51 protein-coding genes, 3 tRNA genes and 4 pseudogenes (1 of these 58 only partly in view) are annotated in these 57,089 nt (G+C 59.2%); 44 read left to right on the forward strand and 14 right to left on the reverse strand.

What is annotated here, in order from left to right:
- The first annotated feature begins 109 nt into the window (after positions 1-109).
- A tRNA-Pro gene (locus E8E68_RS23085) sits at positions 110-186 on the forward strand.
- 5 nt (positions 187-191) lie between these two features.
- Positions 192-267: transfer RNA gene (locus E8E68_RS23090), tRNA-Lys, on the forward strand.
- A 114-nt stretch (positions 268-381) separates the two neighbouring features.
- Here E8E68_RS23090 and E8E68_RS23095 read toward each other — a convergent pair.
- The 3 genes from E8E68_RS23095 to E8E68_RS23105 all read right to left on the reverse strand — a co-directional run bounded on the left by E8E68_RS23095 (position 382) and on the right by E8E68_RS23105 (position 2,697).
- Positions 382-1,677 carry an NAD(P)/FAD-dependent oxidoreductase gene (locus E8E68_RS23095; RefSeq protein ID WP_110747811.1) on the reverse strand — a complete coding sequence of 432 codons (1,296 nt, stop codon included), beginning with the start codon at positions 1,675-1,677 and terminating at the stop codon, positions 382-384.
- Positions 1,678-1,761: 84 nt separating this feature from the next.
- Positions 1,762-1,935, reverse strand: coding sequence for a DUF3094 family protein (locus tag E8E68_RS23100; protein WP_033744188.1), 174 nt, complete (start codon positions 1,933-1,935; stop codon positions 1,762-1,764).
- Between the two features lie 132 nt (positions 1,936-2,067).
- Positions 2,068-2,697, reverse strand: coding sequence for a DUF1780 domain-containing protein (locus E8E68_RS23105; RefSeq protein WP_003247546.1), 630 nt, complete (start codon positions 2,695-2,697; stop codon positions 2,068-2,070).
- Positions 2,698-2,838: 141 nt separating this feature from the next.
- Between E8E68_RS23105 and E8E68_RS23110 the strand changes: the two genes are divergently transcribed.
- Positions 2,839-3,546, forward strand: coding sequence for an energy-coupling factor ABC transporter permease (locus E8E68_RS23110; RefSeq protein WP_110747814.1), 708 nt, complete (start codon positions 2,839-2,841; stop codon positions 3,544-3,546).
- A 136-nt stretch (positions 3,547-3,682) separates the two neighbouring features.
- Here the strand turns inward: E8E68_RS23110 and yacG are convergent, their stop codons facing one another.
- Genes yacG through E8E68_RS23130 form a run of 4 tightly spaced genes read right to left on the reverse strand, consistent with a single transcriptional unit; the run spans position 3,683 to position 6,580 of the window.
- Positions 3,683-3,883 carry a DNA gyrase inhibitor YacG gene (gene yacG / locus E8E68_RS23115; protein WP_266028698.1) on the reverse strand — a complete coding sequence of 67 codons (201 nt, stop codon included), beginning with the start codon at positions 3,881-3,883 and terminating at the stop codon, positions 3,683-3,685.
- Positions 3,880-4,503 (reverse strand): dephospho-CoA kinase, encoded by a 624-nt coding sequence (coaE, locus tag E8E68_RS23120; protein ID WP_266028697.1) that lies wholly within the window; start codon positions 4,501-4,503, stop codon positions 3,880-3,882. Before coaE ends, yacG begins: the two co-directional genes overlap by 4 nt.
- On the reverse strand, positions 4,503-5,369 hold the full coding sequence (locus E8E68_RS23125) for an A24 family peptidase (RefSeq protein WP_280345213.1): 867 nt from the start codon (positions 5,367-5,369) through the stop codon (positions 4,503-4,505). The genes coaE and E8E68_RS23125 overlap by 1 nt, the downstream gene beginning before the upstream one ends.
- A gap of 2 nt (positions 5,370-5,371) precedes the next feature.
- The gene (locus E8E68_RS23130) at positions 5,372-6,580 is read right to left on the reverse strand and encodes a type II secretion system F family protein (RefSeq protein WP_280345216.1); all 1,209 of its coding nucleotides are present in this window, start codon (positions 6,578-6,580) and stop codon (positions 5,372-5,374) included.
- Between the two features lie 215 nt (positions 6,581-6,795).
- On the opposite strand from E8E68_RS23130, the gene E8E68_RS23135 reads away from it, so the two are divergent.
- The 25 genes from E8E68_RS23135 (at position 6,796) to E8E68_RS23255 (ending at position 22,991) form a co-directional block, all read left to right on the forward strand.
- Positions 6,796-7,206 (forward strand): pilin, encoded by a 411-nt coding sequence (locus tag E8E68_RS23135; protein WP_280345220.1) that lies wholly within the window; start codon positions 6,796-6,798, stop codon positions 7,204-7,206.
- A gap of 71 nt (positions 7,207-7,277) precedes the next feature.
- Positions 7,278-7,353, forward strand: a tRNA-Thr gene (locus E8E68_RS23140).
- A 161-nt stretch (positions 7,354-7,514) separates the two neighbouring features.
- The gene (locus E8E68_RS23145) at positions 7,515-8,828 is read left to right on the forward strand and encodes an integrase arm-type DNA-binding domain-containing protein (RefSeq protein WP_280345223.1); all 1,314 of its coding nucleotides are present in this window, start codon (positions 7,515-7,517) and stop codon (positions 8,826-8,828) included.
- A gap of 27 nt (positions 8,829-8,855) precedes the next feature.
- Positions 8,856-9,902: a hypothetical protein gene (locus E8E68_RS23150; protein WP_280345226.1), complete on the forward strand. Its 1,047-nt coding sequence runs from the start codon at positions 8,856-8,858 to the stop codon at positions 9,900-9,902.
- 124 nt (positions 9,903-10,026) lie between these two features.
- Positions 10,027-10,296: an AlpA family phage regulatory protein gene (locus E8E68_RS23155; RefSeq protein WP_280345229.1), complete on the forward strand. Its 270-nt coding sequence runs from the start codon at positions 10,027-10,029 to the stop codon at positions 10,294-10,296.
- A complete protein-coding gene (locus E8E68_RS23160; protein WP_280345232.1) occupies positions 10,296-10,598 on the forward strand; it encodes a helix-turn-helix domain-containing protein in 303 nt (100 codons plus the stop codon). The genes E8E68_RS23155 and E8E68_RS23160 overlap by 1 nt, the downstream gene beginning before the upstream one ends.
- The gene (locus E8E68_RS23165) at positions 10,595-11,242 is read left to right on the forward strand and encodes a KilA-N domain-containing protein (RefSeq protein ID WP_280345235.1); all 648 of its coding nucleotides are present in this window, start codon (positions 10,595-10,597) and stop codon (positions 11,240-11,242) included. The genes E8E68_RS23160 and E8E68_RS23165 overlap by 4 nt, the downstream gene beginning before the upstream one ends.
- 317 nt (positions 11,243-11,559) lie before the next feature.
- Positions 11,560-11,787 (forward strand): hypothetical protein, encoded by a 228-nt coding sequence (locus tag E8E68_RS23170; RefSeq protein ID WP_280345238.1) that lies wholly within the window; start codon positions 11,560-11,562, stop codon positions 11,785-11,787.
- Positions 11,787-11,936 carry a hypothetical protein gene (locus E8E68_RS23175; RefSeq protein WP_280345241.1) on the forward strand — a complete coding sequence of 50 codons (150 nt, stop codon included), beginning with the start codon at positions 11,787-11,789 and terminating at the stop codon, positions 11,934-11,936. The genes E8E68_RS23170 and E8E68_RS23175 overlap by 1 nt, the downstream gene beginning before the upstream one ends.
- On the forward strand, positions 11,933-12,226 hold the full coding sequence (locus E8E68_RS23180; protein WP_094994313.1) for a hypothetical protein: 294 nt from the start codon (positions 11,933-11,935) through the stop codon (positions 12,224-12,226). The genes E8E68_RS23175 and E8E68_RS23180 overlap by 4 nt, the downstream gene beginning before the upstream one ends.
- The gene (locus tag E8E68_RS23185) at positions 12,223-12,438 is read left to right on the forward strand and encodes a hypothetical protein (RefSeq protein WP_208210604.1); all 216 of its coding nucleotides are present in this window, start codon (positions 12,223-12,225) and stop codon (positions 12,436-12,438) included. The genes E8E68_RS23180 and E8E68_RS23185 overlap by 4 nt, the downstream gene beginning before the upstream one ends.
- Positions 12,435-12,779 (forward strand): hypothetical protein, encoded by a 345-nt coding sequence (locus E8E68_RS23190; RefSeq protein WP_280345252.1) that lies wholly within the window; start codon positions 12,435-12,437, stop codon positions 12,777-12,779. The genes E8E68_RS23185 and E8E68_RS23190 overlap by 4 nt, the downstream gene beginning before the upstream one ends.
- Before the next feature lie 3 nt (positions 12,780-12,782).
- Entirely contained in the window at positions 12,783-13,061 is a 279-nt protein-coding gene (locus tag E8E68_RS23195) for a hypothetical protein (protein ID WP_280345256.1), read from the forward strand.
- The gene (locus tag E8E68_RS23200; RefSeq protein ID WP_280345259.1) at positions 13,058-13,285 is read left to right on the forward strand and encodes a hypothetical protein; all 228 of its coding nucleotides are present in this window, start codon (positions 13,058-13,060) and stop codon (positions 13,283-13,285) included. Before E8E68_RS23195 ends, E8E68_RS23200 begins: the two co-directional genes overlap by 4 nt.
- Positions 13,282-14,172 carry a toprim domain-containing protein gene (locus E8E68_RS23205; protein ID WP_280345261.1) on the forward strand — a complete coding sequence of 297 codons (891 nt, stop codon included), beginning with the start codon at positions 13,282-13,284 and terminating at the stop codon, positions 14,170-14,172. Before E8E68_RS23200 ends, E8E68_RS23205 begins: the two co-directional genes overlap by 4 nt.
- The gene (locus E8E68_RS23210; RefSeq protein ID WP_280345264.1) at positions 14,159-15,958 is read left to right on the forward strand and encodes a DUF927 domain-containing protein; all 1,800 of its coding nucleotides are present in this window, start codon (positions 14,159-14,161) and stop codon (positions 15,956-15,958) included. Before E8E68_RS23205 ends, E8E68_RS23210 begins: the two co-directional genes overlap by 14 nt.
- 336 nt (positions 15,959-16,294) lie before the next feature.
- A complete protein-coding gene (locus tag E8E68_RS23215) occupies positions 16,295-16,594 on the forward strand; it encodes a hypothetical protein (protein WP_280345267.1) in 300 nt (99 codons plus the stop codon).
- Positions 16,591-17,190, forward strand: coding sequence for a hypothetical protein (locus E8E68_RS23220; RefSeq protein ID WP_280345271.1), 600 nt, complete (start codon positions 16,591-16,593; stop codon positions 17,188-17,190). The genes E8E68_RS23215 and E8E68_RS23220 overlap by 4 nt, the downstream gene beginning before the upstream one ends.
- A gap of 3 nt (positions 17,191-17,193) precedes the next feature.
- Positions 17,194-18,138, forward strand: coding sequence for a hypothetical protein (locus E8E68_RS23225; protein ID WP_280345274.1), 945 nt, complete (start codon positions 17,194-17,196; stop codon positions 18,136-18,138).
- 71 nt (positions 18,139-18,209) lie between these two features.
- On the forward strand, positions 18,210-18,812 hold the full coding sequence (locus E8E68_RS23230; protein WP_280345277.1) for a tail assembly protein: 603 nt from the start codon (positions 18,210-18,212) through the stop codon (positions 18,810-18,812).
- Entirely contained in the window at positions 18,809-19,270 is a 462-nt protein-coding gene (locus E8E68_RS23235) for a hypothetical protein (protein ID WP_280345280.1), read from the forward strand. The genes E8E68_RS23230 and E8E68_RS23235 overlap by 4 nt, the downstream gene beginning before the upstream one ends.
- A gap of 60 nt (positions 19,271-19,330) precedes the next feature.
- Positions 19,331-19,684 carry a hypothetical protein gene (locus tag E8E68_RS23240; RefSeq protein WP_280345283.1) on the forward strand — a complete coding sequence of 118 codons (354 nt, stop codon included), beginning with the start codon at positions 19,331-19,333 and terminating at the stop codon, positions 19,682-19,684.
- A 139-nt stretch (positions 19,685-19,823) separates the two neighbouring features.
- The gene (locus E8E68_RS23245; protein ID WP_280345286.1) at positions 19,824-20,252 is read left to right on the forward strand and encodes a hypothetical protein; all 429 of its coding nucleotides are present in this window, start codon (positions 19,824-19,826) and stop codon (positions 20,250-20,252) included.
- Positions 20,253-20,706: 454 nt separating this feature from the next.
- Positions 20,707-21,789 (forward strand): hypothetical protein, encoded by a 1,083-nt coding sequence (locus E8E68_RS23250; protein WP_280345289.1) that lies wholly within the window; start codon positions 20,707-20,709, stop codon positions 21,787-21,789.
- A gap of 398 nt (positions 21,790-22,187) precedes the next feature.
- The gene (locus E8E68_RS23255; protein WP_280345821.1) at positions 22,188-22,991 is read left to right on the forward strand and encodes a competence protein CoiA family protein; all 804 of its coding nucleotides are present in this window, start codon (positions 22,188-22,190) and stop codon (positions 22,989-22,991) included.
- Positions 22,992-24,121: 1,130 nt separating this feature from the next.
- Here E8E68_RS23255 and E8E68_RS23260 read toward each other — a convergent pair.
- Complete coding sequence (locus E8E68_RS23260; RefSeq protein ID WP_280345292.1) at positions 24,122-24,925, reverse strand: hypothetical protein; 804 nt, start codon at positions 24,923-24,925, stop codon at positions 24,122-24,124.
- A gap of 1,163 nt (positions 24,926-26,088) precedes the next feature.
- Here E8E68_RS23260 and E8E68_RS23265 point away from each other — a divergent pair.
- From E8E68_RS23265 to E8E68_RS23315, 11 genes and pseudogenes are all read left to right on the forward strand, one after another.
- Positions 26,089-27,372 carry a hypothetical protein gene (locus E8E68_RS23265; RefSeq protein WP_280345296.1) on the forward strand — a complete coding sequence of 428 codons (1,284 nt, stop codon included), beginning with the start codon at positions 26,089-26,091 and terminating at the stop codon, positions 27,370-27,372.
- 684 nt (positions 27,373-28,056) lie between these two features.
- Positions 28,057-29,212: pseudogene (locus E8E68_RS23270) on the forward strand (Fic family protein).
- An 806-nt stretch (positions 29,213-30,018) separates the two neighbouring features.
- A pseudogene (locus E8E68_RS23275) lies at positions 30,019-30,558 on the forward strand (helix-turn-helix domain-containing protein); the annotation flags it as partial.
- Positions 30,535-31,405 (forward strand): annotated as a pseudogene (locus E8E68_RS23280) (integrase). The pseudogenes E8E68_RS23275 and E8E68_RS23280, both read left to right, overlap by 24 nt.
- Positions 31,402-31,668: pseudogene (locus tag E8E68_RS23285) on the forward strand (hypothetical protein); the annotation flags it as partial. The pseudogenes E8E68_RS23280 and E8E68_RS23285, both read left to right, overlap by 4 nt.
- 251 nt (positions 31,669-31,919) lie before the next feature.
- Positions 31,920-34,211 (forward strand): hypothetical protein, encoded by a 2,292-nt coding sequence (locus tag E8E68_RS23290; protein ID WP_280345299.1) that lies wholly within the window; start codon positions 31,920-31,922, stop codon positions 34,209-34,211.
- Between the two features lie 626 nt (positions 34,212-34,837).
- Entirely contained in the window at positions 34,838-36,466 is a 1,629-nt protein-coding gene (locus E8E68_RS23295) for a carbamoyltransferase C-terminal domain-containing protein (protein WP_280345302.1), read from the forward strand.
- Positions 36,467-36,568: 102 nt separating this feature from the next.
- Positions 36,569-37,402 (forward strand): glycosyltransferase, encoded by an 834-nt coding sequence (locus E8E68_RS23300; RefSeq protein ID WP_280345305.1) that lies wholly within the window; start codon positions 36,569-36,571, stop codon positions 37,400-37,402.
- Between the two features lie 24 nt (positions 37,403-37,426).
- A complete protein-coding gene (locus E8E68_RS23305) occupies positions 37,427-39,541 on the forward strand; it encodes a family 16 glycosylhydrolase (RefSeq protein ID WP_280345308.1) in 2,115 nt (704 codons plus the stop codon).
- A 533-nt stretch (positions 39,542-40,074) separates the two neighbouring features.
- Positions 40,075-40,458, forward strand: a complete 384-nt coding sequence (locus E8E68_RS23310; RefSeq protein WP_081273280.1) for a hypothetical protein — start codon at positions 40,075-40,077, stop codon at positions 40,456-40,458.
- 516 nt (positions 40,459-40,974) lie between these two features.
- Positions 40,975-41,202, forward strand: a complete 228-nt coding sequence (locus tag E8E68_RS23315) for a hypothetical protein (RefSeq protein WP_003247523.1) — start codon at positions 40,975-40,977, stop codon at positions 41,200-41,202.
- 64 nt (positions 41,203-41,266) lie between these two features.
- Here E8E68_RS23315 and E8E68_RS23320 read toward each other — a convergent pair whose 3' ends face one another.
- Positions 41,267-42,652 carry a gluconate:H+ symporter gene (locus tag E8E68_RS23320; protein WP_280345318.1) on the reverse strand — a complete coding sequence of 462 codons (1,386 nt, stop codon included), beginning with the start codon at positions 42,650-42,652 and terminating at the stop codon, positions 41,267-41,269.
- A 431-nt stretch (positions 42,653-43,083) separates the two neighbouring features.
- Between E8E68_RS23320 and E8E68_RS23325 the strand changes: the two genes are divergently transcribed.
- Positions 43,084-44,013: a malate dehydrogenase gene (locus E8E68_RS23325; protein ID WP_280345321.1), complete on the forward strand. Its 930-nt coding sequence runs from the start codon at positions 43,084-43,086 to the stop codon at positions 44,011-44,013.
- Positions 44,014-44,118: 105 nt separating this feature from the next.
- Here the strand turns inward: E8E68_RS23325 and E8E68_RS23330 are convergent, their stop codons facing one another.
- Positions 44,119-44,940 carry an amino acid ABC transporter permease gene (locus tag E8E68_RS23330; RefSeq protein ID WP_003247513.1) on the reverse strand — a complete coding sequence of 274 codons (822 nt, stop codon included), beginning with the start codon at positions 44,938-44,940 and terminating at the stop codon, positions 44,119-44,121.
- Entirely contained in the window at positions 44,937-45,758 is an 822-nt protein-coding gene (locus E8E68_RS23335) for an ABC transporter substrate-binding protein (protein ID WP_003247511.1), read from the reverse strand. The genes E8E68_RS23330 and E8E68_RS23335 overlap by 4 nt, the downstream gene beginning before the upstream one ends.
- A gap of 118 nt (positions 45,759-45,876) precedes the next feature.
- Between E8E68_RS23335 and E8E68_RS23340 the strand changes: the two genes are divergently transcribed.
- The gene (locus E8E68_RS23340) at positions 45,877-46,761 is read left to right on the forward strand and encodes a homocysteine S-methyltransferase family protein (protein ID WP_280345327.1); all 885 of its coding nucleotides are present in this window, start codon (positions 45,877-45,879) and stop codon (positions 46,759-46,761) included.
- Between the two features lie 16 nt (positions 46,762-46,777).
- Here E8E68_RS23340 and E8E68_RS23345 read toward each other — a convergent pair whose 3' ends face one another.
- The 3 genes from E8E68_RS23345 to E8E68_RS23355 all read right to left on the reverse strand — a co-directional run bounded on the left by E8E68_RS23345 (position 46,778) and on the right by E8E68_RS23355 (position 53,279).
- Positions 46,778-47,731, reverse strand: coding sequence for a bile acid:sodium symporter (locus E8E68_RS23345; RefSeq protein ID WP_266028686.1), 954 nt, complete (start codon positions 47,729-47,731; stop codon positions 46,778-46,780).
- A gap of 244 nt (positions 47,732-47,975) precedes the next feature.
- On the reverse strand, positions 47,976-49,229 hold the full coding sequence (gene glyA / locus E8E68_RS23350) for a serine hydroxymethyltransferase (RefSeq protein WP_003247505.1): 1,254 nt from the start codon (positions 49,227-49,229) through the stop codon (positions 47,976-47,978).
- A gap of 219 nt (positions 49,230-49,448) precedes the next feature.
- The gene (locus tag E8E68_RS23355) at positions 49,449-53,279 is read right to left on the reverse strand and encodes a bifunctional diguanylate cyclase/phosphodiesterase (RefSeq protein WP_266028685.1); all 3,831 of its coding nucleotides are present in this window, start codon (positions 53,277-53,279) and stop codon (positions 49,449-49,451) included.
- Positions 53,280-53,527: 248 nt separating this feature from the next.
- Here E8E68_RS23355 and E8E68_RS23360 point away from each other — a divergent pair, with 248 nt between their 5' ends.
- From E8E68_RS23360 to gdhA, 3 genes are all read left to right on the forward strand, one after another.
- On the forward strand, positions 53,528-53,926 hold the full coding sequence (locus E8E68_RS23360) for a hypothetical protein (RefSeq protein WP_266028684.1): 399 nt from the start codon (positions 53,528-53,530) through the stop codon (positions 53,924-53,926).
- A 301-nt stretch (positions 53,927-54,227) separates the two neighbouring features.
- A complete protein-coding gene (gene ettA, locus E8E68_RS23365; RefSeq protein WP_110746852.1) occupies positions 54,228-55,895 on the forward strand; it encodes an energy-dependent translational throttle protein EttA in 1,668 nt (555 codons plus the stop codon).
- Between the two features lie 221 nt (positions 55,896-56,116).
- A protein-coding gene (gene gdhA / locus E8E68_RS23370; RefSeq protein WP_266028681.1) for an NADP-specific glutamate dehydrogenase crosses the window boundary here: on the forward strand, positions 56,117-57,089 show its 5' portion. It continues 368 nt past the right edge of the window; only the first 973 of its 1,341 coding nucleotides appear in the window; the start codon lies at positions 56,117-56,119; the stop codon falls past the right edge of the window.

A 57,089-nucleotide genomic window follows, 5' to 3' on the forward strand; every position in this document is an offset into this window, starting at 1 on the left:
TTGGTAGAGCAGTTGGCTTTTAACCAATTGGTCGTAGGTTCGAATCCTACACGACCCACCATGTAGAAAAGGGCATCTCCAATTGAGATGCCCTTTTTTTTGAAGCACTCGGGGTGTAGCGCAGTCCGGTAGCGCGCCTGCTTTGGGAGCAGGATGTCAGGAGTTCGAATCCCCTCACCCCGACCATTTTTGGGTCGTTAGCTCAGTTGGTAGAGCAGTTGGCTTTTAACCAATTGGTCGTAGGTTCGAATCCTACACGACCCACCATGAACAAAGGGCATCTCGCATGAGATGCCCTTTTTCTTTTGCCCCGGAAAAAATCCCGAAGGTTACCCCTGTGGTAACGGGTAAACCCGCTCCCACAGGGTTTGGCGTTGCCTGTCAGTGCAACTTGAGGCGCGGCTCGGTGCCCCGGCCAATCTTGCTGCCCAGCATCATCAAAGCCGTGCGGAAGAACCCGTACAGCGCCATCTGGTGCATGCGGTACAGCGACACATAGAACATCCGCGCCAGCCAGCCTTCAAGCTTTACGCTGCCCATCAGGTTACCCATCAGGTTGCCTACCGCCGAGAAGCGCGACAGCGACACCAGCGAGCCATAGTCCTTGTACGCGTAAGTCGGCAGGGCCTTGTTCTCCAGCCGGGCCTTCAGGCTTTGCGCCAGCATCGATGCCTGCTGGTGCGCCGCCTGTGCGCGTGGCGGCACGTTACGGTCGCTGTCAGGTTGCGGGCAGGCGGCGCAGTCGCCGAAGGCGAAAATATCGTCGTCGCGGGTGGTCTGCAGGGTGGGGCGTACCACCAACTGGTTGATGCGGTTGGTTTCCAGGCCGTCGATGTCTTTCAGGAACGCGGGTGCACGGATACCCGCCGCCCACACTTTCAGGCTGGCCTGGATCACTTCACCGTCCTTGGTTTTCAGGCCATCTTCAGTCACTTCACTGACGGCTGCGTTGGTCAGCACCTTCACGCCGAGTTTTTCCAGGGTTTTGTGCACCGGTACGCTGATGCGCTCTGGCAGTGCCGGCAGCACCCGCGGGCCCGCTTCGATCAGGGTGATGTGCATGTCCTTGGGCTGGATGCGGTCCAGGCCGTAGGCCGCCAGTTCGTGGGCCGCGTGGTGCAGTTCGGCCGCCAGCTCCACACCGGTGGCACCGGCACCCACGATGGCGACGCTGATCTGCTCGCTGGCCACATCGCCGGCGTGGGCACGCAGGTAATGGTTGAGCAACTGCTGGTGGAAGCGTTCGGCCTGCTTACGGGTATCCAGGAACAGGCAGTGCTGCGCTGCGCCCAGGGTGCCGAAGTCGTTGGTGTTGGAGCCCACGGCGATGACCAGGGTGTCGTAGCCCAAGGTACGCGCAGGCAGCAGCTCGCGGCCATCTTCGTCGAGGGTAGCGGCCAGCTGGATCTGCTTGCCTTCACGGTCCAGGCCGCTCATGCGCCCCAGCTGGAAGTTGAAGTGGTTCCACTTGGCCTGGGCCACGTAGTTCAGTTCGTCTTCCGAGGAGTTCAGCGAGCCGGCCGCCACTTCGTGGAGCAGTGGCTTCCAGATGTGGGTGAGGTTGGCGTCGACCAGGGTGATTTCGGCCTGCTTGCGCTTGCCCAGGCTTTTACCCAGGCGGGTCGCCAGTTCCAGGCCGCCGGCGCCGCCGCCGACAATCACGATGCGATGAGTCATGGAAATATCTCATAAGGTTTACGGAATTCGTGCCCCTGTGGGGCGGCCGCAAACTGCACGAGGGGAGGGCGAGCGCGAAGCAGCTCATAGCACCAGTCCACTCAGCAGGCGGCTGACAAGGCCCAACCCGATGGTCACGGCCACCACCAGCACAAGGAGCAGCCATGGCCGGAAGGGCCGGCGCTCGACTTGGTGCTGGGGGGCGCGCAGATACTCATCGACACGACGCTGATCTTCCGGGTTCAGGCGGCTAGTCATGGTGGGCCTCGTCAGGTAGACGTCTGTGACTGCGCAAACGCTACAGCGTTCGCGCAAGCGCTTGAAACAAATGATAATGCTTTCTATCCCTGGCGCCGAGTGTACGCCATCGCAAACAATCGCTGCACTGGATCAAAGACTGATGCCCACGTCGAAGACGATGCTGCGGCCCAGGTTGCCGCGCAGGAAGTCCGGCGCGTCGGGGTGGGCGAACAGCACCCGGGCAAATGTCGGCCCCACCAGCGACAGCGAGCGCCAGCCCTGGCGCAGGTATTCTGTGGGCGGCGGGAAGTGGGTGTTGAGGTCAAGCACTTCGCGCTTCAGGCTGGAGAAGGCAATGATGTCCAGCTCGTTCAGCTCCAGCCCGCGCTCCCGGTAGTTGTGCGCTTTCTTGCGCAAGGTCGGCGCCAGGCGCCCGAGCAGCTCGGTGGCACTGATGCGCCGCGGGCGCGCTTCGCGGCGCACCAGCTGGGCCAGGGAAAACGCACTGCGTCGACGTTGCAGCTCTTCGCGCCACTCATCATTCAGGCGGCGGCCCTCGTCGAGCACGAAAAACACTTCGAACGCGGCATCACGGAACAGCACGTCGGGCGGCTCTTGCCCGGCCGGGGTGAAGTCCTCGCTGCGGTAGGGGATGTTCAGCCCCTGCAACAGCCGCTGGCACACCCACCGCTCCCGCTCCCACTTGCGGGCGTTGGAGAGAAAGGCATTGGCTTGTTCGGCCTGGATGGTAAGCAGGCGCAGGTAATCTGAGTCATCCATGCAGACAAGCTTAGCCGCTAATCGATGACGGTAAGATGCTGTTCAAGCGTAGAAATCAGCAATGCTCCCAGCATCGAACGAGGGCGCCAGCCCGCCGCAGCCGAAGGAAATGGAGAAAGGGTGTAAACTCGACTTATCCACATGGCGGCAGGGGGTATTGCCCAGGTGATCAGCGCGCAGGTGTTGTCCGGCACCACCCTTACCCTTGGTTGGCTGGGTTACGTGCCGTTGCTGATCTGGGCGGTCAGCCGGGTTCGCTGGGTTGAGCTGTTCACCGACCGGCGCCGTCAGCATCTGCTGTTCGGCACGGTCTTCTGCCTGTTTGCGCTATGGCTGGTGAGGCGCGATTTCGATACCGGGGTGTCGTACCACTTTATCGGCATGACCGCGGTTACCCTGTTGCTGGACTGGCCGCTGGCGGTGCTGGGCGGGTTCATGGCCCAGTTGGGCTTGCTGGCGTTGGGGCGTCAGGATTTGGCGGCGCTGGGGGTGAATGGCCTGTTGCTGGTGGGCTTGCCGGTGCTGATTACCGAGGTGTGCGCGATATTGGTCGAACGTGCGCAGCCACGGAACCTGTTCGTTTATATCTTCTGCTCGGGGTTTTTCCCTGCCGCGCTGACGGTGCTTGTCTGCGTGCCGGCAGCGCTGGGGGTGTTATGGCTGGACGGGCGCTTTGCCCTGCCGGAGTGGCTCAGCGACTTTGTCGGTTACCTGTGGCTGATGATGTTCCCGGAGGCGTTTATCAACGGCATGGTCATCAGTGCGCTGGTGGTGTTTTGCCCGGAATGGCTGGAAACCTTCAACCGCACGCGGTATTTGCAGGCGCCGTGGAAGGAAGATGAGCGGTGAATGTATTGTGGCTATGCCGGCCTCTTCGGGGGTAAAGCACAGCACTTAGAGGTTGCACTCTCACTGAGGGAGCGGGGTTGCCCGCTCCCACAGCTACCGCGCGGGTTGTGGGCCCGCGTTGTATGTGTGCATCAGGTCAATGCCGCGGCTCGAGGTCCCCCGAATAAAGCTCATCCTCGGAATCTTCCGCCCCAGGAATCTTGTGCTCCTCAGCCGCCCAGGCACCCAGATCGATCAGCTTGCAGCGATCGGAACAAAATGGGCGGAACGCGCTTCTATCGGTCCATTCCACAGGTGCGCCACAGGTCGGGCAATCGACGGTCAATGGCTGGCTCATGGCTGGCCTCCTTTCAAAGTCAGGTAAAAGTGGTGCAGGCGGTCAATCTGCTCGTGCAGCGCGGCCAGGCCGCCATCATTGACCACCACATCATCGGCGTGGCGCAAGCGATCTTCACGGGCCAGCTGGGCCTGCAGAATGGCCTGCACCTGCTCGGCACTGGTGTTGTCCCGCGCCAGGGTGCGCGCCACTTGCAGCTCCTGGGGGGCATCGATCACCAGCACGCGCTGGGTCTTGTGGTATTGCCCAGACTCGATCAGCAGCGGCGACACATAGACCGCATAGGGCGATTCGGCCTTGGCCAGGTAGCTGAAAATCTCTTGCCCGATCAGCGGGTGCAGCAGTTGCTCCAGCCATTTGCGCTGCGTTGGGTCGGCGAAGATCAGCTGGCGCAAGGCCGCACGATCAAGCTGGCCGTCTGCCTGCAACACGCCGGCGCCAAAGCGCTCGACAATGCTGGCCAGGGCCGGCCGGCCGGGTTCGACAACCCAGCGCGCTGCCTGGTCGGCATCGACCAGGTGCACGCCAAGCTCGACGAAGCGCTCGGCAGCGGCGCTCTTGCCGCTACCAATGCCGCCGGTCAGGCCGAGAATCCAGGGGGTAAAGGCCGCAGTGGTCATCAGTATCCAAGCAGTTGCATGTAAGAGGCGTATATTTCATCACCCCAGAGCACGGCAATCCAGCCCGCAATCGCCAGATAAGGGCCAAACGGCATGGCTGTGCCCAAGGCATGCCGGCGTAACCGCAGCAGGCACAGGCCCACCAATGCACCCACTACCGACGACAGCAGCAGCGTCAACGGCAGCACCTGCCAGCCGCCCCAGGCGCCGATCAGCGCCATCAGCTTGAAGTCGCCGTAACCCATGCCGTCCTTGCCGGTGACCAGCTTGAACACCCAGTACACCGACCACAGGCTGAGGTACCCGGCCACCGCGCCCCACAGCGCGTGACTTAGGGGCACATATACGCCAAAGGCATTGACGACCAGCCCCAGCCACAGCATCGGCAGTACCAGCACATCCGGCAACAGTTGGTGGTCGGCATCGATAAGGCTCAAGGCCAGCAGGCACCAGGTCAGTGGCAATGCCAGCAAGGCTTCTGTCGTAACGCCAAAACGCCAGGCCACCACCAGCGACAGCAGCGCGCTGGCCACTTCCACCACGGGGTACCGCGGGCTGATGCGGGTTTTGCAGGCTGAACAGCGCCCACGCAAGGCCAGGTAGCTGATGACCGGAATATTCTCCCACGCGCGAATCTGATGCGCGCAATGCGGGCAACGCGAAGCGGGCAGGCACAGGTCGAAGCGCTCGTGCTGCGTGGTCGGCAGCCCCAGTACCTCCTGGGCCTCACGCTGCCATTGCCGCTCCAGCATGATCGGCAGGCGATACACCAGCACATTGAGAAAGCTGCCCACCAGCAGGCCCAGCACTGTGGCCAAGGTGAGGAAGTACGCCGGCTGTTCAGCCAGTAAAGTCCATAAAGTCATGTTCAGATCAAACTACCCAACTGGAAGATCGGCAGGTACATCGCCACCACCAGGCCACCGACCAGCAGCCCCAGGATCAGCACGATGGCCGGCTCCAGCAGGCTGGTCAACTGGTCCAGCGCCTGGCTGACCTGTTCCTCGTAATGGCTGGCGGCTTTTTCCAGCATCTGGTCCAGCGTGCCGCTGGATTCACCGATAGCCGTCAGCTGCACCAGCAAAGGCGGAAACAGCGGTTCAGCCCCCATCGCCTGGTTCAGCCCCTGCCCATTGGCCATGCCCTGGCGCAGGCGCAACACCGCTTGCTCGTGCAAATCGCCGCCCGTTACCCGCGCCACCGTACCCAACGCATCCAGCAACGGCACGCCGGCCCCATAAGACGTTGCCAGGCTACGCGCAAACCGCGCCAACGCCGCCTGCCCCAGCAACGTACCGAACACCGGCAGGCCCAGCACCCGCTGAGCTATCCACAGGCGCGCTGGCGCGTGTTGCCGGTAAAGCTGGCGAACGGCAACACCCAGCAACACCGCCATCCCCAGCAACAGCGGCGCCAACCGGCTAAGCCCTGTGGACAAGTCGATCACCCACTGGGTAAATGCCGGCAGCTGCGCGCCCATGCCCGAGAACATGCCCTCGAATTTCGGAATCACCTCCAGCAACAAGATCGCCGACACCCCCAGCCCGCTCAGTAATAGCAGCAACGGATAAATCATCGCCTTGCGCACCTTCTTGTGCAGCACCCGCCGCTGCTCCAGCATGCCCGCCAGCTGCTCCAGCTGGCGGTCCAGCGTGCCGGACTGCTCACCCACCCGCACCAGGTTGCAGTACAACGCATCGAACCAGGCCGGGTGCCGTTGCAACGCGTCCGCCAGCCCCAAGCCCGACGCCACATCCTGTTTCAATCGAACCAGCAGCGCTGCCAGCGCCGCATCACCACCACTGCGCCCCATCACCTCGAACGCCTGCAGCAGCGGCACCCCGGCCTTGAGCAAGGTTGCCAGCTGCCGGCTGAAACCTGCCGGGTCGGCCTTCTCCCGCCGCTTGGGCAAACTGAACGTCAGCCCACTGGCCGGCCGCAAACTGGCGACGGTAATGCCCTGGCGAATCAGCCCGGCCCGTACATACGCCGGGCTGCGCCCAGGCGTTTGGCCACTGACCGGCACGCCGTTGGCGTCGGTGCCGTGCCAGTTGTACAGCGATGTGGATGTGGTCATGCGAAGGTCCTTGTTCTGCCCGTGCGACAAGCCTGGAAACAGCTTGCCGCGTCCATGCCAGGGCGCGCGTCCGTGATGCTCACTAGAGTAGATCAGCGAAGATGACGCCCAAGCGGGCAGGGGTGACAAAAGGTGTCTGTTCAGGCCTACTGCGCCGCTGCCGGTTGGGGCGAGATTGACCTCAACGAGTACGCGTATCAAAAAGGAAACTGTTCATGAAAGGGCAACGCGGTATCACCCTGATCGAACTGATGATCGTCGTGGCGATCATTGGCATTCTGGCAACCATCGCCTTACCGATGTACACCAACCACCAGGCCCGCTCCAAGGCCGCGGCCGGGTTGCTGGAGATCAGCGCGCTGAAAACGGCGATGGATCTGCGGCTGAATGATGGAAAGGATGTGGCCGGTGTCGCCGAGTTGGGTGGCCAGCCGGCGACGGCGCATTGTGCGATCACGGCCAGCGGCAAGGCCGCAGATGGCAGCGGCAGCGTTGTCTGCACCCTGGTGGATGCCCCGGCCAACGTGCTGGGCAAGGCCCTGACCCTGACGCGTTCGGCCAACGGCTGGGCGTGCACGACCGACATCGCGGAAGACCTCGCGCCCAAAGGGTGCAAGGGGGCTTGAGGGCAGGGCAATAAACCAGCGGAAACAGGGGTTTGCGTTGCGGGTGTGAGCAGTGGTACGTTGCGCTACACGCCGGTGTAGCTCAGTCGGTAGAGCAGCGCACTCGTAACGCGAAGGTCGCAGGTTCGATTCCTGTCTCCGGCACCATCCAGCTGTTCCGATATGTCTCTCCTTGTACACGGAACCTCCTGAAAAGCCCGCCAAGTGCGGGCTTTCTTGTTTATGCCTGTCTCGTTCTATCTCTAGGCATATACTGATTTTAGGTATACGTTAGGGTATACGCCGGTTCGACGAGAAAACGTATACCTATGGCACGCACCGTTACGCCCCTCTCAGACCCCAAATGCGAGGCCGCCAAGCCGCGGGACAAGGACTACACCCTGTTCGACGGCCAGGGCCTGTTTCTGCTGGTCAAGAAGAACGGTAGCAAAATCTGGCGCATGAAGTTCAAGCGCCCGGATGGCAGGGAGGGGCTGGCCACCTTCGGCAACTACCCCGCATTGACGCTCAAAGCCGCCCGTGAGCGCCGGGCCGAAGCGCTGGAGTTGTTGGCGCATGGCAAAGACCCGATCGAGAGCGCCAGGCAGGGGAAGGTCGACGCGGCGAATGCGAGGGCCAACACCTTCGGCGTGCTGGCCAAGGACTGGCATGAGGCCTGTTCCAAGAAATGGTCACCAGGTCATGCCGCGACGGTGTGGCGGCGGATCGAAACTTACCTGCTCCCGGCCTTGGGCCAGCGTCCGGTGGCCGGCCTGAAGACCCGCGACCTGCTGGCGCCGCTCAAGGCGGTGGAGAAGCGCGAAGTTCTGGATACCGCTGGCCGGCTACGGCAGTACATGACCGGCATCATGCGCATGGCTGTCCAGCACGGACACATCGACACCAATCCAGCGGTGGACCTCCAAGGCGCAACCGCCACACGCAAAACTGTTCACCGGCCTGCGCTGGCGCTGGATCGGCTGCCCGAGCTGCTGCAAAGAATCGACAGCGACACCGGTCGCCCGCTGACCCGGTTGGCCACCCAGCTCACCTTGCTGGTCTTCATCCGTTCCAGTGAGCTGCGGTTTGCTCGCTGGCCAGAGATCGACGCCGGTCGCTCCATGTGGGAAATCCCCGGCGAGCGCCAGCAGATCGAGGGCGTGAAGAACTCGCACCGCGGCTCCAAGATGAGCACGCCCCACCTGGTGCCGCTGAGTCGCCAAGCCCTGGCCACGCTTGAGCAGGTGCGCCAGCTCACCGGGCGTTTCGACCTGGTGTTTGCGGGTGACAGCAACCACTGGAAGCCCATGAGCGAGAACACGGTGAACAAGGCGCTTCGACGTATGGGCTACGACACCAAGACCGAGGTATGTGGGCATGGGTTCAGAGCCATGGCCTGTTCCGCACTCGTCGAGTCGGGACTGTGGAGCAAAGACGCGGTAGAGCGTCAGATGAGCCACCAAGAGCGCAACAGCGTGCGAGCTGCCTACATCCACAAGGCCGAATACATCGAGGAGCGCCGGCTGATGGTTCAATGGTGGGCGGATTATCTAGAGGCCAATCGCGTGACCCATATAACACCGTATGAATATGCCCATCGAAGCGAGTGCGCAGAGAATGTCACCGCTATCAAAAGAGCGTAGCGCAGTGCCAGATTGGAAAGGGGCCAAGTGTCGTATCTGGAGATCCTGCATGCGCATGCACAAACTTTACGGGAGCTTTGCGTGAGATTTTTGAAAGATCCTCAACCTGTCGTGTACGAGGACCGGCTCCATTGCATGGTTAGGTTCGATCCAATTCCTGATGGTGTCGCCTACAACGATAGTGATCCGTTTTCACCGTACTATTTTTGCCCGGAAGGTATGGGGTTCAACATCGTCTATAGAGACATCGTAGAACTTCTGGTGGGGTTCACCACGTCTGAGGTAGGTGAGATCAGGAAGCTGATTATCTCGTCCACCGACGATGCAAAAGTCCAGTATCGAAGCTATATCGAAGAGGCCCTCCCTGGTCTTCATGCTGACGAGTATGACGGCGCTGCCAAGATGATGCGGGAAAACCGACGGTACGAACTGTTGAAGATGTTCGCCCCTTCGGAAATGAGGCTTGCCAATGGAAAAGAGGTTCTTGAGGCGCATCTCTGGGCTGTTTATGCGTTAGAGGAGTTTCAGCTAGCTCTGGATTTCGCTTCGATTCCCCCATTCGCCGATGACAGGGAATCACTGTCCAAAAGCGGATACATCGAAGACATGTTGGATCTGGAGTTCCCTGGGCGAATGCCAAAGCCCACTAAGTACGCCCGTGCTGTTCGCGCTATTGGACGGCAGAAATCGACCATGATGGATGCGGCCACGAGGCTCGTTTTTGCGACGAAGCATCTCCAGTATGCCTTGGTTTTGCTGCATTCAAATCAAATTCAACAGGATCGGGAGGCGCTTCGAGCTGCTCGAGATAGTCGAATGAAAGGGCTGAACGAGATAAATCGATTGAAGGAAGAAGCCGTGGAGCAGGCTCTGAAGCTGGCAACTGCCAACTGGAAAAAGGATTTTGATAAGGCTATCCGCATCGGCGATATGGCGGATTTGGTTTATCGGAAGCTTGCTGACCAGGGGCTTGGGATGGCTCTACCTGGTACCAGTGATCGCTTGAAAGAGTGGATCAAGCCGGTAGCCCCGGACTATGCGCGAAAGGGCGGGCGTCGAAAAAAAACATCGTAGTCGTGACGGTTATGTAGATTTCCGTTACGGATATCCTCATTTACGTCACGTCCTGCCAATTTTTCCGTTTTTCACTCTTGGTCAATCTGTCTCCCGCCATCTACACCAATAACGGGAGACACTTATGGCCAACCCGCATTTAGCCGCAGAGGGTACGAAGAGCACCTCTTCGAGCTTCGATCCTGCAGTCACCTTGATCCGCATGCCAGACCTTGAGGCTATTACCGGTCTCGCTCGGCCCACCGTTTACAAGCGCCTTAAAGACGATCCAACTTTCCCTCGACCGGTACCACTGAGCAACAGCAAGTCCCGCGGATCGCCCGTGGGGTTTGTTCTGTCCGAAGTCCAGGCCTGGGTTCGTCAGCGCATCGCTTTACGCGAGGTCGCTGCCTAATGAGCAAAAGAAAGGCCGACCAACAGGCCAGCCCCAAAGATATGCAAGTCAATGATACCAGCGGCAGTGCACAACGCACCCGTCTTCTTGCGCACTTGCGCCAGCATGGCTCGATTAATACCTTCCAGGCCATCACGCTGCTGAACATCCTGCGCCCCGGTGCGCGCATCTCTGAGCTGCGGGACCTGGGCCACCACATCGTCACCCACCTGGGCACGCTCAAGGATGACCAAGGCCGTGAGCACCAGAAGGTGGCCACCTATTACATGAGCGCCAGCCCAGCGCAGAAGGTGGTGGCATGACGGCCAAGATCATTCCCTTCGACTACGACGGTCAGGCCGTGCGGTTCAACACCGACGGTTGGATTAACGCCACCGAGGCGGCAGCACGCTTCGGCAAGCTTCCCCACGAATGGATGCGGTTACCCGAGACAGTGGCCTATCTGGAGGCTTTGGCTAAATACGGGAAAATCCCGCAATTAGTCAGCACCCGGCGTGGTCGCAATGGCGGTACCTGGCTCCACCCCAAGCTGGCGGTGGTGTTTGCCCGGTGGCTCTCCGTGGACTTTGCCGTCTGGTGTGACGAGCAGATCGATGCCCTGCTGCGCGGTGAGCAAGGCAACTGGCAGCAGGCCCGCCTGCAATCTGCTGTCGGCTATCGCGGACTGTGCGATGCCTTGGCAGTCGCCTTTGAGGAGCGCGGTACGTCGCCCCAGCGCCATCACTTCATCAACGAAGCACGGCTGATCAACCAGGTAATCACCGGACAATTCGCCGGCCGGAATCGTGATCAGCTCAGTGCCGAGGAGCTGCTGTTGGTATCGCTCATCGAGATCCGTGACGTACTGCTGATCGGCCAGGGGAAGGACTTCGACGCACGCAAAAAGGCCCTGCTGCGCTACTTCCAGAGCCTGCGAGCCAAGCACCTCCGGAGGGATGTCGCATGATGCTAGCGCTCAAGAACCGCGATGAGCGGTCGATATTTTTGGTTGCAGGCAATCGTGATGCTCGGTATGGTTCGCCGGTCGCTGCAAATTCAGCGGCCGGGTTTGGCGACCCGACTAAATCAAGGCGCATAAGCGCCCCTATCACGATTGCTGGCGCTTTTTTTGTGCCCGCAGTCCCGTGTTATGGCGGCTGTGCGCGGGAGACCTTCGGGTCTGCCGGGTTCCTTGATTCCCGGTTCGCCAACCTGCGTACAGCTGCCACCCTAAATCGTTTGGCGACGATCAGTGGCAGCTCCTCAAATCAAGGAGCTCGACCCATGCACGCCCTCAATCCGTCCGAAATTTCCCGCGAGCATCAGCGTGCCTACTGCTCAAAGCTGCTGAAGACGCTTCTGCGCTACTCCACCCCATCTGAGCTTTTCAGCATCACTGCCACCCTCGAAGGTGAGGTGGCGAAGACTTTGGCGACTCGCTTCGTCCCCGGTCTCAATGATGCGAGCTATGAGGTCTACCGCAGCTTCTGGCTGAAGGGTGGTGCCCAGTGATGAAGAACTTCAGCCTTCGCGCATACGCCCACCGCCGCCTGGCTCTGGCCGCACTTCGCGCTGACTCCAGCCTTGCCACGCGCCTCAAGCGCTACAACGCCGCCATGGCAAAAGCACGCGCCCTAGAAGCGAAAGGCGGTGCCCAATGAACCACTTCCCAACCGTCGCGCCCCTTGAAGGCGAGGTGCTGTCTGAGGCGGTGCTCGACGCCCGCGCCATGTGCTCGATGAACTTTGCTAGGGATGAATTCAACAAGCTTTACGAGCTGCTCTACCCCATGTGTTCGAGCCATACGGAAGGGCCGATGTGCGACATTGCACGGCACCTGGAGCAGGTCCGAATTTTCAGCCGTAATTTCTGCTGGGCTCATCGCCACCTGGGAGCCTCGTATGGCGTTGTGGGCGAGCGCGCAGGCATGGATGACGAGGTGATCGTATGACCTCCATCATCCACATGGCTGACGACACCCAGGACGATCTGCGTGACGTACAAAGCGTGCTGGTGCTGCTGAGCATGGCCCTGGCGGTGATCGCCGCACCGACCACGCCCCTCATCGTCGCCCGCGTCACCGCCGTAATGGCGCAGCACACAGCCATGGCCTGGGCTGAAATGCTGGACGGCGTGATTGCTGAGCAAGGGGGTGAGCTATGAGAGCCGTAAACAAAGCGCCCATTACTTGCCGGGACGATCTCACTTTCACTAGCCGCGACAATTGTGGGCGGATGGTCAACTGGCCACGCAATAACCCCGGCGTGGCGGCTGACTGGGGAAAGGGCATCGCCTTTTTCGATAGTGAGATTGCCGAACTGTCGGCCAATGATGAAACCGCGGCGTATGAGGCCATCAGGTTCGCCATCACCGACATGGGCGGTCGTACCACCAATCTAGAGCTGGGCTTTGCAGACGCCGTGGCCAAGGCCGCCGCCCTGGGCCTGCGAGCAATGCGCAGCGGCACCGAGCGCTTCGCGCCTATCGACTTCGACGGGGAGTAACCCATGCAAAATCAAAACAGTGCGCAAGCGCTGATGGGATCGGCTTGCCCAAAGAAAGCCACCGAGCTGTTTTACGTGAGCCATCCGAAGGCCGATCGGGCCTTGTTGGGGCCGTTCCTGAGCCAGGCCGATGCCGAATGTGGGCGCGTAGTTTTGCGTAGTGCTGAAGCCGTGGTGACGGCCTGTCTCGTCGACTCACTGGACGAGCTGACCTACTGGCACGCGGTGAACAATGGCCAGGTCTGCCGGTCTTTTGCTGGCGCCAAGGGGGGTGAGCCATGAGTAAGGTCACGCCCATTCGCCGCAATGGTGCCGGTGGCCCACCGACTGCTGGTGCCTACATCGACAGCGTCAGCTATGCCCTGCTGGTAGAAACCCTGGTGGGCTTCCTCGACCTGCGCATTGCCGAGGGTGACGCTGGTCGTCACTGCCCTGAGCTGGAGCGCCTGACCATCCAACTGGAACGGCTGGCCAAGCGCTTCACGCCACCGCAGGGGGCCGCATGACCGACGCGAAGATCCTGTTTCGTGACGTGCTCCAGTCGGCCTATGGGCCGCTCGATTGGCTGCCCCTGGACGATGGCGATATCCACCGCTTCCACGTTCCCGGCGACAAGCCAGGCACGCTCAATGGCTGGTACTGCCTGTTTGCCGATGGCATCGCCTCGGGTGCGTTCGGTAGCTGGAAGACGGGTGGCACCAGCACCTGGTGTAGCCGTGAGCCGGTGGACGCCCGCGAAGCCGATCAGGTGCGCCAGCGCATCGAGCAAGCCCGGCGCCAGCGGGAGGCCGAACGGCAGCGGCGCCAGCTCAGAGCGGCCAGCCTGGCACAGCACTGGTGGCGTGATGCCCGCCGTGCCGACCCGGCCCACCCTTACCTGGTCGCCAAGGGCATTCGTGCCCACGGCCTGCGCCAGCGTGGTGACGATCTGCTGGTGCCGCTGTATGCCGGTGGCGTGCTGGCGAACCTGCAACGTATCGCTCCGGACGGTGACAAGCGTTTCCTGTATGGCGGGCGGATCAAGGGCGTCTATTCGCCCCTGGGGCGCATCACGCCGGGCAAACCGCTGTGCATCTGCGAGGGCTGGGCCACGGGAGCCACGCTTCACGAGAGCGGCTACACGGTCGCTTGTGCGATGAACGCCGGGAACCTGAAACCGGTGGCGGTGGCGCTACGGGCCGACCACCCCGGCACCGAAATCATCATCGCCGGCGACGACGACCGCGAAACCGAGGCCGAGGGCAAGGGTAACCCGGGGCGCACCGCCGCCCATGACGCCGCAGCCGCATGTGGTGGTCTGGTGACTTTCCCCGAGTGGCCGGCCGATGCGCCGCTGACCCTTTCCGACTTCAACGACCTCGCCGCCTGGAGGTGCCGCCATGCGTCCGCCTGATAACAACGTCATCAACCTGCGCCCCGAAGCGCCCAAGGTCGAGCCTGATCGCCCGTGCTGGGGCGTGTACGAACACTGGGTAACCAATGAGAAGGGCCGCAGGCTCAAGCCCGGTGTGTACTGGCACGGCTTTAAACGCAGCGCCGGCGACGACGACAACGACGACGACAAGGCCGACCGCCCCATCACTGACGAGTGGATCGCCACGCCCGTGACCGTCGCCGCTCGCACCACCAACAGCGATGACGGCAGCGAAGGCCGGTTGCTGCGCCTGCTCACCGACAGCGGCCCCAAGGAATGGATCATTCCCATGGAGGTGTTCGGTGGGAGCGGCGAGGACGCCAGGCGGACGCTGTTCGGCATGGGCGTCATCATCGCCTTGAAGAAGCGCGGCCAGTTCATGGAGTACCTGCTGGACCAGCGCCCTGCAGAGGTGTTCTCGACCACCTGCCGGCCCGGCTGGCATGAGTCAGGTGCTTTTGTGCTGCCTGGGCGCACCATTGGCAGCGACAAAGTGCGCTACCAGGCCAGCGCCAAGGGGCAGAACCTGTTCAGCGTGCGGGGTAGCTTCGACGGCTGGAAGACCGAAGTGGCGGCCAAGTGCGAGGGCAACCCGGTACTGACCCTGGCCATTGGCTGCGCCCTCGCTGGCCCGCTACTGAGCTTGGTGGGCGTGCTGGGTGGTGGTGTTCACCTGGTGGGCGACAGTTCCAGCGGCAAGTCGCTGGCGCAACTGATCGGCTCGTCCGTATGGGGCGACCCAGGCATCTTCGCGGCGTCCTGGGACATGACCAAGGGCGGACTGGAGATCGAGGCGTCCAGCCGCAACGACACCATGTTGCCCCTGGACGAGATCAAGCGGGCCGACCCCAAGCGCGTACAGGAAATGGCCTACTCGCTCGCCAACGGCCAGGGCAAGGGCACCATGACTCGCGACCGGGAGGCCCGCGGCAAACTGAGCTGGCGCCTGCTGGCGCTTTCCAGCGGTGAGCGCTCCCTGTCCGAGCACGCAGCCATCAGTGGGAATGCCGCCCACGCTGGCGCTGAGCTACGCATGGTCGACGTAAATGCCGGTACCCGCACGCACCGCGCCTTCGATGAATTGCATGGCCTGGAGGGCGCCGACTTCCACCGCCAGCTCACGGTGGCCGTAGGAGCGAACCACGGGCACATCGGGCCGGCCTTCGTGGAGAAGCTGCTGGCCAGCGATGACCGCCCCGGGCTGCTCGAGGACTTCGCCGGTATCCGCGCCCAATTCGTCGAGGACAACGCCCAGGCCGGGCGGGTGGCCGATCGCTTCGCGGTGATCGCGCTGGCGGGCGAAATGGCCATTGCCTACGGCCTGCTGCCCTGGACGCCGGGCACCGCTCTGGCCGACTGCCAGTTGCTGTACGGCGAGTGGTTGAGCCGGGTGGGCGGTGGCAACGCCGAGGACCGCCAGATACTGGCCGGCATCCTCGACTTCATCGACAAGCACGGCAGCAGCCGGTTTTCGGACGTAGAAGACCAGACGCCGGACACCAAGGTGTTCAACCGCGCCGGGTACTGGGAGGTGGTGGGCGCCAAGCGTCTGTACCTGTTCAACAAGTCCGCACTGACTGAGGCCGCCCATGGGCACGGGCTGGCGCGTGTCGTGAAGGCGCTGGAGGGCGCTGGCGCTCTCGCCAAGCACGATACCGACCGGGACAGCCGTAGGACCAAGAAGTACCGCCTGCCTGCTGGTGGGTCTGCTCGCCTCTATGTGATCGATCCCGATGCCATGGATAGCGATGGCGGTGGCCTATGACCGTCATAACCATCCAACGCCAATGCCCGAATCCACAGGAACCTAAAAACGTGGGGAACAGGGGGAACGGGGGAACAGCCAGCAACTACGCGGCCTGTAGCCGTTCCCCCTTATTGAAGTGTTGGGGAACAGGGGGAACACAAACATGTTTTTGAATATAAGCGCCTGTGCATTCCCTGCTGCCTGGTTATCACTGTTCCCCAGGTTTTCGGGTGGGGAACACGTACCCCCGCTGGAGGCCCCGGAATCACTGGGTGTTCCCCGCGTTCCCCCGTTCCCCCGATTTTTTTTCACAGACACATTTGGGCGTTATGGGAATCCGGGCGAGGTGACGCCATGAGCCTCCTTGCCGACCTGCTCAATCACATGCCGCCGAACGTTGCTGGCGCTGGCAAACCGCCCATGGCGAAACGCGCGGGTCGTCCGCGCCTGGTGCTGGTCGAGCCTGCGTCATTGCCGTCCAGCCCCTACGCCAACGCCGCCAACGCCACGCCTGAATGGCGCCAAGCACGCGACCGGTACATCAGCCATGTGATGACCTGCCGGAGCTGCTATGCGCCTGCCGGCCGCCATTGCCTGATCGGTACCGAGCTGCGCACCACCTACGACAACACGCCCATGGAGGCCCACCCATGACGCTCACACCGACCATGCGCCTGTGCGATATCGCCTCGAAGCCGGGTATCAGCGCCAGCACGCAACTCATCACCACCCGGCGCATCTGCCGCAACATCAGCCGCAACCTCGATGCGATCCACGCCGAGCGACGTGCCATGCGCCGCCAGGCGGGCAAGCTGAAAGCGTTCCTGCCGTTCACCCGACAGGCCATTGCCGATCTGGAGGAGCAGGCGCAGACGCACCGATCGGTTGAGCGCGCCAAGGCGCTGGTGGCGCTGGCGGGATTTGGCCAGTCACTGCTGTTCGACCATGACGGGCTGGCCCAGGCCCTGGGATTCGAGCGCCTGTGCGACCTGCTGAGCGTGAACACGGTGGAGCGCGAACGGGCCAGGCAGGAGGGCGTCACCAACCTGGAAGGCCTGGTGTTCACCCATGTGCTGGAGGACAGCGCAGAACGCCGGGCGCAGAAGTGGAATGACGCGCCGCTGTTCAATGCCTGTCACGCGGCTATGGCGGACTTCATCAGGGACTGCCCCGATGGCGTGCTGCCTGACCCATTCGCGCCTGGGGCGCCGTTCGGGCCGAAGCTGCCACCGAAACTGAGGGTGGTGTGAGCCATGACCGCGCCAGCAATGAAACAGGCGGATTCAGCCGCGAAGACGAAACAGCGGGTTTCAAACGAGCAGCGTCGGCAGGTGCTGGACCTGCGTCGCCGTCACTCGCTGCGTGAGGTGGCCGAGATCACCGGCCTGCCGCTGGGAACGGTGAAGACCTTGGTTGCACGCTCCGGGGCTTTCCGCGACAACGAGCAACATCACGCCCTGTTCACCCTGCCACCGATCAGCGCCAGCACCGAGACCCTGCCGAGCGTGCCCGAGCTGCCGCCGCAGGAGATCGTCACCGGCGACAAGGAAGTGGATGCGGTGCTCTGGCTGCGCTCGATCATCAGCACCGGTCAGGTCGCCCTGATTGAGGGGGCCATGGAAGGCGCCAAGAAGATCAGGACGCCGCTCGATGTGCTGGAGAAGCGGTACCGGGATTACCTGGTGGCCACCAACCCCGGCCACCCATTCGCCGCCATGTCGTCATTCGGTTTCGCTGATCTGGATGCGCTGGCTACTCGAGCCATCGAGCGGCACCGGCTGAGGCTGGAAGGCGCCGCTCGCTTTGGTGATGCCCTGCTGGCCGACACCGAGGCGGAATCGTTCTGTATCGCAGCGCTGAGCGGGCTGGAGGCTTCCGGCCATCTCGGTGACTTCGACAAGGGCCAGGTAGCCGCCCGGTTCAACGCCCACCCTGAGCTGCTACCCCACACCTTGGCGGATTGCCTATACGAGCTGGGCTACTGGGACCAGCTCTACCGGCTGCGCAACGCCGTGGACCGGGACGCCAGCGACGGGCCACCGGAGGCGACGGCGCGGGACTGGTTTGTGTTCGGCCTGCTGGCGCAGATCCGGCCCCGAGACAAGGCAGAGGGTCTGGCTGTGTTCCGCTACTTGGTCGCCAGCCAGCGCGACGGCATGGCCGAGTCTGAGGCAATTCTTTGCAACCTGATCGGATGACCGGGCCGATCAAACACACCCACGGGCACCTGCCCACAACAAGCGCCAGCGGCGCATTCAGGAGTTCACTTATGGCAGCTACAGCAGCTCACTACACCCCCAGGACAACTGTCCGTCTTGGAGGATTTCTTCGACGAAAATACTTCAAGGAACAGAGTTTCCTGTTGGACCGGGGCGACCCTAGGGAGGCAGTCAAGGCGATCGACGTGAACTATCCAGGCTTTGCCCAGGATGTTGCCGATGCTGAAAGCCGAGGGTTACGTTTCGCGGTTTTCAAAAATGGCAGAAACATCGGGGAGGAGGAACTTGGCATGGGGGGCGCTCGAGAGCTGCGGTTCGTCCCAGTGGTCCATGGCAGCAAGCGCGCAGGTCTTCTTCAGACAGTGATAGGCGTAGCGTTGATCGTCGTGGCTTCGTTCATGACCGCGGGGGCAGCCGCAACGGCAGTTATGGGGGCCGGCATTGCAAATACCGCTGGAGGCGTAATTCAGATGCTTAGCCCGCAGGCTGGTGGCCTCTCTCAGAGCGGAGCGCCGGAGAACCTTCCTAGTTACGCGTTCGGCGGCGCCAAGAACACTGTGGCGAGCGGCAACCCCGTGCCAATCTGCATCGGCCATCGACGTTGGGGCGGAGCGATCATTTCTGCCTCAATTGTTGCGGAGGATAAGGTGTGAACGTGCGAGAAAGGATCAGTCTCACAATCAAGGCCATCGCTCAGAAAGACTATGCCCAGGTCCGCCAATTGGTAGACAGCTGTCCCACTGAGCATGTGGAGGTTGCAAGCCTGGAGTTTCTCAATACGACAAGGATGCTGTGTCGTGTAGCCCAGCTGTTCGAATGCGAAATGCGCGGGCTAGCCCTGAACTTCGCAAGTACTGCTATGGGGAATGACGCTGGAGAGATCACGGATTGCCTTGACCAAGTGGCCGCGGCGAATCAAGCCTTTGCTGAGTTCTGCGATGATTTCAATGTGTGTGCAGACGACCTGCTCGGAACCATGGGTGGCTGTCATCCTGCGGTGACCTATCTGATCGGTATGTCTTCGACGCCAAAAGGGGAGTTGGTCGATCACTGGCGGCAAGCGTTCGCCATAGCGGCCAGTGGTGAGGTGTTAGGCGAACGACGCCACTGATTGGGCTTTGCACAGGCGCATGGTAGGTTTCCAGTTTTCTTCGTAATGGATGACTGCCCCATGCGCTGTGCCAGCCTCGCTTTAATCGTAGCCGTTACCCTTTCGATTGCCGGGTGTTATTCGCCCGGCGAGCTGGTCCAGAAGGGGCCCACCTATGCTGCTCAGACCCACAAGTCTCCCAAGCAATATGCCTTGTGTGTTTTCCCTCAATGGCAGGAATCGAGGCCGGATGCGACCTTGAGCGAGACTGAAAACGGCTACAGGTTGTTGAGCGGAAACGACATGAACACAAATGAGGTTCTGCAGGTCAGCAAAGCCGCCAACGGGAGCGATGTGAAGTTCTATCAGCGCTCGTATCTCGACTTTGGGGCTGGCAAGGCGGCGGCGCTGGAGTCGACAAAAAACTGCCTATGACTCTTTCCGCGCCACGAAATGCGACCTCATGAAATCGTGGCGCGAGACAGACCAAACCGTCTCAGCGAGACTAGATCGACGATCTGCATGATCACCACGTAAGTAATCACCGTCAATAACCAGTCAAGGACGCTGAAAAATGAGTTCGGATGAAAGGAGTGTTCAGCTTCACCAAAGCGCGAGCACCGAAGCTGCAAACTTCGATCGGTTTGTTCTGGGCGCGTCGATGGCGGCTTGCGCGTACCTCGCTCAGACGATGCCTTTTGGGCCTATAGGTCTCAACGTGCCCACGATGTACCTGGTCACGCTATTCGTAATGGCACTGAGCGCCGTTTTCGGGTTTCTCCGCATTGAGGCTACGATTACCACAACAAATGCAAACTCGGCCTATTTGCACCGGATCGAGATGGGGATGCTAAACGATCTCACCTCAAGGATGCTTGCGAGAGGACCTTCTGATCGTTGGGCCGCACGCACGAAAACGATGTACCGGATGCGTAACATCACGATGCTAATTTCATTTTTCTGCTACGTCGCTACGAAGGTGTATGCGAGCTATCCCGCTTGAGCTTGGTCCGCGGCCACGTAAGCATTCCAGAATGTATAGCGGCCCAGTTCGCACCGGTGGTTCGCATACCGGTTCGCAGCGCCTTACGCGAGGCTTCTGCAAACCTAGCCTATCTGCCTGTTGAGATCGCCAGGCGGTGGTTCCACGAAAAAGGGTGGGTTAGCACGCAAAACACAGCGCTGATAGTTTTTCGTCGGGGTTTTGGTTGGCTTGATGCCCGGGCACTGCACATTTTGCCGAACAGTAATCTACAATGCCGCCCGCCTTACACGAGACAGATGCGCTGAGGAAGCGCGCTGGTCAACAGAGCGAGCCGTTTTTGTGGGAGTGTCGCCTGTCGAAGAGCTCAAGCGGTAAGGTGCTCAAGGCTTAAGAAACATCTGGGCTTGACCCAATCTAGCCTGAAGCAGCCACCGGATTATCGATCAATACCTGACAACGCAAAGGACTGACAATGAAGCCTCTAGTAATCTCAAATGACAGCGAAGCACTGGATCTGCTTGAAAGAATTCTAGGCGGAGAAGCGAAGCTGCCTGAGGTCGAATTCAAGAATTGGCCGAGATTTGAGATGAAAGTTGAGGGGGATATCTATAAGTCTACGATCACCCCGGACTTGATGAAAGGGTTTTTAGAGCTCCAGACAGCAATTAATAAATCCTACGCTCTCGCAAGATACTCCGCGTCTAGTCGAAACTTAAAAGACGCAGACAGAGCAGAGCTTCAGCTCGTTTTGCAAGTAAAAGATGGCAGCTCCGAATTCTTTGCTAAACTCATCGAGCAGATTGATAAAATTGGTGACGCTTTCATGCAAATGGAATCCAAGGATAAAGTAAAAACGATACTAATTATCGGCTTATTCGTGCTTGGAGGAATTTCCTATAACGCCTACCTCGACAATAAGGTGGAGCTACGCAGGCTAGACGTTCAAGCTATTACCCATGAAGCAGATCGCAATGAACGCCTAGAAACGTTGCGCCTTGTTGCTAAACAAAACTCTCCTGAATCCGAAAGAGCGAATGAAGTTTACTCCAAGGCAGTTGAGCAGTATCCCGAAGTGAAGTCTATGGAAGGGTACGTTGCGCAGGCTTACGATAAGCTTTTATCAGGAACTAAGGATGCTGACTCCGTTAAGATCCAAGGCAGACAGCTGCCCGGTGCCGTAGTTAGTGAAATCAGTAGCAGTAAGCGTCAAGCCTCAATAGGAGACGTTGTAACAGGGGTTTATAAAATTCTAGGTGTGGATCATAGTGTCGACGCTCACTATAAGTTTAAACTGCGTGATGTGCTCCGCGGTGAAGAATTCTCTGCGACGCTTCCAAAAGACGGTGCTATGGTCACGGATCAAATACTTGATGTGCTGCAAGATGCAGAGTGGAATAACAAGGTTGTATTGATGAAGATTTTGACAAAGAATAATCACGGCAAAATCATAAGTGCACAGATTGAGAAGGTAACAGAAATCACAGATCAAGAAATATATAGCAGTTCGTCTAGGTCGGAGACGCCGGATGGCGCTTCAAAAGTAGCGAAGAAATGATTTCTAGCCCGGACTTAGACGGGCTTTTTATTTGAATGTAATATAAAACCGTCGACTCTTTACTGCTGTTTGGGTGTTTACAGGGTGACGTCGGCGCATATCTAGGTCTCACACTTTCACCGCCATTTCACCTTGACCAATTTTTGACGGAATGTCAGACAGGCATGAGACGGGACCAGCATGGCCTGGGCGTTTAAGGCCATACGCCAGGCCATGCCGGTAAACCAGGCGGATGGCACTGTCTCGCACTTCATGCTGTGGGCGGTGAGCGTTGGGGCGGGGTAAAAACGATGTAACTACTCAATCCGTGCCGTACTTGGCATGCGCTATCCTCCAGGCCTAATGTGAGAGGAAATCGCATGGCTTCAATGGACGTAGCAATAGTTGACGGACAGCGAATGCCTCCGGCTCCTGGGCTGAAGGGAGTTTGTGAGAGGTGCGGGGCGCCAGCTCAGGCGAAGTGCGGGTCGATCGTTCGCTGGCACTGGGCGCATGCTGGCAGGCGGCATTGCGACCCTTGGATGGAAAATGAGGGGCCATGGCACAAGGCCTGGAAGGAGCTATTTCCCTTCGAATGGCGTGAAAACGTTCGCACTGACGAAGCCACCGGGGAAAGGCATGTGGCTGATATCAGGCGGCCTGATGATCTTGTGATTGAGCTCCAGAACTCACCAATGCCGCTCGACGAGATGCGAAGTCGAGAGCAGTTCTATGGCGAGAGGATGATCTGGGTCGTCAATGGTGAGAGTTTCCGCAATCACATCAACATCGGCGTTGCTCTGCCTGCCCCCGAGCATCCCCTGCTTGAGGAATATCAGTTGGCTATGCCGATCCTTGGGGCTCAAGCAGCTTCGTGGCTTGGGTACTTTCGTCGGGCGGATTTGGATGCCCGATCGTCCACGCGCGACCTCATGGAGCTCTTCCACGGCAAGGAGTTTGAGGCCCTTGAGGAATCGCACCGTGGCCACCATGCCTGGTCCTGGAAAAGGCCGCGTGAGGTTTGGCTACATGCCCGGAGAACCGTGTTTTTTGATTTCGGCGGGAGAGGGTGTCTTTGGGCACTGGTTAATTACAAAGGGCACACCGGGAAGGCGATTTATCCCGTCGTTCGCGAGCGGTTCATGCAAGCTGCTTTATCCGGAGCACAGCTCGACTTTGATCAACCCCCTAGCATTGCTGTTCCAATAGTGCCGCAGATTTAGCTTTACCCAGCCTTTACCGAATATGAGACAGGCATGAGACGGAACCAGCATGGCCTGTGCGCCCGAGGCCTTTGTTCAGGCGGTGATCGTAAAACTGGGGGATGGCGCCGTCTCACATTGTCGGTGGTGCTGGGCACTTGTTTGACCACGCTTTGACGGCGTACGGACCAGACAGATGGCAGTGGCTCTTTTGGCCGGGCGTCTGAGGCCTTCCCGGTGCTGGAGGCCGTCAAAGTTGGGGCTCTGTCCGTGTCAAAACCTTTGACTGGCCTAAGACGGATTTTGGACAGCTCTGGACGGATCGGCGCAGGTGTTGGGTGTTGGTGTTGGCGCTTTGGGGCGTGGCACCCGAGTTGCCGATCTTGCCGTGGCCTGCTCCGGCCACATGGTCGTCCAGAATCGCCAGAAGAAACTAGACCAGCACTAGACGGTGGTCGACCAGCATCGCCCGCCGCCCTGATGCGCTCGACGGGCTTGGCCTGGGCCTATGCCTGATGGGCTGGCGCGGGCAACCCGAATTCTGGACAGGCTCTGGACGGATCGGCGCCAGCATCAGCAGGCAGAATCTCGCGAAGTCAGCGGCACGCCTGATGCGTGGGCAACTCGAACACGACCGGATAGCTCGGCCCGTCCAGAATGACCCGCATCCTTGACAGAGCCCTGACGGAAATTCTTGACCAGTCTTGACGGATTGAGCCGCTGGCGCTTGGGCATGATCGACTGTAGACCTTGCTGTACAAGGGATGGCGCTGTATCTGGCGGACCTGTGGGAGCGAAGGTCGTCAAGAATTTCCGGTCGTGCTCGTCAAGGGAATCCGGAAGTCACGGACCTGACAAAAACCAGCCATGCCGGGCCTGTTGAGATACCACTTTCGTTGAGCAGCTATACAGGCATGAGTGCCGATCAGGTGATGGCGGAAGCTCTGGAGTTGCTGCGTGGTGACCCGGACTGTGTTCAGTTGCGGTTGGACTTCGAGGCGAGTGGACGCAGCAACGTGAGACGCATCAGTTAGCACAAGAGCCAGAACAGAGTGGTGTGAAGTTGTGGTTGGTAGCCTTTTGAGCCTGTAAAAGGCAAGGCGATAGCAACAGTAGGGCCAAGATTGTATTGGTCCTACTGTGTGATCGTTTCAGATAAGTCTGTCGCGCCGGTAGGCGCCCGAGACTTCGGAGAGGAGGGTGTCTAGCTCGGCACTGGTCGCAAACCTAGCTTCAAACTCCCCGGCTTCGCCAGCGAAGATGTACTCTGCACATTGGCAATCCTCCTCACCCTCGTCGCAGTTGATGCAAGTGGGGTTGCAAGCGTTGATCAGGGCATCGATTGGATCGTCATCGTCCAAGTCAGAGTAAGCCGCGTGGGCGATGTCTTCCATTCCCCCGCGGGCGAACTCTGCCACTTCCTCCTCGTCTTCAAAGTGCCAGGCGCATAGCGCCTGCAGAACCGGAAGAAGCACAACGCGGACGTAGTCAAACCGAAATCCGTCCAGAAGACACAGTATTCTCCCTTCGTCCTCGACCAAGCACTCGAAGCTGACCTGGCCGTACTTCTGGATCAGGTCTTGGTAGCGCGTGGGCTCGATGCGGATGTGCTTCATGGCGTTGTTGACCGCGTCGACCAGTGCCATCTTGCCGCCCTGAATACGAGCGCCAGTAACTGCGAACTCAGTGTCAAATGACTGAACTAGCGGTCCTCTGGGCGTGCACAGACCAATCTTTTTGCGGATGGCGATGATGTAGTCGACCGCATGAGCGGCGCAAAGATTGGCCCCGATTACCTGATGAAGCTTCAGAGTGCGAACTTCAGAGCTGGTGCGTAGCTCTTCCTGTACCGGAATGAGGAATGTGTCCAGGTACTTGAGGTAATCGGCGCAGGCGCTCCTGCAGCCCTCTGAAATAGCCAGATCTGGGCTGTCCGATTCGGTGCTCTTGGTCATTGGTGGCCTACGCAGGGGCGTGGAAATTGGTGGACCGGGATTATACATCCGGGAACCAGGGCCGCCGCCACGGCTAAGGGATGGTGGATATCACCACACCCTTGCAGCGAAGGTGCCTCCAAGGCAGAAATGCCCTCAGTTCTGAGGGCATTGCCTGGGGCTGGCCAGCCTCGGCGAAACTACCAATATCGATCGGCTCGACGAGCGCCAGCGTGTGGAAAACGACACGCTGTGTAGAAATCGACACGGTGGACTGGTTCTCGACGCAGTACATGACCGGGCAAGTACGGTCGCCGCCGTCCGCGAGAACCAAGCAGGCCTAGCAGCCCAGGCCAGGCTGGGCCTGCCCGCCCACGAAGGTGCCCGGTTACCGCAGGTCTGACATGAAAGCGCAGGAGCAACGAAAATGTGCAGGTGACGCAGGTCCAGCAGGTGGCCGTTCGGCCTGCGGTGAACTACCCGGGTACTGGGTAGTTATCAGATAATCCGGTGCCACCATACCGAGGGCCGCACCACGTCCAATATCGACTGCGACTACCTACCCGACCCAGAACCTATCACCTCCCCGCCTGAGCTGGCGCTGCTGATCGTCAGGAAGGCCGCCGCCATGGCCGAAGAATTCGAGGGCAAGGCGCATGATCAGACGACCATGGACGCCAGCAGGGCTCTGCGCGATGGAATGGAGCCGCGAAGGATCATCAGGCAGATAGGGCTGTAGATCCCGGCAAACTTTCCGGCATCTGCTTGAGCAAGGGGTTGCTGCATCGCAACGTCTGGTGCGCCCCGCCGTTCGGGTTAATCAGGCCCGGCTATACACGACCCCCCTGGCATCGCCGTAGTCGCTGGTGCGGATCAGCGGCTACGCTGTCGATTTCTTACGGCTTGCTTGGTCCTAGAACTGAATGCTTGATGGGCTTTGAACCTATCGAGACAAGGCCTTGAGCACCGGGATCAAAGCCCATATGTCCGGAAACAGAGCGTTTTTGCTGTTACATGCCTGCCTCTGCCAAGGCGAGGAAATTGAGGCTGAACAGCGCCCACTGAACAGTGGTTCAGACTTGTTTGACTTGCAGCATGGGAACGGTCGACGTGGCATGCATCGTGGAGGTTGGCTAAGGTCATGTTTCTGATGTGTGATGCAAAATGCCACCAGGAAGGAAGTCATGACTGCTGAAATTGCGATAATGAGCCGCACCGCTGTGGTTTTGGCTGCTGATAGCGCCACCACCGTGACGTCTTGGAAGGATGGGGAGCAGGAACGTCGGTACTTCAAAGGCGCGAACAAGCTATTTGAACTGAGCAGGGTAGCCCCAGTGGGCCTCATGATCTATGGCTCTGCGGATCTTCATGGAGTTCCCTGGGAGCTTCCTATTAAGGCATTTCGTGAGCAGCTAGGTCAGGATCAGTACGACAAGCTAGAGACTTATCCTGAGCGCTTCTTCGATTTTGTTGAGCGAGAGGAGAAGCTATTTTCCGATGCGGCACGCGGCTCTGCATTGTTTGATGTCGTTGCGGCCGCGACCTATCGGCTTCAGCTTCGCATTGCCCAGCAGGCGGGGGTGGCTACCATTGAGGACCTAGCTGGCAAGAGTGACCAGGAAATCGAAAGCGCCCTGGCGTTGTGCGAAGTGGAGATCGACGCAATAGAACTCAATCCTCTGCTGAGAGAAGCAGATATCGCTCATGCACATGCGACTACGTCACCGGAGCTTGAAGCGATCGCTGCTACATCGTTCTACATCTTCATGCAGTCCGGCACTAGGGCATACCTGATCCCCAGGTTCCTTGAGGCATTGGCCAAGCTTGCGGTGAAAGAGTTCATCATGTACGCCGACAAGACAGGGGTGGTCGTAGCTGGATACGGGAAGGAGGAGTTTTTCCCTGTCTTGGAGAGCTACGATTGCTATGGGTTCTTGGGTGACAGGTTGATACTGCATCGCAATGCCCCCAGTGTAATGGATGCTAGCTCTCCAGCCGTGATCCAGCCGTTTGCGACTACGTATATGATCAACACTTTTCGTATGGGTATTTCACCCGACGTCCTCTACACAGTCGACGGGTCGACCTCGTTAGCTTTTGACGAACTGGCAGCTAAGCTCCAAGCTGAGATAGGGGCTGAGGCGAGCGTACCTAAGGAGAGGATCAAGGAGATCATTGAGGAGGTGAATGCGGGTCATTCTGACAGGTGGCACACGCAGATCCGAAATCAACATATCTTTCCGCTGTCCTCCGTTGTACATTCGCTGCCCTTACCAGAGATGGCGGCGCTGGCCCGGAGCCTTATCGAGCTGGAGTCGCTGAAGGAGCGAGTCACGCGACCCTCGGAATCTGTGTCAGGGCCAATAGACGTCGCGGTGATAAGCAAGCACGATGGGTTCATCTGGATTGATCGTAAGCACTACTTCCGTCCAGAATTGAATCACCGTTTCTTCACCCGTTCAGAATGATGGAGCGCTGAAATGACCACACCCTTTGCAAGCCTTCAGCTCACTGCCCCCCGTTCATCGGTGCGTGACGCGTTTAACTCGACGAACCAGCGTGTGCAGCCGGTCCGGCCTAACAGCGGTGGAGACGTTTACGAGCAAATGGTGAAGAAGCTCAGCGACAAGCCAAGCGTGAGGGAAATCGTTCTTTCGTACTCTCACAGCTGATTGCTGAGTGTCTTCCGTAACCCCCGCTTTTGCGGGGGTTTTGCTTTGTGGGCGTGCATCAGCTGCGAAGCCTCGTATCGGCGTCGGCGTCGGCGTCGGCGTCGGCGACTGCCGGCCCGGTAGATTTGTTTTTAGGTATACATATAGGTATATGAAGGCGCACGGCGGATGGTCGGTGCCCTGAATTCATTGGTTTAGAATGTCCTGGTTCGACTCCTGTCTCCGCACCAGAATCAGTTGGCCTATGGCGATTTATCGCTACCTGGCACCAATAGAAGCCCGCCTTGTGCGGGCTTTTTTGTTCCCGTTTTTTCCCCACGGATCTGCGTGTTTTTGACTTAACGGTTCGCAGTTTTCCACTTAGGGTTGGACGTATTTTTAGATAATGGTTAGCTGTCGATCAGGTTTTGGCCAGTGTTTACGGGGTGAGAACCGAAATTTTTCTAGATAATGGATTTCCCGGTTAGAGATAATTTTGAGATGCCCCAGTTTTCTCACCACGACCTGCAAGCTACTGACCCCGTCCTTTGACTCGCCGCTGGTTGACGTTCTGGCCGTGCTCGAGTTTCTGCGCAGGCTGAGGCTGGAAGGGGACACTCCACCTCAGGTGTTCTTTCAGCTGAAGGCGCTGTTCCACACGCTGGAGAGCTTGGGCTCTGCTCGAATCGAGGGCAACCACACCACACTGACCGACTACATCGACAGCAAGGTCGAAGGGAAGGCCGAGAGCACCGATCAGTTACTGGAAATTGCCAACATCGAAAAGGCGATGGATTACATCGAAGAGGTGATCAAGCCTGGTGCAGACCTGACAGAGCATACGATTCGAGAACTGCACGCCATGACCGTACTGGGGTTACGGCGTGAAGGCGATAAAACGCCAGGCGCCTACCGGGAAGGGGCGGTCAGGATCGCACAGGCGGAGCATGTGCCTCCAAAAGGTGTGCTGGTGCCGCAGTACATGCAGGAGTTGGTCAGTTTCATCAATCGCGACGATTCCCCTAAATACGCGCTGATGTAGGTCGCCCTGGCGCACCACCGTTTCGGTTGGATTCATCCATTCGGCAATGGCAATGGGCGGGTGGTAAGGCTGCTGACCTACGCGCTGTTGATGAAGTACGGCTTCAACGTGAACACGGGTGGTCGGGTACTCAACCCCACAGCAGTGTTCTGCAATGACCGGGACAAGTACTACACCATGCTAGGGCTTGCCGATACTGGCACCACAGCAGGGCTGGAGGCATGGTGTACCTATGTGTTGCAGGGCATCCGCGACGAATTGGAGAAGGTGGACAAGCTCACCGACTATGGCTACGTCACGAAGTGCATTCTGTTGCCGGCGGTGAGTTTTGCACGCAGTCGGGAGTGGATTACCGAGACCGAGGAACAGATTCTGGTCAGTGTCATAAAGATGAAGGTCGTGAAATCGAGTGACATTGCTCAGGCACTCCCCGCGCTCACGGCTAACCAACGGACTTATCAAATCAAGAACCTGGTAGAGCAAGGCATGCTTCTGCCAATCAACCCAGGTTCGAGGCAATACACCATTGGCTTCTCCAACAATTACCTGGTGCGTGGGGTCATCAAGGCACTGAGGGAGCAGGGGTTCATTCCAGAGCCACTCGACAGGCCGTGAATAATTGCAAGATAGGCACTAATTAAGCTTGAATTCGTCTCCTTTCGTGAACGTTAAAGCCCGAATGTAAGCGCGATGCTCGAATATTCCACGCCCTGTGTGGGAGCGGCCTTGTGTCGCGAAAGGGCCGCAAGGCGGCCCCGGCAATTCTTGCGCCACCGCTGAACTGTGCCCTGCAACACAGTTCCCTCTCCCACGAAACCCTTTCAAGATACTTCGGAGCAGCTTTTCAAAGCATGCGCAGCCGGGCAGTCGAACAGGTATCGCTACCCGGAACTTTACCCCGTACCTATGTAAGCCAACTGGCTTGCTCAACTTCTAAGAGCTAGCGCGATCCCTGTGTGCGGGCAAGCCCGCGAAGGGCTGCAAAGCAGCCCCAATCAAGCCGGAAAACGTTAACTGACTGGCATTAGGGCTTGCCCGCGAACACGGGTGAAGCCCGTGCCATGCACCGAGATACTGACCCGCCGTACGCACGTATAAAAAACAGTGCCAATGCAATTTTCGTCAGCGACCCTGTGGTACGAGCCCTGAAAGCCCCCGGCAATGATTTTTGGTGTACTCCCCAAGCCGGTAGCTCGCACGTTCACTATCCATGTGATGGACGCCTATTCCAGTACACCGCTTTCGTGCGCCAGACGTTCCCTCTTTACTTAGCGGTCCTGCAGCAACCTATCCGCTTGGCCGAATCTTGCACCAACCTGCGCCCGTCTCTTTACCCAGTGTATAAACGGGAGACATGGGTGACAGCTGTGCCAGGACATGGTGGACACTTATCGGTAGCAATGACTGCCGGAGCCACAGCCATGCCCTGGGATGAGAAAGACATCATGACGTTACGTGAGGAGTTCGTTGTCCTGGCGCGGCAGGAAGGTGCTAACCGGCGGGAGCTATGTCGCCGGTTCAAGATCAGTCCTCAGACCGCCTACAAATGGCTTGCCCGCTTTGAAGCCAGCGGTTCGGAAGGCCTCAAGGACTTGTCTCGCCGTCCGAAGACGAGCCCCAAGCAATCGTCGGCGCTAATCGAGAAGCAGGTCGTAGAACTTCGTACAGAGCATCCGGCTTGGGGCGGGAGGAAGATCAGCAAGCGCATGCAGGTCCTAGGCGGTCCAGCAATCGCGCCGAGTACGGTGACCTCAATCTTGCATAGGCATCAGCTCATCCCGGCCGAAGCCTCCGATGCAGGAAAAGCGTGGTGTCGCTTTGTTCACGATGCCCCCAACGATCTATGGCAGATGGATTTCAAGGGTTACTTCTCGACCTCTCAGGGGCAGTGCCATCCCTTGACCGTGCTGGACGACCATTCGCGGTTCAATTTAGCGATCCAGGCATGTGCAAATGAGCGGTGGCAGGCATTCGTGAAGTGGTGCCGCTCCAAACATGGGCCCGGTATCAATGATGCGCGGCAGATTGATCGGAAGGTATTGGCGGACTATGCGGCGTATCTGCGCGACGTGGTTAGGCGCGGTGACCTCGCCATCAGCACCGCACAAATCGGCTTTCCAGCGTTAACAGGACCATGGCGGCGCTTCGCGGTGATCAGTCCGTGAAGTTGCCAAGTCCGAGCAAGGCGTTGGGTATGCAGCGTACCGGGGTTCGACATGTTGTGCCGCAGGGCCAAGACCGCGAACAGGTTAAACAGATCGTCGATGTGCTTTGCCGCAATCATCAGCTGCGGGCCGCTGCGATTGTTCTGTAGGCACGGGCCACCGGCATGCGCTTGCGTGAGGCCATTTTGGCTGACCTGCCACGGCTAAGCCGTGAAGCTAACGATCTAGGTAGGATTAACATTCAGGATGGCACCAAGGGCGGCCGCGCCGGTGCCTCGGCACCGCGTTGGATGCGGTGGACGGCCATGTTCGAGATGCACTTGAGTTTGCACGCCAGATTTCGCCTGCGGGTAGCCGCAACCCGATTGCGCCACACGAAAGGTACCTGAATGTTCTGCAAGAAATCATTCGCCCTGCGCGAGACATCCTGCATGCACACAACCTCAAAGGATTCCATGAGCTACGAGCGGCATACGCCTGTGAGCGCTATGAGCAAATCACCCAACACCGTGCGCCTATCCACGGCGGCCAATGTTGCCAGGTAGATAGGAACCTTGATCGTGAAGCACGGAAGCAGATCAGCTGTGAGCTAGGGCACGGTCGGGTCGATGTGGTTGCTGCCTACGTAGGAGGTCGCAGATGAGTAATGTATTTGATATGGAGCTGTTCTTGGCTGCGGTGCTGAAGGGGTCGTACGCAACGCGACAGCGTCATTTACGGCAAGCAAAGCTCATTCATGCTGAGATAGCTGAACGTTGGCAGCTAGAAACACCTTGGGCCTGGCGTAGAAAACATGTGGCTTGGTTTCTTGAACATCGCCTGCCGAGGCGATGCAAGGCAACTCGTTATTACTACCTGCTGACCGTACAGCTGCTAGTTTGTCGTCTAGAAAAAGCATGGGTCTTCAAGTGCCAAACGAATGTCTTCGGTGAGTGGGGCTTCGCAAAAGTCGTGTTACGGTCTCAAGGAATACATTTGTATTCCTTTCGGAATTAACCTTGTGGTGACGAACTGCGTGCCCAGAATCTGGATGCGGGAGTCAAGCATCTAACATCTCAGGGGCTGCTTTGACTGTGGGGGCTGGTGAGACGCGCTTGAGTAGACGGCGTGGTGGCCAGAAGCTATCGTAGGCCCTCTATAAAGCTAAGGAAGACTTGATGGGCATTGCCTTGTTTCGAGAGGGATTGAAGGTGGAGATAGACCACGACCGTCCGTTGCTCGCATACGCATATCTGGCACAGACTGGATCCCAAGACGACATCCTGAGTGGCCTGGTTCCAATCGTCTCGCCTATCGCTCAGGCCAACGCCGGCAAGGCATTTGATGCCCAAGAGTTGTGCAAGAAGCTCAAGGAGCTTTACGGGATTGAGATCCATCCTTGGGTAACGGATGAACTGGTTCCGAATCTGGTGAGCGCTGGCGTGCTAATCCCTTCCGAGCTAAACGGAAGCGTGGTCAAGCACTATTACGCTCCTGCAGAGCGCTTCGAAAGCATCAGTCCAATCGAGGATGAGGTAAAAACTCTAGTCGATCAGTTCTCCGCCTACTGCAGTCCGTTGATTCCTCAGGAAGAGGCGATTGACCCGGCACTCGTTGAAAGTGTTTTTTTAAATCAGCTTGTTTCCCTGGATTTTCACGCTCAGCTGCTTAAGCCTGGTGTTAAGCCAAAGGAGGAGCCACCTGCAGGTCGTATCCTCCGCTTGAACCGAACAAGGGCCGCAGATGCTGCAGTTCCAGATCCAGTTGATACTGCTAAGCAAGATCGGCTTAAGCTGCTTTGTGCATCATTTATCTTGAAGCTCAAGGATGAGGGGAGTCAGCTCTTCCCTGTGCTTGTCAGGATCGCCAGCGGCGCCATTGCTGCAGAATATATCCTGAATTTACGTGAGCCAAATACGACCTCTAGCTTGAAAGGTATGAAATTTTACCTTGACGGGCCTTTGGTGATGTCGTATCTGGATGTCAGTGATCCGCTTGCATGCGACTATGCCACCTTGTTGATTGAAGGGCTGGCTAGTAAAGGGGCAATCCTGTGCATTTTCCAGCATCATGTGGAAGAAATTCGCGCAAACTTGAAGGCGGCTCTCGCACGCTCTGAACAAGGCGATGGGCATCGTGCTACTTATCGGCGGCTCAGAGATCGAAACTTCAGGACATATGTTCAGTCTCTCATTGGGAATTTGGACTCGTCGATTCGCGGAAAGAAGATAGCGATCATACGTACTCCCGAGAATGCCGAACGTTACTTCTCTGCTGATGAGGAAAACAATTTAGTATCGGCATTGGGGAATTACAACGTCTATGCACGGGCGCGTGATGCTGCAGCGGTTGCAGCCATTGTTAGGCTTAGACAAAGGCTTACTTCCAATCGCAGTGACTTCCACCAAGCACAGCATGTTTTTGTAACTGAAAACGCTCAGGTTGCACGTCGTTCTGCACGATTCCTCCTTCAGGAGAGGATCTATCGAGCAGAGGATGTGCCAGCTGCGGTGACAGATCGTCACCTGGCGGGTCTGATGCTGGTACTGTTTGGGGCTCAAGGATCATTTGAGCTTGCTCACCATCGGCTGATCGCTAACTGCGCTTCTGCTCTGGAACCGAGTCAAGAGCTACTGACTAGCGTTACTGGCTTCTTGGAGAGCCTTGATTCCGTAAGAGCTGAACACTTCCGAGCCATCATGACTACACAGCGCTCAGCTCAGTACATGACACGATTCATGCTAGAGCAGCGGATGAGCCTCGATAATGTGGACGATGCATCGCGCGTCCTAGAGCATCTGGAGGATCAGTGGAGAACGGCCCTCAAGGAAGAGTCTGAAGCGGAAATCAAGAAGCTGCAGGAAGAGCATAAGGAGACATTGCGTCTTGCGGAGGAGGCTACGGCCCAGGCAGCACAAGATACGCAGCGTGTTGCAGAAGAGTTGGCTGCGCACCAGGAGAAAGCGGCGGAACAGCAGCGAGCGAGCAGCGCCCAGATTGATGCGCTTAATGCTGGACTTTTGAGTCTACAAAACCAGCAAAATGAAGCGCTTCGTCGAGACATTGAGACATCTCGGGCTCGTGTTCAGACTCTCCTTGAAAAGTATTCCAGCGAAAATAAGTCTAGGGTTAAGTCAGCGACAGTTTTACTCTTGATAACTGCCGTGATTTTTGCGGATGTCAGTGCCTATTTGGCTCTTGAACCCGACTCGTTCGCTAAGAAATCTTGGATTATAATCTTGGCCTCTTTGGCCGTATTGGCTAGCTCCGGGTTTATCGGAGACTACATTGCCAATAACAGCAAAATTAAATCTAGGCGAAGGTTTTTTGATCAGTTCCACTCTGATCTCTTTGTGCAGCGATTTTCTGAGCACTTAGAAGTCGATTACGAAAGCTCCAGCGTGAAAGTTAGGGAATTGCCTGACGCAATTGTTGAGCCGAATGCTGAGTTGTTGGCTAAGCGGAATTGAACTAGCTGACGCGGTGAAGTGCGCCATTGCCTATGCATTGGCGCAACGACACGGTGATCCCAATATTCACTGAACGCCTGGCCGTATTGGGCGTGCCCCGAGCAGGGGATTCAAAAGAGCAGTCAATCGACTCTGAGTCTGTAGTGGGTGTCTGTTTCGGGTCGATAGCGGACACTGGCGAACGGCCGCTTTCTGACAGTGGCAGTGGCAGGAATTGATGCAAACTTGTCCACTCTGTCGACTCGTGGATGTAGTGAAGTCGGCTTCTACCTATGTGTGAGCTGTCGATGCCTAGATGTCAAGACGCGCTGGCAAGCCCCCTCAGGTAAGCTTGGGCCGCGGTTGAGGACGCACCATGACTCTCTGGGACTGAACACCCAGCTTGCCGAGCGGGTTTCATTCAGCCTCTTCGGATCTATCCTATCTGACTAAAATCCAGCATCGCCATTCTGTGAGTCATTGGCATAGGTGAAATGCGATTCCACTGGCGATGTTAAGCGAGCCGGCTTAACAAAAATTGTGGTACGGTCCTACACTGCTACATCAATGGTGCGTGGAGCGCTCACCCCAGTTGAGGGGGCGCTACCATGCAAATGGGTGTTTATGGATGACGGGATTGCCAGCGCGTGAAAATTCTCTCGTATAACCCGGGCCACGATGGCGCCATCGCACTACTTCAAGATGGACGTTTGATTATGTCTATCGAAGCGGAAAAGGATTCAAACTATCGATATTCATCACTTGCTATCCCGGACATTTTAGATGCGATCGGTGAGCTAGAAGACATTCCAGATGTAATTTGTGCTGGTGGATGGTGGCCTCGTGATCATAATGAGTATCTATATGGCTCGAAAACGAATGTCGGATATCGTGGGGTATCCGATAACGATTTCATCATAAGCCAAAGACGTTTCCTAAAACGAGATGTGAAGTACTTTTCATCCTCGCACGAACGCGCGCACTTACTTTGTGCCTTTGGTATGTCGGCTTTCCCAAAAGGAACTCCGTGCTATGCATTAGTGTGGGAGGGCGGCCTCGGGGCTTTTTACGAAATTGATTCAGAACTGAACATCACGCTGGTTGCCGACGTTCTAGATCAGCCGGGAAATCGCTACGGTCTGCTCTATGGCTTGGCAGATCCGACTTTTCCAAAAACTGGAGCGTATCCCAGGCACTCAGATGCGGGGAAACTCATGGCGCTGGCATCATATTCGAATCGGAGCACCCCGTCCGCTGAAGAGAAGAAGTTAATTCATTTTCTATTAGGTGGCCCGTGCCAAGCACTCAGTTCTTATGAGGGCATTGAGAGTGCGCCTCACTTCAATGTGGGTCTGGAAGATCATGAGTTTAAAAATTTCGCGGGGATATATAGCGATGCGCTATTCGATATCTTCTATCGGTTCGCAAAAAATCATTTGAAGAAGAAGCTTCCACTGATTATTTCCGGTGGATGCGGGTTGAATTGCGACTGGAACACGAAATGGATGGAGACTGGTCTTTTTTCGGAGATATTCGTGCCTCCGGTCGCCAACGATTCCGGCGCCGCCATAGGCACGGCCGTCGATGCGCAGTTCCGCTTTACTGGCAATCCGAAGATCGAATGGGATGTCTATGCTGGATTGGCGTTCAGTGCTCTAGGCGCATTCAATGCTGAGAGATATGACATCCGAGATGTCGATTCCGTTGCAGTTGCCGATATGCTGGCGAGCGACCTCATCCTCGGATGGGTAAATGGCCGATACGAAATCGGCCCACGCGCACTTGGAAACAGGTCTATCTTGGCTGCCCCGTTTCGAGATGGCACTCGAATCCGACTGAACGAGATCAAGCAACGCGAACAGTTCCGTCCGATTGCTCCTGTATGCCTCCAGGATGATGCAGAGAGATGGTTCGGATGCGCACACGAGAGTCCACACATGCTTTTCACTCATCGTGCAACGACGAACGCCCTAGCAGCGGTCACGCATGTGAATGGGACGGCCCGTATCCAGACCGTCACCTCTAAAACCAACAAAAGACTTCATGATCTGCTTGTCGCGTTTAAAAATCGCACTGGGTATGGAGTGTTGTGTAACACGTCCCTGAATTTCAACGGAAAAGGCTTCATCAACAACATTGCTGATCTCGCTTCCTACAGCGTGGAACACGGATTGGACGGGTTCGTGGTTGAAGGGCGGGCGTATCTGCGAAAGGATTCCCAGCGATATCAAACATACAAGGCGGTCGCGGACTCTTCGGCTTTGGCGACCCGCTAACCGGGCAAAGCCTAGCGCTAGTTACGCCATGCGTCACTGCGGAAGGGGCATCAATCGGATGCCCCAATCCGATGTCTGACCCTTACTGAGTAAGCGAACAATATGGATTCATACCCACTGGGATTCGAGGAGGACGATCGTCTGCGATCCTCCTTTATCCGAAACCTCACGCTGCATCAGCTGGACCGCTCGGCAGCTTCGAGTGTTGCCGGATCGAGCCTGGCTTCGAGTATTCCGAAGACACTCGTACAATACTGGCACGATCCGCATGATGTGCCGGACGACGTTCAAGACTGTATAAACAGTTGGAGGAGGCTCAGTGCGGAGGGCTTTGCGTTCCGGATGTTTAACGACGTATCCGCTGTCGAGTACATTAATGAGTGGTATGGAGTTTCGGAGCAAGAGGCATTCGCGCGATGCCGGCATCCGGCAATGCGCTGCGACTATCTGCGGATGTGCGTCTTAGTTGCAGAAGGTGGACTGTATGTCGATGCAGATGATGTACTGCTTGGAGACAACTGGAAATACCTTTTCCATGACAGCGCACTTAAGGTACAGCCGCTTTGCTACGACATCCCATCTTGCGGCATGGTGCCAGCGTCAGAGATCTGGCGAAGTGATCTACCTACAGACGAACGCATATTTTATGTCAATAACGATCCAATAGCTGCGCCAGCCAATCACCCTGTTCTGAAGCGAGCACTGTCTCGCTCGACCGAAAAGCTTTTAGGCAAGGGGCGCTTTCCAGAGATACAAGAGACGACAGGTCCAGGAAATCTCACCGCATCGTTAGCTGCGCACGCACGTGATCTGCTGATTAGGGGGGGGGCCCCCGACTTTGAGTTGTTAAATGACTGGGAGGCCATTGCGGAAACACGTTGGGACCTTTCCTACCGCAATGACGCCCGCAACTGGCGCAACATGGACCCCCAATGAGGCTATCTGGAGAGGGAAGTTTCGATGAATCTTAGGGACGCCTCCGGCATATTGCGTGGGATAGCATTTCGTTTGCAACGTGCCATAGCGAGCATTTTCCCGGGAGGCAAAATCTCGGCCTTTGGTACGGGCGAAGGACTGATCAACTCGATTCTAATCGTCAACCTTGACCGGCAACCGCGTAGATGGCGGCGCGTGGTCCGAGAACTTCGGCGGTTCCGAACGGCCGACGATGTTTCCCTTGCCTCTATAGCTCGACGGTTCGCGGCAGTGGATGCTCGCGACGGCCGCGCCGTCGCCGCAACAGCCGATGTCGACTCGACATACCGCATCGGTGACCAACTTTACGTCCAGCCGGATGCAAGGCTTGAGGAGTGCTTTCACATCGACGAGCCGGTAAAAATGACGCGGCAGGAGATAGCTGTGGCGAGGTCGCACGTGGAGGTTTGGAAGACTATCGCATGCGGGGCAGACAAGTATGTGCTGGTGCTCGAGGACGACGTTTGGTTCAAGACAGGCGCAGCGGCAGCAATTTCCTGTGGCTGGCGTGCCGCCATTCAACGCTGTTTTGCTGAAGGAGGTCCGCGTTTGTTGTACCTGTCTTATGAGGATGCCGGGGGAACAGCAGAACGTGTTGACCTCTGCGATGCTCTTTTCCGACCGGTGCGGGGACTTTGGTTTCTCTCCGGCTACATTTTGTCGCGTGAAGGTGCGGCGGCACTGCTACGGGCAATGCCCGTAATTGGCCCAGTGGACATGTGGTTAAACTATCGCTTTGGTGAGCTCGGTGCACTCGCCCTCTCTTCGCCGGTTATATTACAGCGACAGGACAGCGGCTCGGACAACTCTTATTCCGTGCTTCCTTACCTAGCGCGAGCGGGGATTATTGATGCAGGCTCGGGCCCTATGGCACCTGAGCGGGCGGGGGCTGTGTCGGTATTGGCCTGGACTACCCGCGGCGAGCATGAAGCGCTCGCAATGGCTCTGTCGATGTTGGGGTTGCGAGTGCGGGTGTTCGATGGTGATGAAGAAGCTATTCGCCCGCAAGACTTGTGGGAGCTTTTCGAGATGTTCGATGCCCTCGTTGACGCCCCACTAACGCCGGAGGCGATGGAAGCTGCAACCGCAAGAACTGACGTAAGGTTTCTCGTGGAAGCGAAAACAGTGTTTCGGTCCGAGACACGGCTGGAGGCTCTACCGCCTTCGCGCACCGCAATACTGTCGTGTGGCGAGTCAGATAGTGGATTGTGGGAGCCGCTGTGCAGTCTTCTCAGCCTCACCGAGCCCGTGCAGTCGTTCCCTGTTGGAACGCCGCGGTGCCTGAGGATGTTTCGAGACGGCAGAGCAGATGGCGCGCACGGTATTGCTCCGTCGCATCCCCAGCAAATTTCTTTGCTAGATGAGTCACCTTGGGTCCTCCCGGCAAAATATGGGTGGCAGCCCAGAGTACCCTCGAGTCGCCCCATACCTCCTGTAGGGGAACTGCTCGTTTTCTCCGAAATGACTACACCGACTTCGTCTTTTCCCGCGCTTGTGGAGACTTTTCCGGGGAATTTGGTGTCGTTTTCGCAGGATGCTCTCGTTCATGATAAAGACGGTGCCCGTCTCATCATTAGCAAGGTTGCCACTGGAACCAGGCAGTACCGTTCGGGAGCCTTCGCTTCAAAACAACTGTTCGGCTATGGTCGCTTTGAGGCTCAGATAAAGGCCGCCAGCGGCTCCGGCCTTATTACTGGTTTTTTCCTTCACCGAGATGCACCAAGGCAAGAGATTGATGTAGAACTGGCAGGCGATGATCCTCGAAGCATGCTGGTCAACGTCTACTTCAACCCAGGTGACGATGGCGCAGCAATAAACTTCGGCTATAGGGGTTCGCCTTGTCGCATCGACCTCGGCTTCGATGCTACTTCGGACTTTCATGTTTACACGATTGACTGGCGGCCGGACCGTATCACGTGGTCAGTGGACGGCCACGTCGTGCATGAGCGTGTAGGGTGGGACCCTACTCCAATTCCACATCTTCCAATGCGATTACACGCAAACCTCTGGGCTCCTCGGTCCGAAGAACTCGCCGGACGGCTCGATCCGCATGCCCTGCCAGCGACAGCGATCTTCAAAAAGGTTTCGGTTTGGGCGTGACTCCAATCGTGGTTACATGGTGGTATGCGCAAAGTGTGGTCAAAACCCGCTCGCTGGAACGGCCTTAGGCTTGATTAATATCTCGATATCCCCGTGGGTCGCTTGAGGCTGGCTTTGGCTCATGGGGAGCAGAATGCATCAGCGCCTTCCATCATCCTGTCAGGGTTTTTCTCACGGCGTTTCGCAACCTAGAAACAGGCTGAGGATAATCTTAGAGATAAAGAGTTGTACCATGAAGAATAATACCTACTGAATTCAGCCGCTTTCGTGTTGATACGATTCCTGTCTCCGCACCAATTCAGCGTTCAGTGAGGGCGACCAAAATCTCTAGACCCCCTTAAACCCGCTTTCTCGTGGTTTGTTCATTACGGAATTCCGTTGAAATTCGGCAACTGCCAGCTATTTTTTGGGGGGGACGTCCGGCAGAAATTCGACGCGACTCCTGGCTCAAATACCTCACTCCAGTGCCGTTCTGTTGCAGCCGTGATAGTAAGCGTCTTAGTCTCGGCATCCCACATTGAGAATACACCGCCATGGAAAGCACCTTCGCCCAAGTCAAAGACCGGCTGCACAATCGTCGTTTCGCGGTTGCCAACAATACTCAGGGGCTGTCAGGTACTGGCACGGTTTTCCATTACCAGGTCGAAGGTATTGCTATCACCAGCACCTACCAGGGTGGCCGAATCCGTACCGGCCACCAGATAGGCCGGGTAACTGGCCTCGATACTATCGAACTGCTTTACCACTGCATCACTCATGACGGCGAAATTCTCGCCGGATGGTCACGTGGCCGGGTAGGGGTGGATGATGCAGGGCGCACCACACTCCATTTCGTATGGGGTTGGTTGTCGGGTGCACAGGGAGGTGGAGAGTCAAGCTACGTTGAAGTCGAAACCACGGCTGCTCTGGCAGGTTAGCGATTAATCCTTAGCTCATTGCTACAGGCGCAGAAGTCATTGGTTTTCAAAGGTTGTCATCCTATTCGGCGCGATTCATACGCCATTCGTGGACGTTTCCTACAAGTTATCCTATTGCCCGACCAACCAATGTGAGGCTAAATCTCTCCGTCACGGTAAATCCCGTGACCGGGCGTAGGAACCCGTTGGTAAACTTGGCGCACGCACTAGGCGCCCCTGCACCACAGCTGGCGCTTTTTTTGCGTCTGCCGTGCTATGTCATGGCGGCTGTGTGTGGGCAGGCTTCGGCCTGGCCGGGTTTCCAAGTTTCCCGGTATTCCTACCCCGCACACAGCTGCCACCCAATCCCGTAGGAAGGATCGTGGCAGCTCCAACTAAAACTTGGAGCCTCATGCATGCTTATCTCAAGTCCAAGCAGGACCCTCGCATCCGTTCTCCTCCGCCGTTCTTCAACGGCCCCCAGCTATTTCACCCTCAACAAGCCCCGCTTCGTCTCCACCCAACCGGAGGCCCGCCATGTCTGACCAAGAACGCCTCTCCACCATCCAAAGCTACGCCTGGACCCTCGAACTGCTGGGCGAAGCCCTGGTCCAGCACGACGAAATGCTCGAGTGCGAACACAACCCGCGGCTGAGTTTTCGCAACACGGCCGGTATCCATCAGGCGATCCGGATCATCAGCCGGTTGGCCAGTGAGCAGTGTGGGAAGGTAATGGAACGAAGCGAGCAGGATCTGGAACGTTAGGCCAGATCGTTGCTCTAGGGTTGGGCCAGATTGGGGCTGCTGCGCAGCCCCCGTTGACTCGAGTTCAACCTATGGTGATGGCCGCATTCAACATCAACACCACCATCAGCCCGACCACCGCCACGATGGACTGCACCACCGAGATGGTCTTGGTGGCTTCGCCCATGGTCATGCCAAAGGATTCTTTCACCATCCAGAAGCCTGCATGGTTCGCATAGTTGAAGAACAGCGAACCGCAGCCGATGGACAAGGCCAGCAACGGCAGGTTGAGGCTGGGGTCTGCACCTGCCAGGGGTGCCAGCAGGCCGGCAGCCCCTACGATACCGACCGTGGCGGAACCGGTAGACACCGAGAGCAACATCGCGATCAGCCACCCCAGAATCAGGGGAGGGAAGGCAGATTGCTGGGTCAGGTGCACAATGGCATCGCCAACCTTGGCGCTGGTCAGCATCTCCTGGAAGGCACCGCCGCCGGCAATGATCATGATGATCGAGGCGATCGGCTTGAGGCTTTTGCCCAGTGCATCGCGCAGCTGTTCGGCGTCGCCGCCGCGCGCAAGCACCAGGCTGGCGCCGGCGAACAGCACGCCCAGCAGCATGGCGATCAGCGGGTTGCCCAGGAAGCTGGCCAGTTCCAGCAGCGCATTGCCTTTGGGCAGCAGCATCTCGGCGACGGCATGCACCAGCATCAGGATGGCCGGCAGCAATGCGGCCAGCATGCCGACCATTACCCCGGGGCGGGGTTGGCCATCGGCTTTTTCAGCCAGTGTGAACTGGTCCAGCAATGCCTGATCGGGCCGCGTGATCATGCGCGGTGAAATGAACATGCCGTACAGCGGGCCGCCCAGGATCATTGCCGGAATGGCTGCCAGGAAGCCATAGAGCATGGTGGGCCCGACCGAGGTCTTGAGCACGGCAATGGCGGTCAGGGGGCCTGGGTGGGGCGGTACCATGCCATGCATGGCGGCAAGCGCCGAAATGACCGGCACACCTACATACACATACGCCGAGCCTTTGAAGCGCGCTTTGCTTTCCAGTTTGCGCGCCACGCTGAATATCAGCGGCAGCATGATCACCAGGCCGACTTCGAAAAACATGGGGATGCCAATGACAAAGGCAACCAGCATCATGGCCCATGGGATCATGCGGTCGGAGGTGCGCTTGAGGATGACATCCGCGACCTGTTCCGTGACGCCAGCGTCAGCCAGGATCTTGCCGAGCATCGCACCCAGCGCAATCACCACCCCCACTGCGCCCAGTGTCTTGCCGGCGCCGGTGAGCAGGTGGGCGACGATGCTGCCTGGCGCCATATGCGTCGCGAAGCCCACGCCAATGGACACCACCAGCAAGGCCAGCAGCGGGTGCATTTTCAGGCGCGAAACGATGAGCGCCACCAGCACCAGAACACTGGCCAGTGCCGTCAGTAATAGCTGTATATCTAAGGGGGTCATTCAAGGAGTCTCGGTTGGGCTGGCGCTCGGGCTGCACTCAGGGTTTGAAGGCGTGACGGGCATTTCCACGGGGCATGCCCAGGTGGCTGCCGTTGTGGCTGCTACGGTTGCGAGGAAGGGAACGCGGCTTTGCGCTAGCTGCCGCTCACAGGCGGCCGCCTGGTAACGGAAGGTGGGCAGCAGGGGAGGCGTGGCGCTGAGGCCGGTGGGCGGCGGTGTGGCGACGGGGCGCTTGGGCAGCATGTTCATTGGTTGATTCACCTTGTTGTATGGTCATCTATATGAATCTGGTCAAAGTATTCGCGCTGCTATGGAATACTGTCAAGTGAAGGTAGTCGCATCGTCTTGGGTGGCCATTTAGCCCCGGCAGGCAATACTTCTCTCTATACGCAGGCGTGTTCCTGGTGGCGCGCGCCGCTGGGAGGTGTCTGGTGAACAAATTAACGATTGTGGGTGCCGGCCTGGTCGGCGAGGCGGCGGCGCAGATCATCGCCCGGGATGAGTTGTGCCGTGAGCTGGTGTTGATGGACGTGCAGGGTGAACTGGCGCAGGGCAAGGCGCTGGACGTTTGGCAGGCGGCGGTGGATTCAGGTTCCGATACCCATGTTCACGGCGGGGCCAAAGCCGAGATGCTGGAGGGTTCCGAGCTGGTGGTGATCACGGCGGGCGTGCCGCGCAAGCCCGGCCAGTCGCGCCAGGATGTATTGAGCACCAACCTGCCGATCCTCGACAGCATCATGGCGGATATCAAGCACCACGCGCCGACTGCGACGGTGCTGGTGGTGTCCAACCCGGTCGATGTGCTCACCTACCGCGCCTGGCGCGTCAGCGGGCAGGGGCGCGACAAGGTGTTCGGGCAGGCGGGGGTGCTGGATACCGCGCGCATGAAGTGCTTCATCGCCGAGCAAACCGGGTTTTCTGCACGGGATATCACGGCGTTGGTGCTGGGCGGGCATGGCGACAGCATGGTGCCGCTGATGCGCTACTGCGAGATCGGCTCGGTGCCGCTGTCGCACTTCCTGTCCAGCGAGCAGATCGAACAGATTGTCGAGCGCACCCGTAAGGGCGGCGGTGAAATTCTGGGGTTGAAGAAGATGGGGAGCGCCTGCGATGCACCGGGCGTGGCCATTGCGCAGATGGTTGATGCGATCGCCAATGGGCGGAACCGTATTTTGCCGGCGGTGGCGATTCTCGAGGGCGAGTACGGGCGAACGGATATCGCCATGGGTGTGCCCTGTGTATTGGCAGAGAAGGGGCTTGCGCGGGTGATCGAGTTGCCGCTGGATGCGCAGGAACAGGCGATGTTCGACCACTCTGCAGACCAGGTGGCGCGGGATATCGCCGAGATGAAAGCTTTGTGAGCGGCAAAGCGGCTTCAGTTGACGCGGTAGATGCAGGAGCGCCCTTGGTGGCGCTCCTGCGCGTCGTGCCTGCGTAGATGATTTCGCAGGGGCCGTGTGCAGCCCTCAGCGCTGATAAGCCTTGCCAAAATGCCGTTCCAGCCGCGCCTGCAGCAGTTCCAGCAGTATCGACAGCACCCAGTAGATCACGGCGGCGGTGGTCAGCATCTCCAGGTAGCGATAGCTCGATCGCCCATACGACTGCGCCAGAAACATCACCTCCCAAACCCCCATCACGGATATCAGCGACGAGTCCTTGAGCATCGAAATGAACTGGTTGGCGGTGGGCGGAATGATCACCCGCATGGCCTGGGGCAGGATGATGTGGCAGAAGATCTGCGGCGTGCGCATGCCCAGCGCCAATGCTGCTTCACGTTGCCCACGGGCCACGCCGAGGATGCCGGCGCGGAAGATCTCGCTCAGGTAGGCCCCGTAGTTCAGCGACAAGGCAATGATGCCGGCGCTGATGGCGCCGGGTACCAGGCCCACCTGCGGCAGCCCCAGGTAGATCAGCAGAATCTGGATCAGCAGCGGTGTGCCACGGAAGAACGAGGTGTAGAAGCTGGCCACACCCACCAGCACCGCGCTGTTGGATAACCGTGCCAGCGCGGCGGCAAAGCCGAGCAGCACGGATACCACCATCGAGCACAGGCACAGGAACAGGGTCAGTGCGGCGCCTTGCAGAAAACCATTGGGCCCCAGCTTGAAACCGGCCAGGTTGGGAAACTTCTCCAGAATGATGGCGAACTTCAGGTCAAAGCTGAGGAAGAAGGCGACAAACAGCCCGAACAGCGCCAGCCAGGTCAGCAGTAACCGGGTGCGAAAACCGAACAGGCCGGCGCCCGCAGGCTTTGCCACGGGCTTGGGGGAGGGAGGGAAGGTGCTCATTTGCTGATGTCGGCGCCAATCCATTTCTGCGACAGCTTGGCCAGGGTGCCATCGGCCTTCAGCTCGGCGAACACCTGGCGTACCTTGGCATCCCACTCCGGGTCGCCTTTTTCGATGGCTACCGCGTTGGGCTCTTCATACAGCGGCGCGCCGGCCAGCTTGAAGCGCTTGTCTTGCTGCAGGCGCGGCTGCGCGGTCACCAGGTTGGTAATGATGGCGTCCAGGCGCACGCCAGTGCCCAGGCCCAGGTCCTGGAAGGCGACGTTTTCAGTGTCGTAGGGCGCAGCCTGCACGAAGTCGAACGGGTAATCGATCTTTTGGTCTTCCTTGCCTTCAATGACCAGGTTCTTGTTCAGGTAGCTTTCGTAGCTCGATGCACTGATCGAACCCACCTTGCGGCCTTCCAGGTCTTTGGCGCCATGGATGCGCTCATCCGAGGCATTGACCACGATCACGGCGGGCGATGCGTAGTACTCCACGGGGAAGTCGAACACCTCGGCGCGCGCCTTGCTCGGGGTCATCGAGCAAATGCAGATGTCGTAGCGCCCGCTCCAGCGGCCAGCGGCAATTACGTCCCAGGACGGTGTTTCCAGGCGCAGTTTGACGCCGAGCTTGTCGGCCACTGCCTTGGCCACGTCCACGTCGTAACCGTCGAGTTGGTTGTGGTCATTGAGGAAGGAAAACGGCGGGTAGCTTTCCATCAGCACGTTGACCATTTCCTTGCGCGATTCAACCCGCTCCAACGTGGCGCCAGCAAAGGCTTGGGTGGCAGTTGCGAGCAGTACAAGGCCCGCACCCAGCAGAGAAGAAAATCGCATGTACATACCTGATATGTTGGGCAAATGGGTGATAGGGTATTTAATAGTTATAACCCTAATCCCCATAATGAATTTTATTCATAAGAACCTTCAGAGAAGTTATATGGCAGAGCGAACGATGGTAATTCTGGACGGTGGCATGGGCCGGGAGCTGCAGCGCAGCGGTGCACCGTTTCGCCAGCCCGAGTGGTCGGCGCTGGCGCTGAGCGAGGCGCCGGAGGCGGTCGTGGGCGTGCATGCAGCCTTCATCGATGCGGGTGCGCAGGTCATCACCAGCAACAGCTATGCAGTAGTGCCGTTTCACATCGGTGAAGAACGCTTTGCCGCCGAAGGGCGACAGCTGGCCCATATCGCAGGCCAGCTTGCGCGGCACGCGGCAGATAGCGGCGCGCACCCGGTCAGGGTGGCCGGTTCGCTGCCGCCGCTGTTCGGGTCCTACCGCCCCGACCTGTTCCAGGCCGAGCGTGTGGCAGAGGTGCTGACCCCGCTGCTCCAGGGCCTGGCCCCGCATGTTGACCTGTGGCTGGCCGAAACCCAGAGTTCCGTGGCCGAAGTGCGGGCCATTCATAGCCATTTGCCTGCAGACGGCAGGCCGTTCTGGGTGTCATTCACCCTGCAGGACGAGGACGTCGACGAGGTTCCGCGCCTGCGCTCCGGTGAGCCGGTGGCCGACGCCATCGAAGCCGCAGTCAGCCTGGGCGTGGCTGCGGTGTTGTTCAACTGCAGCCAGCCTGAGGTGATCGGCGCTGCCATCGATGTCGCGCGCTCGGTCATCGAGCGGCACAACGCCGAGATTGCCATCGGTGCCTATGCCAACGCCTTCCCGCCGCAGCCCAAAGAAGCCACTGCCAACGATGGCCTGGACGAACTGCGCGAAGACCTCGATCCGCCGGGTTACCTGGCATGGGCCAAGGACTGGCGTGCGCGGGGTGCCAGCATGGTCGGTGGTTGCTGTGGCATCGGCCCGGAGCATATCGCCGAGCTGAAGCGCAACCTGGCCTAAGCGCCCACGTGATGGGTCAACGTACAAGCCGTGGTATCGCCCGCACGTAAATCAGTTCACTCACCAGCTCTACCAAGGTTTGTGTGATCACCGCCGCTGCCGCCAACCCGCGCATCTCTTCTGGCAACGCCAGCGCCAGCGGCAGCACCACCAGCGAGTTACGCGTGGCTGCGCTGAAGGTTACCGAGCGTGCCTCGGTGGCCGGCAGGCGCAGCAGCCGTGCCGAGGCGAAGCCGAGTACCGGCGCCAGCAGCATGAAGCCGATGTATACCGGAACCACCGGCAGCAAACGGTCGAAATCACGCAGTACCACGACAATCTGCGAAGCGATCACCACCATCAGCACCAAGGCCATGGCCGGCACCGGCAACCACGCCCAGGCGTCGTTCCAGGTCGCGACTGCGCGCGAGCGCCGGGCACCAGCGCTGGTGAGCACCGCGAGGGCCATCGGCAACACGATCAATAGCACGAAGGCTTCCACGAACGGGGTGATGGAGATTGTCACCTGGCTGCTGCCACCCAGCATCAGGGCCAGGTACACCGGCAGCAGCACCAGTTGCGCCAGCAATAACAGGGGGGTTGCGGCCAAGGTCAGGCGTGAGTCGCCTTTGCCAATGTGGGTGAACACCACCACGTAGTCGATGCAGGGCGTGAGCAGCACCAGCAAGGCACCGATGAGGATCGCCGGGTGTTCCACCAGCCCGCGGGTGATGGCCCAGACAAGCAGCGGAACGAGCATGAAATTGGCCAGTAGCAGGGCAGTGATGAAGCGGCGGTTACCCAGGCCCTGGCGCAGGTCGAGAAAGGGTATTTGCAGGAACATCGCGTACATCAGCACGGCGATGGCCGGGGTGATCAGGGCTTCAAGATGGCGCGCAGTGTCGCTGGCCAGCAGGCCGAAGGCAACGGCTGCTAGCACGGCAGCGAAGTAGATCGGGGTCTGGTGGGTCTCGAGTTGTTCTCTGGTCAAGGTGTGGCCTGTGGTTGGTAATGTGGAAGCAACTTGAATTGAGCCCAGGTAATGAAGGCAAGCATATTACCTGTGGGAGCGGGTTCACCCGCGAACACCGGCGTAGCCGGTGCCATCCACCTCGTTGCCCTCTTCGCGGGTAAACCCGCTCCCACAGGGACCGCGACAGGTTAGCGAACCTGGTTCATGAAAAACGAAAAAGCCCGGCACTGGGCCGGGCTTTTTCACTTCAGGCAAGCGCCAATCAGTTGCCGTAAACCGGCAGCTTCTTGCAGATGGCCTTGACCTTCTCACGGACGGCGTCGATCACCGCTTCGTTGTTCAGGTCTGCCAGGATGTCGCAGATCCAGCCGGCCAGTTCCTTGCACTCGGCTTCCTTGAAACCACGGGTGGTCACGGCTGGGGTGCCGAAACGCAGGCCCGAGGTGACGAACGGCGAACGTGGGTCGTTCGGTACCGAGTTCTTGTTCACGGTGATGAAGGCTTTGCCCAGTGCGGCGTCAGCGTCCTTACCGGAGATTTCCTGCTTGATCAGCGACAGCAGGAACAGGTGGTTCTGAGTACCGCCGGAAACCACGTCGAAACCACGCTCGATGAACACGCTGGCCATGGCCTGGGCGTTCTTCACGACCTGCTGCTGGTAAGCCTTGAACTCAGGCTGCAGGGCTTCCTTGAAGCAGATGGCCTTGGCGGCGATGACGTGCTCCAGCGGGCCGCCCTGGGCGCCCGGGAAGACGGCGGAGTTCAGCTTCTTCTCGATGTCGGCGTTGGCACGGGCCAGGATCAGGCCGCCGCGCGGGCCGCGCAGGGTCTTGTGGGTGGTGGTGGTGACCACGTCGGCGAACGGCACCGGGTTCGGGTAGACGCCAGCGGCAACCAGGCCAGCAACGTGGGCCATGTCGACGAACAGGTAGGCACCGACCTTGTCGGCGATGGCGCGGAAGCGTGCGAAGTCCAGCACCTGCGAGTAGGCCGAGAAGCCGGCAACGATCATCTTCGGCTTGTGCTCTACCGCCAGGCGCTCGACTTCGTCGTAGTCGATCAGGCCGTTGCCGTCGATGCCGTACTGGATGGCGTTGTACAGCTTGCCCGAGGAGCTGACCGAAGCACCGTGGGTCAGGTGGCCGCCGTGGGCCAGGCTCATGCCCAGAATGGTGTCACCGGCCGACAGCAGGGCCAGGTAGACGGCGGCGTTGGCCTGGGAGCCAGCGTGCGGCTGGACGTTGGCGTAGTCGGCGCCGAACAGCTCCTTGGCGCGGTCGATGGCCAGTTGCTCGACGACGTCGACGTACTCGCAACCACCGTAGTAGCGCTTGCCCGGATAACCTTCGGCGTACTTGTTGGTCAGCACCGAGCCTTGGGCTTCCATGACTGCCGGGCTGGTGTAGTTTTCCGAAGCGATCAGCTCGATATGCTCTTCCTGGCGCAGGGCTTCTTGCTGCATGGCTTCGAAGAGCTCGGCGTCGTACTTGGCAATGGTCAAATCACGGCTGAACATGGCGGTCCTCAAGGATCGGGGGTGAGTTAGGCGGGCATTCTAACCGATTGATTCGCGGCTGGCATATGAAGTGGCATCAAGTCGCGGACCAATGGGCTTCATGTTGCATCCCGCGCCGTGTCTGGGCTGGGCGGGGGCGAGAGTTGACTCGAAGGTCCGTTTTTTAGGCGCAATTCAGTCGCGGCTCCTAGGGGACCTTGTGAACAGGCAGCGGGCGGGTCAATGGAACATGAACAAGGTCTCGTTGGAGAATTGCGCCTCGAACTGATGCGCCGGCATCGGTCGCCCGAACAGGTAGCCCTGTACCTCGTCGCAACCGTGCTCACGCAGAAACTCCAGCTGCTCGTGGGTTTCGACGCCTTCGGCGATCACCGCCAGGTTGAGGCTGTGGGCCATGGCGATGATCGCCCGGGCAATCTGCGCGTCCTGTTCGCCTTCGGGCAGGCCGTCGACGAAGGTACGGTCGATCTTCAGCACGTCGATGGGGAACTGCTTGAGGTAGTTGAGCGACGAGTAGCCAGTGCCGAAGTCATCGACCGCAATGCTCAGCCCGAGGTTTTTCAGGCTGGCCAGAATTTGCAGCGCCTCGTTCACCTCGCGCATCAGGATACTTTCGGTGAGCTCCAGCTCCAGGCATGCGGGTGGCAAGCCGCTTTCCTCAAGGATGGTGGCAATCCGTGTACCCAGCTGGCCGTCGGAGAACTGCCGCGCCGAGATATTCACCGACACCTTCGGTACCCGCACCTTGGCCTTGTGCCAGGCCTTGAGCTGACGGCTGGCCTCGCGCAGCACCCAGTCGCCGACTTCTACCACCAGGCCCAGCTCTTCGATCACCGGGATGAAATCGCCCGGCGGCACCAGGCCGCGGGTCGGGTGGCGCCAGCGCAGCAGCGCTTCGGCACCGGTCAGGCGCTTGCCGTCGCCGCTGAACTGCGGCTGGTAGTAGAGGATGAACTCGTTCTGCTCCATGGCGTGGCGCAGGTCGCTTTCCAGTTCCAGGCGCTCCAGGGCACTGGCGTTCATCTCGGCCTGGTAGAACTGGAAGTTGTTCTTGCCGCGTTCCTTGGCGTGGTACATGGCGGTGTCGGCGTTCTTCATCAGCTGGCTCAGCTCGCTGCCATCCTGCGGGCTCAGGGCAATGCCGATACTGGCGGTGACGAAGAACTCGCGGTTTTCCAGCACGAACGGCCGCACCAGGCTGCCAAGGATGTTCTCGGCCACATGGATGGCGCGGTTCAAGGCCATTTCGCGGGTGGGGCGTGGTTGCAGCAGCAAGGTGAACTCGTCACCGCCCATGCGCGCCACGGTGTCGTCATCGTCCACGCAGGCCAGCAGGCGCAGGGCCATGTCCTTGAGCATGCGGTCGCCGGCGGCATGGCCAAGGGAGTCGTTGATCGGCTTGAAGCGGTCGAGGTCGAGGAACATCAGCACCACCCAGGCCTTCTGCCGTTCGGCCTGCTGCAGGGCGTTGTACAGGCGGTCCTGAAACAGCGTGCGGTTAGGCAGGTGGGTGAGGGCGTCGTAGTAGGCCAGGCGGTGAATGCGCTGTTCGCTGGCCTTGCGTTCACTGATGTCGGTGAAGAAGCACACGTAGCTGGCCAGGTCGCCTTCGTCGTCCAGTACCGCGGTAATACCGACCCAGGCCGGGTAGTGGTCGCCGTCACGGCGCTTCAGCCACACTTCGCCCTCCCAGCTGCCACGTTGGTGCAGTTGCTTGACCACATAGCGCAGGTGGCTCTCCTGCTGTTCATCGACGGTGAGCATGCCCGGCAACTGGTCGAGGACGTCGCTGACGGCATAGCCACTGACGCGGCTGAACGCCTCGTTGGCCTGGACGATGTAGCCGGCCGGGTCGGTGATGAGAATCGCCGAGGTGGAGTGCTCGAATACCGTCGCGGCCATGCGCAGGTCTTTCTCCGCGCGGCGTTGCTGGCTGATGTCACGGCCCACCCCGAGCACGCCTTCAAACCGTTGGTCGTCGTCCCACACCAGTACCAGGCGCAGCTCGATCGGGATCTTGCGGCCATCGGCGCGCAGGCAGTCGAACAGGAACAGCTGGGTGGGCAACTGGCTGCGCAGTTGCGCCAGTTGGGCCGGATCGCCCATTGCGCTACTGACCCGCTCCATCAGGCTGTAGATGCCGGTGAGCTGGGCCGGGTTGGCGATGATCGACTGCCAGCCGTTGGCGAAGATCCAGTCTGCCTGGTAGCCCAACACGCTCTGCACCGACGGGCTGACATAGTTGAGCTTGAGCAGGCTGTCGGTAGAGAAGATCACGTCGCTGATGCTTTCGGCGAGCATGCGGTAGCGCTGCTCGCTGTCGCGCAGGGACTGGCTGGCCTCGATCTGCACCGTCACATCCTTGCCCACCCCGATGATGCGCGTAACCAGGCCCTCGGCGTCGCGGGTCAGCACCTGCTCGCGGATGTCGTAGCAGCGCCAGCCGCCATCATGGTGGCGGAAACGCAGTTGGCAGTGCAGCGGTTGGTCATGGCCTTCGTCGCGCTGTTGCTGGCGCAGGGCCTGGTAGTGCGCGGCATCTTCAGGGTGCAGCAGCAGCTCCCAGAAGCGGTCGCCCATTTGTGCCAGTTCGGTACGGTCGTAGCCCAGGGTCTGGCCGAGGTGGCGGTTGCTGAAGATCATCCGCTGGCTCAGCACATCCTGCACGTACAACTGGTCGGGGACGGTGCGGACCACGTCCGACCAGAAGCTTTCGCGCTCCAGCAGGGACAGCTCTACCTGCTTGCGGCTGGTGATGTCGCTGATGCTGAGGATCACCGCCTGGTAGTCACGCCGCTGCTGCGGCAGGCGTGCCATCAGCCACAGGTGCAGCTCGCCGCCCAGTGGCGCCGGCAGGCGTACTTCCAGCTCCAGCAGCTGGCGTTGCTCGATCAGGGCGTCGATCAGTTGCATGCCGATGCTTTCGCGGCCGTCGCCAGTGCCGTCGATCAGCCGATGCCAGGCACCTTCATGGCTGTCGATGTTGAGCAGTTGGCGCGCCACCTGGTTGACCTCGGTGATCTTAAGCTCCAGCAGCAGCGAGCGGCGCAGGTTGGTGTCCAGCGCCAGGCTCTGCTTGAGCGCGGCGCGGTTGCGCAGGTGGTAGCGGTCGAGTTGGCCGGGCAGGCTGGAAAGGTCGAGCACGCACAGGGCCACACCGGTGCCTTCGAAGATTTCCTGGTAGCGCCGGCGGTCTTCCTGCAGCGCGCGCTGGCGGCGACGCATGTTGATCAGCGCCAGCACCGGCAGCAGGGCGCAGAACAGCACCAGCATGCATTTGCCGATCAGCGCCGGCAGCAGCTTTTGCTGGGCCAGCTTCGCGTCGAACAGGCCGCGCAGCTGCCAGGTGCTGTTGTCGATAAAGGCCAGCATCACGCTTTGCAGTGGTTCGTTGCTGGTATCGGTTGGCGCGTGGTGCTGCAGCACCTCGCCGCTGCGGCTGTTTTCCAGCAACCACAGCGGGTGCCCATCGCCGTCCAGGTGGGTGGTGAGTTCGCGGTAGTAGTCGGGTGACAGGCGCAGCAACCAGTAGCCGCGGTCCTGTTCAGCGGCCTGGCGCAGCAGCAGGTACAGGGTGCGGTTGTCGGCTGAATTGGTAAAGAAGTACGCACGGCCCTGGTTCAGCGTGAGCAAATCGTCAAGCAACTGGCGGTCGGGGCTGTTTGCCAGGCTGTCGGCGCGCAGTTGCCCGCTGCTGTTCAGCCAGGCCAGGCTTTGCAGGGCGGGCAGCCGCTCGCGCAGGGTAACCAGCAGGCTGGGCAGGGCGGCCGGCGTCGGCGCATTGACGTAGGGCTGCACCACATTCACCGCTTGCTGGGCCTTGAACGCCATGTTCAGGCTCAGGTGGTCAGCCAGTTCCGCGGTCGCGTCCAGGCTTTGTCGACGCAGGTCGGCCTGGGTGTGGTTGAACTGGGCGAGCAGCTGCCACAGCAGCAGGCCCAGCAGGATCAGGGCCAGCATCGCCAGCGCACCCTTGATCGACCCGCGCAAGGTAGAGGCGGGCGCTTGTGGCGCGGAACGCAGTGGCGACGGATGAGTAAGATTGGTCAAGCGTTGATCCTGCGATTGGGCTGGCGATGGCAGGGACGGAGCATGCAGGGTGTGTGCCGTTGTCTGCCTGCCGCACCGCGGTGGCGCACTATAAGGCCGGACACCCGAAACCGGCTAGCATGCCTAGGATTGTGGCAAAGTGCCAGCCATGTTGACCGAAGGTGGCTGCCGGGTGGTTCGGCAAGCCCCTGCAAGCTGTGCGAGAATAGCGCCCGCTATACATGACAACGCATCGGAGATGTTCGCTTTTGGTTACTCACTTTTCCTCCAATGGCCTCGATTCCGCCTGTGGGCGCAGCAGTCAGACCCTTGTCAGCACTGCCGTGACCGAGGACGTATCCTGCAAGTCTTGCCAGCGTTCGCTGAGCAAACCCGAGGCGGCTGCTACCGCCAAACCCAAGGCCCCATCGCTGGCTGAACTGCGCAAGACCGCCAAGGCGGCAGCAGAGCCGGCTGTTGCAGTGGCGGCGGCCAAGCCGGCAGCCAAGGTGATCAGTACTGCACCTGCCAAACCGGCCAAGGCGGCTGAGCAGCAACCTGCCCGCAGCGGCGGCTTCAGCGTGAAGTCTGCCTGGGCCGCGCGCCTGGCCGAGCAGGGCGACCGTTGCCGCTTGCCGCGGGGCAAGGTCAAACAGCGCCACGTGTGAGCCATTTCGGCTGCTGTGCCGGCCCTTTCGCGGCTAAAGCCGCTCCCACAGATACTGCATTGCCCTTGAAGGCAGTGATATCCCTGTGGGAGCGGCTTTAGCCGCGAAGAGGCCGGCACAGGCATCAAAATCCCCCAAGGGACAGCTCCGGTCCCGCCCCACCCTCGACCCCTCCTATGCAACGCCGCGCGTTGGCGTAGAATGGTCGTCTTTGTCCAATGACACTCGAACACACATCCACCCGGCCCCGCTGCCGGGGCGATCGTCGATGTCTTTACCTATCTGATTAGAGGGCTTGGTTTTGGCTCAATACGTCTACACCATGCATCGGCTGAGCAAGGTCGTGCCGCCGAAGCGGGAAATTCTCAAGAACATTTCCCTGTCGTTCTTCCCGGGCGCCAAGATTGGCGTGCTCGGCCTGAACGGCGCCGGTAAATCGACCCTGCTGCGGATCATGGCGGGCGTCGACAAGGAATTCGACGGCGAAGCCCGTCCGATGCCCGACATCAACGTTGGCTACCTGCCACAGGAACCGCAACTGGACCCGACCAAGTCGGTCCGTGAAGTGGTCGAGGAAGCGGTCAGCGTGATCAAGGACGCCCAAGCCCGCCTGGACGAGGTGTACGCGGCCTACGCCGAACCAGATGCCGACTTCGACAAGCTGGCCGCCGAACAGGCCAAGCTGGAAGCCATCCTGCAGGCCGCCGACGGTCACAACCTGGAGCGCCAGCTGGACGTGGCCGCCGACGCCCTGCGCCTGCCGGCCTGGGATGCACGCATCGAACACCTGTCTGGTGGTGAGAAGCGCCGTGTGGCCCTGTGCCGCCTGCTGCTGTCGGCCCCCGACATGCTGCTGCTCGACGAACCGACCAACCACCTGGACGCCGACTCGGTGGCCTGGCTGGAGCGCTTCCTGCACGACTTCCCGGGCACCGTGGTAGCGATTACCCACGACCGTTACTTCCTCGACAACGTCGCTGGCTGGATCCTGGAACTGGACCGCGGCGCCGGCATCCCGTACGAAGGCAACTACTCGGGCTGGCTGGAAGCCAAGTCGGACCGTCTGGCGCAGGAATCCAAGCAGCAGAGCGCCCACGAAAAGGCCATGAAAGAGGAACTGGAGTGGGTGCGCAAAGGCGCCAAGGCCCGCCAGTCCAAATCCAAGGCCCGTCTGCAGCGCTTTGAAGAAATGCAGTCGCAGGAATTCCAGAAACGCAGCGAAACCAACGAGATCTACATTCCGGCCGGTCCGCGCCTGGGCGACAAGGTCATCGAATTCAAGAACGTCACCAAGGGCTACGGTGACCGCGTGCTGATCGACAACCTGTCGTTCGCCATGCCGAAAGGCGCCATCGTAGGCGTGATCGGCGGTAACGGTGCCGGTAAGTCGACCCTGTTCCGTATGCTGATGGGCAAGGAACAGCCGGATTCGGGCAGCATCGAGATCGGTGAAACCGTGCAACTGGCCTGCGTCGACCAGAGTCGCGAGGACCTGGACGGTGGCAAGACCGTGTTCCAGCAGGTTTCCGACGGTTCCGACATGATCCGCATCGGCAACTATGAGATCCCGTCGCGTACCTACGTTGGCCGTTTCAACTTCAAGGGTGGTGACCAGCAGAAGTTCGTCAAGGACCTGTCCGGTGGTGAGCGTGGCCGCCTGCACCTGGCCCTGACCCTGAAGGAGGGCGGTAACGTCCTGCTGCTCGACGAACCGTCCAACGACCTCGACGTCGAAACCCTGCGTTCGCTGGAAGAAGCCTTGCTGGACTTCCCGGGCGCCGCGATCGTGATTTCCCACGACCGTTGGTTCCTGGACCGTGTAGCGACCCACATCCTGGCGTACGAAGACGACTCCAACGTGGTGTTCTTCGAAGGCAACTACACCGAGTACGAAGCCGACCGCAAGAAGCGCCTGGGCGATGCTGCTGCCCAACCGCACCGGGTACGGCACAAGAAGCTGGCCCAGTAAGCTGGCTTTATGATGCACAAGAATGGGGCCCTATGTGGCCCCATTTTTGTGCTTGGCTAACCCGCAAACCCTGCTTATCAGGCACTGCATTTGTATACACTTATATAAAACGCACCAAATAATTTCAAAAAAACGACATCTCGCCCTATTCCAGTGCGATTGCTTCTTGGTACATTCCCGAAAAAACCAATAAGTCCAAACCCTTCGGTGAGATGTCTACCATGATCGAATCTGTCGACCATTTCCTTGCGCGTCTGCAACAGCGCGATCCAGGCCAACCCGAATTCCACCAGGCGGTGGAAGAGGTGTTGCGTACCCTGTGGCCATTCCTTGAAGCCAACCCCCGTTACCTGCAGTCCGGCATTCTCGAACGCATGGTCGAGCCGGAGCGCGCGCTGCTGTTCCGTGTGTCCTGGGTCGATGACCAGGGCAAGGTGCAGGTCAACCGCGGTTACCGCATCCAGATGAACAGCGCCATTGGCCCCTACAAGGGCGGCCTGCGCTTCCATCCGTCGGTGAACCTCAGTGTGCTGAAGTTCCTGGCCTTCGAGCAGGTGTTCAAGAACTCCCTGACTTCGCTGCCCATGGGCGGCGGCAAAGGCGGCTCGGACTTCGACCCGAAAGGCAAGAGCGACGCCGAAGTGATGCGCTTCTGCCAGGCGTTCATGAGCGAGCTGTACCGCCATATTGGCGCCGACTGCGACGTGCCGGCCGGTGACATTGGCGTGGGTGCCCGCGAAATCGGCTTCATGTTCGGCCAGTACAAGCGCCTGGCCAACCAGTTCACTTCGGTACTGACCGGCAAGGGCATGACCTACGGTGGCAGCCTGATCCGCCCGGAAGCAACCGGTTACGGCTGCGTGTACTTCGCCGAAGAAATGCTCAAGCGCCAGGACAAGCGTATCGATGGCCGCCGTGTGGCGGTGTCCGGCTCGGGCAACGTTGCCCAGTATGCGGCGCGCAAGGTCATGGACCTGGGGGGCAAGGTGATCTCGCTGTCCGATTCCGAAGGCACCCTGTACGCCGAAGCTGGCTTGACCGACGCCCAGTGGGACGCGCTGATGGAGCTGAAGAACGTCAAGCGTGGGCGTATCAGCGAGCTGGCCGAGCAGTTCGGCCTGGAGTTCCGCAAGGGCCAGACCCCGTGGAGCCTGCCGTGCGATATCGCACTGCCTTGCGCCACGCAGAACGAGC

The organism is Pseudomonas sp. BN607 (genome assembly GCF_029871175.1).
Lineage (GTDB): Bacteria > Pseudomonadota > Gammaproteobacteria > Pseudomonadales > Pseudomonadaceae > Aquipseudomonas.

Bases quoted from the DNA above. Each gene is read 5' to 3' on its own strand.
- E8E68_RS23095 (WP_110747811.1), bottom strand. From the start codon at position 1,677: ATGACTCATCGCATCGTGATTGTCGGCGGCGGCGCCGGCGGCCTGGAA.
- E8E68_RS23100 (WP_033744188.1), bottom strand. From the start codon at position 1,935: ATGACTAGCCGCCTGAACCCGGAAGATCAGCGTCGTGTCGATGAGTAT.
- E8E68_RS23105 (WP_003247546.1), bottom strand. From the start codon at position 2,697: ATGGATGACTCAGATTACCTGCGCCTGCTTACCATCCAGGCCGAACAA.
- E8E68_RS23110 (WP_110747814.1), top strand. From the start codon at position 2,839: ATGGCGGCAGGGGGTATTGCCCAGGTGATCAGCGCGCAGGTGTTGTCC.
- yacG (WP_266028698.1), bottom strand. From the start codon at position 3,883: ATGAGCCAGCCATTGACCGTCGATTGCCCGACCTGTGGCGCACCTGTG.
- coaE (WP_266028697.1), bottom strand. From the start codon at position 4,503: ATGACCACTGCGGCCTTTACCCCCTGGATTCTCGGCCTGACCGGCGGC.
- E8E68_RS23125 (WP_280345213.1), bottom strand. From the start codon at position 5,369: ATGACTTTATGGACTTTACTGGCTGAACAGCCGGCGTACTTCCTCACC.
- E8E68_RS23130 (WP_280345216.1), bottom strand. From the start codon at position 6,580: ATGACCACATCCACATCGCTGTACAACTGGCACGGCACCGACGCCAAC.
- E8E68_RS23135 (WP_280345220.1), top strand. From the start codon at position 6,796: ATGAAAGGGCAACGCGGTATCACCCTGATCGAACTGATGATCGTCGTG.
- E8E68_RS23145 (WP_280345223.1), top strand. From the start codon at position 7,515: ATGGCACGCACCGTTACGCCCCTCTCAGACCCCAAATGCGAGGCCGCC.
- E8E68_RS23155 (WP_280345229.1), top strand. From the start codon at position 10,027: ATGGCCAACCCGCATTTAGCCGCAGAGGGTACGAAGAGCACCTCTTCG.
- E8E68_RS23160 (WP_280345232.1), top strand. From the start codon at position 10,296: ATGAGCAAAAGAAAGGCCGACCAACAGGCCAGCCCCAAAGATATGCAA.
- E8E68_RS23165 (WP_280345235.1), top strand. From the start codon at position 10,595: ATGACGGCCAAGATCATTCCCTTCGACTACGACGGTCAGGCCGTGCGG.
- E8E68_RS23170 (WP_280345238.1), top strand. From the start codon at position 11,560: ATGCACGCCCTCAATCCGTCCGAAATTTCCCGCGAGCATCAGCGTGCC.
- E8E68_RS23175 (WP_280345241.1), top strand. From the start codon at position 11,787: ATGAAGAACTTCAGCCTTCGCGCATACGCCCACCGCCGCCTGGCTCTG.
- E8E68_RS23180 (WP_094994313.1), top strand. From the start codon at position 11,933: ATGAACCACTTCCCAACCGTCGCGCCCCTTGAAGGCGAGGTGCTGTCT.
- E8E68_RS23185 (WP_208210604.1), top strand. From the start codon at position 12,223: ATGACCTCCATCATCCACATGGCTGACGACACCCAGGACGATCTGCGT.
- E8E68_RS23190 (WP_280345252.1), top strand. From the start codon at position 12,435: ATGAGAGCCGTAAACAAAGCGCCCATTACTTGCCGGGACGATCTCACT.
- E8E68_RS23195 (WP_280345256.1), top strand. From the start codon at position 12,783: ATGCAAAATCAAAACAGTGCGCAAGCGCTGATGGGATCGGCTTGCCCA.
- E8E68_RS23200 (WP_280345259.1), top strand. From the start codon at position 13,058: ATGAGTAAGGTCACGCCCATTCGCCGCAATGGTGCCGGTGGCCCACCG.
- E8E68_RS23205 (WP_280345261.1), top strand. From the start codon at position 13,282: ATGACCGACGCGAAGATCCTGTTTCGTGACGTGCTCCAGTCGGCCTAT.
- E8E68_RS23210 (WP_280345264.1), top strand. From the start codon at position 14,159: ATGCGTCCGCCTGATAACAACGTCATCAACCTGCGCCCCGAAGCGCCC.
- E8E68_RS23215 (WP_280345267.1), top strand. From the start codon at position 16,295: ATGAGCCTCCTTGCCGACCTGCTCAATCACATGCCGCCGAACGTTGCT.
- E8E68_RS23220 (WP_280345271.1), top strand. From the start codon at position 16,591: ATGACGCTCACACCGACCATGCGCCTGTGCGATATCGCCTCGAAGCCG.
- E8E68_RS23225 (WP_280345274.1), top strand. From the start codon at position 17,194: ATGACCGCGCCAGCAATGAAACAGGCGGATTCAGCCGCGAAGACGAAA.
- E8E68_RS23230 (WP_280345277.1), top strand. From the start codon at position 18,210: ATGGCAGCTACAGCAGCTCACTACACCCCCAGGACAACTGTCCGTCTT.
- E8E68_RS23240 (WP_280345283.1), top strand. From the start codon at position 19,331: ATGCGCTGTGCCAGCCTCGCTTTAATCGTAGCCGTTACCCTTTCGATT.
- E8E68_RS23245 (WP_280345286.1), top strand. From the start codon at position 19,824: ATGAGTTCGGATGAAAGGAGTGTTCAGCTTCACCAAAGCGCGAGCACC.
- E8E68_RS23250 (WP_280345289.1), top strand. From the start codon at position 20,707: ATGAAGCCTCTAGTAATCTCAAATGACAGCGAAGCACTGGATCTGCTT.
- E8E68_RS23255 (WP_280345821.1), top strand. From the start codon at position 22,188: ATGCCTCCGGCTCCTGGGCTGAAGGGAGTTTGTGAGAGGTGCGGGGCG.
- E8E68_RS23260 (WP_280345292.1), bottom strand. From the start codon at position 24,925: ATGACCAAGAGCACCGAATCGGACAGCCCAGATCTGGCTATTTCAGAG.
- E8E68_RS23265 (WP_280345296.1), top strand. From the start codon at position 26,089: ATGACTGCTGAAATTGCGATAATGAGCCGCACCGCTGTGGTTTTGGCT.
- E8E68_RS23290 (WP_280345299.1), top strand. From the start codon at position 31,920: ATGGGCATTGCCTTGTTTCGAGAGGGATTGAAGGTGGAGATAGACCAC.
- E8E68_RS23300 (WP_280345305.1), top strand. From the start codon at position 36,569: ATGGATTCATACCCACTGGGATTCGAGGAGGACGATCGTCTGCGATCC.
- E8E68_RS23305 (WP_280345308.1), top strand. From the start codon at position 37,427: ATGAATCTTAGGGACGCCTCCGGCATATTGCGTGGGATAGCATTTCGT.
- E8E68_RS23310 (WP_081273280.1), top strand. From the start codon at position 40,075: ATGGAAAGCACCTTCGCCCAAGTCAAAGACCGGCTGCACAATCGTCGT.
- E8E68_RS23315 (WP_003247523.1), top strand. From the start codon at position 40,975: ATGTCTGACCAAGAACGCCTCTCCACCATCCAAAGCTACGCCTGGACC.
- E8E68_RS23320 (WP_280345318.1), bottom strand. From the start codon at position 42,652: ATGACCCCCTTAGATATACAGCTATTACTGACGGCACTGGCCAGTGTT.
- E8E68_RS23330 (WP_003247513.1), bottom strand. From the start codon at position 44,940: ATGAGCACCTTCCCTCCCTCCCCCAAGCCCGTGGCAAAGCCTGCGGGC.
- E8E68_RS23335 (WP_003247511.1), bottom strand. From the start codon at position 45,758: ATGCGATTTTCTTCTCTGCTGGGTGCGGGCCTTGTACTGCTCGCAACT.
- E8E68_RS23340 (WP_280345327.1), top strand. From the start codon at position 45,877: ATGGTAATTCTGGACGGTGGCATGGGCCGGGAGCTGCAGCGCAGCGGT.
- glyA (WP_003247505.1), bottom strand. From the start codon at position 49,229: ATGTTCAGCCGTGATTTGACCATTGCCAAGTACGACGCCGAGCTCTTC.